This is a genomic window from Micromonospora parva (assembly GCF_000718515.1).
Taxonomy (GTDB): Bacteria; Actinomycetota; Actinomycetes; order Mycobacteriales; family Micromonosporaceae; genus Micromonospora; species Micromonospora parva.
This window is the reverse complement of sequence record NZ_JNZS01000021.1, coordinates 1-57671: the sequence shown is the minus strand read 5'-3', so window position 1 is coordinate 57671 and position 57671 is coordinate 1. Positions and strand designations below refer to the sequence as shown.

The window sequence follows — 57671 nt, the reverse complement described above, 5'->3', positions numbered from 1 at the left end:
TGGCGTCGAAGAGGATGACCTCGCGCTCGGCGGCGATGTCGTCCACCAGTGCCGGGTCCCAGATGTCGATGTTGCCCCGGAAGCACTGCAGGAAGACCACCGGCGTGCCGCCTGCCCTGCCGAATCGCCGGTATGTGTAGGTCGTCCCGCTGTCGGCCTGCACGGTCTGGTTGGGCGCGGTGAGCATTGACATGGTCCTTCTCCCGTTCGGGTCTGATCCAGCTGAGGTCGGTGGTCGCCAGGTTCGGCGCTTTCCGGGGCGCTCGCCATCCGGCGGACCCCGACCGGTTCTTTAGATGACGGACATAATCTATCACCGCCAGTAAGATTGGCTACGTAATCTCAATCTCAGCTGTGCGGGCGATGCGGCAGGTGACCAGCGCAGGCGGCCATCGAGGGGTGGCACGCAGGGGGTGTGCGAAGCGGCGGGGGCGCGCGGCAACCGAGCCTCGGGGCGGTGGTCGCCGGCCGGGCTCTGGATCGAGCGGGGTTGAGCTACCGCGTGAGGGCGTCGCGGACGACGTCGAGGATCTCGTCCGACAGTGGTGTCCCACTCGTCGCCCGGGCCAGGGTGAGTGCCCCGACCATCGACGTCAGATCGACGATCGCCCGGCGGTGGGCCTCCTCGCCCTCCGCGTCCTGGTACTCGGCAACCTGGCCGAGAATGGACTCCAGCCCGGCCACGTACGCCTTCCGCAGCGGGCCTTCGGCCGGCCCTCGGGCGGCGTCCGAGGCCAGCGCCGTGATGGAGCACCCGTCGCCCGGCGAGTCGCGGTGGGTGGCGGCGAGGTACTGGGCGAGGAGTTCGGCGCGGGCCTCCGTCCGGTCCGGGAACTCGCCGAGGAGCTTGTCCAGCAAGCTCTGGATCTCGTGGTGCGCGGTCCCGGTGGCGATGCCCACCAGCTCTTCCTTGGAGCTGAAGTGCTTGTAGAAGCCGCCGTGGGTGAGCCCTGCCGCCGCCATGAGGTCCTGCACGCTCACCCCGGCCGCGCCGCGCTCCCGCAGCAGCCGGGACGTCGCGGCCACCACCTCTTCGCGATGCTTCGCCGCGTCGGCACGTGACGATCTACCCATCGAGCGTCTCCTTCCGTGCTGTCCGTCGGGCGAACCCGCACCGTTTAGATTAGCTCGCTCATCCAAAGGTGGGTCGACGACTGGCAGGTCGCGGCCGGGGAGAGCTGCCGAACACCTGACTTTCGTCGGTGTCCGGGCCTGGTGCGCGTGGGTAGCCTGGCCGCCGTGCGGATCCTCCACTCCGCGCCGCCGGGTTGGCCGCACCGGCGGCGTCGCCTGCTGCTGGACGTGCTGCTCTGGGCGGTGGTGGCCGCCCCGGTCGGCTACGCCGGGATCAGCCCGCCCTATTCGCGGTACGCGTTGCCGCTGCTGGTCGGCAACCTGCTGGTGCTCACCGCGGCGGTGGTGGCGAGTCGACGTCAGCCGTTGGTCTCCCTGGTGCTGGTGGTGCTCGGGTCGTTGGTCGACGGCAACTTCCTGTTCGCCATTCCGGTCTTCAGCTATCTCGCGGGGCGGCGCAGCGCCACCGCCGGTCCGTCGATCATGGTCTTCGTACTGATCACGGCCGGTGGCACGGTGCTCAACCTGGGACTGCTCGGTGCCGGCGCGGCCACCTGGTTCCTGCTCGCCTCGGTGCTGCTCTTCGCCGCCGTGTTCCCCTGGCTGGTGGGCCGGTACCGCCGCCAGCAGCAGGAGCTCGCGGAGGCGGGTCGCCGGCACGTCGACGCGCTGACCCGCGAGCAGCGCGGTGCCGCCGAGCGGATCCGGCTGCGGGAACGGGCTCGGATCGCCGGGGAGATGCACGACTCGCTCGGTCACGACCTCAGCCTGATCGCGTTGCGCGCCGCCGCCCTGGAGGTCGCCGCCGACCTGGACGACAAGCACCGGACCGCGGCGAGCGAGTTGCGGGCCAGCGTCTCCGCGGCCACCGAGCGACTGCACGAGATCATCGGCGTGCTCCGCGAGGAGGGTGGCGCGTCGCTGCGTCCGAGTGGGGAGACCGTCGCCGACCTGGTCGAGGGTGCCCGGGAGGCCGGCATGGCGGTACGGCTGGACGCCGCCCCGGCGGTGGCGCAGCTGCCGGCGATGACCGGTCACGCGGCGCACCGGATCGTCCGTGAGGCGCTGACCAACGCGGCCCGGTACGCGCCCGGCGCGCCGGTCGACGTACGCCTCACCCGCGACGGTGACCGGGTCGAGGTGACAGTGGTCAACGACGCCCCGGCGGCCGGCCCGCTGCCCGCCCCGCCGTCGCAGGGCAGTGGGCTGCTCGCCCTCGCCGAGCGGGTCCGTCTCGCCGGCGGGACGCTTGCGGCCGGCCACCGGGCCGAGGGTGGTTTCGCGGTACGGGCGGTGCTGCCGGCCACCGCGCCGACGCCGGAGGCGATCGGGTCGGCCGTGGAGGTCGGGCCGACGGCGTCCTCCGACGAGCGACAGGGTCCGGCGGAGGGGCCGGTGGACGCCGAGCGGCGGCTGCACGACGCCCGGCGGCGGGTCCGGCGCAGTCTGCTGGTGGCCCTCGTCGCACCGGTCGGGTTCGCCCTGGTGCTCTCGCTCGTCTACTACCCGGTGGCGACCGCCGGCACGGTGCTGGACCGGGCCACCTTCGACCAGCTGCGCGTCGGCGCGCCCCGGTCGGAGCTGGTCGGGCTGCCCCGGCGGCAGTTGGAACGCCCCGCCGCCGCCGACCGGGCCGGCTGCGAGTACTACACCGACGGCAACTTCCCCCTCGCGGAGCCCACCTGGCGACTCTGCTTCACCGATGACCGGCTGGTCAGCAAGGAGTGGATCGCGTAGTGGACACCGACACGACGGGGGCGCCGCCGATCCGGGTCGTGCTGGCCGACGACGAGGCGATGATCCGGGCCGGTGTCCGGGCCATTCTCGCGAGTGACCCGGGCATCGAGGTGGTCGCCGAGGCCGGTGACGGGCACGCGGCGGTGGAGCTGGTCCGGGCCCACCGACCCCGGGTCGCGCTGTTGGACATCCGGATGCCGCGACTGGACGGGTTGGCCGCCGCCGCCGAGATCCGCCGGGTCGTGCCGGACACGTCGACGATCATGCTGACCACGTTCGGCGAGGACGACCACGTGGCACGGGCGCTCGGGCACGGTGCCAGCGGGTTCCTGCTCAAGGCCGGCGACCCGCGTGAGCTGATCGCCGGTGTGCACGCCGTCGCCGACGGCGGGGCGTACCTGTCGCCGGCCGTGGCCCGCCGGGTGATCGAGCTGGGGGCCGGTCGGTTGGCCCGCCGGCCGGCGGCCCGGGACCGTACGGCCGGGCTGACCGAGCGGGAACGGGAGGTGCTGGCCCTGGTCGGGGCGGGCCTGTCCAACGCCGAGATCGCCCGCCGGCTGCACCTCGTGGAGGGCACCGTGAAGAGCTACCTGACCAGCATCTTCACCCGACTGGATGTGCGCAACCGGGTGCAGGCGGCGATCCTCGCGTACGAGGCGGGGTTGGTCGACGGCTGAGCGGGGGCCGGTCGGCCCCCGCTCAGCGCGCGGGTCTCAGGCGTCGCGACGGCGCAGCGCGGCCCGGCCCAGCAGCAGCGCGGCGCCGGCCCACCCGGCGAGCACGAGCAGCCCCACCACTGGCGGGTACGGCTCGGTGTCGCCGGCCAGGAAGTGCCCGCCGGCCACCCCGGGGAACCCGTCGGCGATCCGGTTGAGCACGTCGATGTCCGGCTGCTGCAGCGACAGCGGCACGATCATCAGGGTGGCGAGGAGCACGGTGAGGGTGAGCACCGCACTGCGCAGTGCCGCGCCGAGGCCCAGGGCGAGGACGCCGACGAGCGCCAGGTAGGCCGCCACCGCCACGATGTCGCCGATCGTGTCGGCGGCCGGGGCGCTGCCCCACTCGCCGAGCACCGGCCGGGCGACCAGCGCGCCGACGCCGCCGAGCAGCAGCCCGAGCGCGAAGGTGACGGCGCCGGCGACAGCGGCCTTGGCCAGCAGTACCCGACCGCGGGACGGGGTGCACTGCAACGTCGTCCGGATGGTGCCACTGGTGAACTCCGCGGTGATCGCGAGCAGACCCAGCGCCAGCACCACGTACTGGGTCAGCTCGACCGAGTCGATCAGCACGCTGCCGACGGTGACGATCCCCCGGTCGTCGGTCGGGTCGTCGTTGGTGTTGTCGTTCGCGGCGTAGATGGCCAGTTGCCCGGCGCTGGCCGCCATCACCAGCAGCCCGGCCAGCGCGGTCCACCAGGTGCTTCGGACGGAGGAGAGCTTGGTCCACTCGGACGCCACGACGCCGTGTCGGCTGAGGGTGCTCATCGCGCCGCACCTCCGGCGTACTCGACGCTGTCGGCGGTCAGCTCCATGAACGCCTGCTCCAGCGACGCGGCCTGCGCGCTCAGCTCGTGCAGGCGTACGCCCAGCTCGTGGGCCAGGTCCCCGACCTGGTCCGCGGTGACGCCGGTGACGGTCAGCTCGTTGCGGTCGGCCGCCTCGACATCCGCCCCGGCGGCGCTGAGGCGCGCGGCGAGGGCGGCCAGCCCGTCCGGGTGCGGGCTGCGCACCCGGACCGCAACGGTGCCGCGGGCGATCACGTCGCCGATCGGCGCGTCGGCGAGCAGCCGTCCCCGGCCGATCACCACGAGTTGGTCGGCGGTGAGCTGCATCTCGCTCATCAGGTGGCTGGAGACGAAGACGGTGCGCCCCTCGTCGGCGAGTGACCGCATCAGGTGCCGCACCCAGCGCACCCCGTCCGGGTCGAGGCCGTTCACCGGCTCGTCGAACATCAGCACCGGCGGGTCGCCGAGCAGCGCGCCGGCGATGCCGAGCCGTTGCCCCATGCCGAGGGAGAGCGTCCGACCCGGCTTGCCGGCGGCCCGTCCGTCCAGCCCGACGGTGTCCAACACCTCGTCGACCCGGCGGATCGGGATGCCGTTGCTGTGCGCCATGGCCCGCAGGTGCGCCCGGCCGGACCGGGCCGGGTGGATGGCCCGGGCGTCGAGCAGCGCGCCCACCTCGTGCAGCGGCCGGCGCAACTCCCGGTACGCGCGCCCGCCGACCAGGGCCTGCCCGGCGGTGGGACGGTCCAGCCCGAGGACCATCCGCATGGTGGTGGACTTGCCGGCGCCGTTGGGGCCGAGGAAGCCGGTGACCCGGCCGGGCGCGATGTCGACGGTCAGCGCGTCGACAGCGACCGTCGACCCGAACCGTTTCGTCAACCCACGTAATGTGATCATGCGCTGACGCTAGGCGAGCGGGCTGCCGCCGCACCGCGCCCGAACGGCACCACCCACCCCCGACTTTCGTCAGGTCGTCGGCGGGCTGATCACCGTACGTACTGCTCCAGCAGCGCCGGGGTGAGCCCGGCCCGGTGGATCGCCTTCAACGCCGCGAGCAGGTCGTCCATCAGCGCCGGCCGGAAGTGCATCAGCAGCACGTCGCCGGGTTGGACCACCTTCTCCGGGGTCTGGTAGCGCACCTTTCCCTCGTGGACGGTCTCGGTCCAGTGGAAGACGGCCTTCGCGCCGCAGTCGTGCGCGGCCTTCAGCGTGGTGCTGTCATGCTCGCCGAACGGTGGCCGGAACAGGGTGGGCCGCTTGCCGAACAGCCCCTCCAGCCGGTCGGCGGCACCGCAGATCTCCTGCCGCTGGTAGTCGTACGACCGGCCGGCCAGCGAGTTGTGCGCGATGGTGTGGTTCTCCACCACCCCGCCCACCGCCTCGATCTGCCGGAAGTAGTCGGTGTGCTCGGCCGCCGCCGGTGAGTTGAGGAACATGGTGACCGGGATGCGCGCCTCCCAGATGAAGTCGATCACCTCGGGCGGGCGGGCCAACCCACCGTCGTCGATGGTGATGAAGGCGACCTTCTGGTCGGTCGGCAGACGGTGCCAGAACGGGGCCGAACCGGTCGCCGGCAGCGGCACCGGCTGCGGCAGCGGCGCCTCGGGAAAGGTCGGCACCTGGGACACGTACCAGGCCAGGCTCTTGAACGCGGGTGTCGCCGTCACCGACGGCGACACCGACGGGGTCGCGGCGGACGCGGACGCTGTCGCCTCGGCGGCGGTGACCTGCCGGGCGTGGGCCGGGTGGCCGGGGCCGACCGCGCAGCCGGTCAACGCCAGCAGGGCCAGAAGCGTTACGACAGCAGGGATCCGACGGGTGGGGGTGGCTGACACGCCCGGAAACATACCGAGCTGGTGTCAGGATCCGGTCAGCCCGGTGACAGTGCCGCGGCGGCGGACCACGAACGCGTCCGGCATCCGGAAGGTGAGATTGTCCGGGCACCAGGGCGGACGCAGCACCGTCACCCCGTCCAGCAGCGGCGCCGCCTCGGCCACCACCACCGCCGCCTCCATCCGCGCCAGCACGTCCCCGACGCAGCGGTGCGCGCCCGCCCCGAACGCCAGGTGCCGGCGTGACCCCCGCTGGCCCGGACGGAATTCGTCGGGCGACTCCACCACCGCCGGGTCCCGACCGGCGCGGCCCAGCCACAACACCAGGCTGCTGCCCGCCGGCACCACCGTCGCGCCCAGCGTGCTCTCCGTAGCGGCCACCCGTCGCCAGGTGACGATCGGTGGTTCCAGCCGCAGGCCCTCCTCCACCACGTCGGCCACCGCCACCGCACCGGTGCGCAGCCCGGCCCGTACCGCGGGCTCGCCGGCCAGCCGGTGCAGCAGCAGGGTGAGGAACTGCGAGGTGGTCTCCTGCCCGGCGACCAACAGGAAGAACAGCGCGCCGACCACCACGTCCGGCGGGTGCCCGGCCGCGCGCAGCTCGGCGGCCAAACCGCCACCGACGGCCGCGAAGTCCCGCAGTACGTGGTGGAACCGGCCCACCTCTTCGGCGAGCGCCACCTGCCGGTCGGCGTCCAGCGGTGCCCAGAACAACTCCAGCGCGGCGCGGGCGAACTCCTTGACCGCCGCCACCGGCGCGTCCGGCAACTCGACCAGCCGGGCCAGCACCAGCAGCGGCAGGTCGGCGGCCAGGTCCGCGTACAGGTCGACCGGCGCGCCGGCGTCGAGCGCGGCGCCGATCCGGGCGACCCGGTCCCGGACCAGCGTGGTCAGCCACTGCCGCTGCGCGGCGACCCGGGTGGGATGCAACGCCGCCGCGACGATCGCCCGGATCTGCGGGTGGCTGACGCCCGAGTTGTTCGCCAGGGTCGGCGGCAGCCGGAACCGGTGCCCGGCGAGCACCCGCAGCGCGGTCACCGGCATCGGCGTCACCGCGTCCAGGGCGTTGTCCGGCCGGTAGGTGACCGGGTCGGCGAGGACCTGGCGGACCAGCGCGTGCCGGGTCACGACCAGGTGGGTGCCGCCGACGTGGTCCGGCACCCGGGCCACGTCCGGCCATGCGGCGTCGGCCACCTGCGCCCAGCTGCGGAACAGCACCCGGACACGCTAGCCGGAGGCCCCCGGCAGCCCGGTCCGCAGCCGCCAGACGGTGGTGCGCTTCACCCGCACGCTCTCCAACGCCTCCGGCACCGGCACGTCGTACGCGGCCAGCTCGTCGAACCGGTCCCGGGGCAGGAACGCCCGGCCGGGGTCACCGACCAGCGCCGGCGCGCCGGCCCGCGCGGCGCGCAGCAGGAACCGCAGCACCCGACGGGCCATCGCCTCGCTGTAGAAGACGTCACCGGCGAGCACCACCTCGGCGTCCCCGGCGTCGCCGTCGAGGATGTCGCCGAACTCGGCGTCGACGCGTACCCCGTTGGCCTCGGCGTTGAGGGCGACCGCCGCCACCGCCAGCTCGTCCACCTCCACCGCGCGCACCGACGCCGCGCCCGCGCGGGCGGCGGCGATGGCCACCAGGCCGGAGCCGGAGGCGAGGTCGAGCACCCGGCGGCCGGCGACCAGCTCCGGATGGTCGGTCAGGTAGCGGGCGAGGGCCTGCCCGCCGGCCCACGCGAACGCCCAGAACGGCGGCGGCCGGTCACTGGAGAACTCGCCCTCGGTCAGCTCCCACAGCCCGATCGGCTCATCCGCCTGGTGCAACAGCACCTCGGGCACGAAGGGGACCGGGGCCAGCCGCGCGTGCAGCCGGACGAAGGTGCTGGAGAGCTCGGACACCGCGTGATTCTCCCAGCGGCCCGACTGCCGGCGTGTCGCGGGGGAGTGGTGACCGGTTCACCACTGTCGGTGAAAACCCACCCCGTCCTTGCCGTCCGGTGCGAACACACCCGTCTGGTCCGGCCGTCGTCCCGCTTCTAGCGTTGCCAGGTGGAGGCGACCGAACGGAGGACGGCGGTGGTGACGGTGTGGCGGTACGCGCTGCGGGCAGGGGTGGTGCTGGCCTGTCTGAGCGGGGTGGAGCTGGCGGCGGCCGCCCCGGCACAGGCGGCCTTCACCACCGAGATGAGCGGCCTGCCGGGCCGGTTCACCGCCGGTGAGCAGGTGCGGACGATCTCCGCGGTGGTCTCCCAGACGGACCGGCGCGGCGGGTGCGCCAAGGTGCGCTGGTCGATGGTGCTCACCGTGCAGGGCCTCCGACTCGACCAGGTGAAGATGGACCGGGTGGAGGAGACCGGCGACTTTCCGCTGGAGATCCGTACCGAGGGTGACGTGGCCCGGTTGACCGACCGGCAGCTCGACCCGGGCACGCTCTGCCCGGGGCGCACGGTCACCGCCCGCTACCGGATGGCGTTTGACGAGGACGTCACCCAGGGGCGGGTCACCCTCGCCGCCGAGGCGTACGACGCCAACCTGCGCCTGCTGGCCCGGCAGACCGCCACCCGTTCGGTGGTGGGGGTGGGTGGCGTCCCGACCAGCAAGCCGAAGCCGACGAAGAGCCCGCCGGAGCCCACCGAATCCGCGAGCGCGCCGACCGACGACGAGAGCGCGGCAACGGAGGAGCCGGCCGCCGACTACCCGGCCGACGCCGTACCACCGTCGGCCGACCGCCCGGTGTCGCAGTCCAGCGCGTTCGGCGTGGTGCAGGTCGCGTTCCTGCTCGGCGGGCTGCTGCTCTTCCTCGGGGTGGGGCTGCTGCTGCGGTTGCGGCAGCTGACCCGGGCCGCCGCCGGGGAGACCGGCGACGCCGACGACCCCCCGGTGGACCGGCGCTGGGAGCGCCCGGCCGTCGCCGACCCCTGGCGCCGCGCGCACCGCTGATCGCGGCCGGCGTGGGAAGCCGTCCGGCGGTGTCTGGCCCCTGGCGCCGGGCGCACCGCTGATCGCGGCCGGCGTGGGGAGCCGTCCGGCGGTGTCTGGCCCCTGGCGCCGGGCGCACCGCTGATCGGAGGCAGTGGGGCCGGCGGAGTACCGCCGGCCCCACTGGGTCACTTCCAGAACGTCTGGAACGTCACTTCGAGAACGCCTGGAACTCGGCGATCCTGACCTGGCTCCGGGCCGGGCTGGCGGTCGCGCAGTCCGTCGTCGTGGCCGGGTCGTCGTCCTGCTCACCCGCGTAGTGCGGGCCACCGGTGCACTGGCTCGCCAGCACCTCGAGTCGCAGGTGGGTGGCGAGGGTGGTGGGTACCGCGAACGTCCGGAGGTTGATGTCCCGGCTGTACGCCCGGTACGCCCCACCGGGGAACGCGTCCGCCGCACTGGTGTAGATGCGCTGCCAGCGCGCCGGATCCGCGCAGTCGGTGGTCGTCGCGTTGCAGGCGGACACCGCGAACGAACGCAGCGCGGTGAGCGCGTTCTGCGCGCCGGTGTCGGCGTCGCCGGTGATCGCCGGGCGCAGCATCGCGCTGACGTTCACCCGCTTGACCGTCTGCGGGGTGCCGCCGGGCAGCGCTACGGTGAGCTGCCGGCCGGCGACCCCGTCCAGGGACGCCCAGTTCGTCGCCTCGGTGTCGTCGACGACCCGGTCCAGGTTGACCCCGTCACCGCTGATGGTGGCGCCGGACGCGGCGGAGGCGAGGTTGCGGCTCATCCGCAGGTCGACGTACCCGTCCTGGCCGGCCTTGGCGACCACGCTGAGCCGCTGGTGCCCGAAGCCGGGGGCCACGGCGAGCAGGTCGTAGGTGCCGGCCACCATCTCCACGGTGTCCGGGATCGGCGTCGCCGGGTCGGTGTCGGCCACCGGCACGGCCCGCGCCTCGTACGCCCCCACGTACACCCGGATCGGCGCGTCGGTGCTGTCTCCCCGTGGGCGCAGGGTGAGCGTCGCGTTGCCGCCGCGCGGCGAGGCGAAACTCGGCGTCGGGTCGGTGTCGCCGGCACCGTTGGTGGCGGCGTCGCGGCCCATCCCGGAGCGGGCGAACTCGGCCCAGATCAGGTCCTGGTTCGCGCCGCCGAAGCGGAGCAGGTCGGCGGTGAGCATGTTGTCCCGCATGTCGAGCATGCTGACCTGGCTGGCGGCCTGCAACAGGAACGAGTCGAAGACCAGCTGCGACCAGCGTCGGTTGCCCGGGCACTGATCCGCCGCGACCTTCCCCAGTGCGCAGTCGAGCTGCCGTTGCGGGGTGCCGAGGCCGTACCGTTTGACCAGGGCGGAGCGGACCCGGAAGTTGGTGGCGCCCCAGATCTCCCCGTCGGCGTGCACGGCCGGGCCGGCGGTGTTGTAACCGATGTCGGAGTAGTTGAGCGGGCTGCGGCTCAGGTCGTAGTTGCGGATGCCGCTGACCAGGTTGCCGGTGACGTAGCCACCGGTGATGAAGGGCGTCTCGCCGGGTGCGCGCAGCCCGTGCTGGAAGAGGTACTCGGCGGCGAGCAGGTCGCCCCACGACTCACCCATCGACCCGCCCTGGTGGCCGCTGATCCCGCTGTCCGGGCCGGCGATCATCCGGTTGGTGATCGCGTGGGTGTACTCGTGGCCGATCACCGTCATGTCGTAGTCGCCGTCCACGCACGGCGGGTACGGCCCGCCGGCCTGCGGCTGCCAGAGGTACATGTTGGTGGTCGGCGGCAGCCCGTCGCGCGGGGTGCCCTGGTTGGCGTTGTTCCGGTTGCCGCTCAACGCGCCCTGCTGGGCACGGCCCTGCTCGGCGTCACCGCCCAGCCCGGACGGGGTGAGGTTGACCGCCTGGAGGTTCCACGCCGACTCGGTGAAGCCCAGCTGGTACGACCAGTCGTGCATCCGGTTGTGCATGGCGAAGAGGTTGGCGATCGACGCGTCCGCGTCGTTGCGCTGGGCGGAGGTGAACACCTCCGGGTTGCACTTCGCCTGGTGCCACTGGTCGGTGAAGGGGTACTCGTAGCGGCGTTCCGGGCTGGTGGGGGCCGGCACGACCGGGGTGTTGGCGCCCCAGGACAGCACCGTGTTGGCCGAGTTGCCGCGCGAGGTGAAGGTCGGCGTGCCGGTGGCCGCGTCGACGTCCCACGGTTGGCCGGTGGCCGGGTCGCGCCAGGCGGCCTGGCAGCCGGGGGTCGGGTCGCCGCACCAGCGCACCCGGGGATCCTGCCCGGGGCCCAGGTCACGGGGCGGGGTGGCCGGGAAGACCGCCCAGCTCGGGTTGTCGGAGTCGTAGTCGACCAGGTCCTCGCGAACCAGCACCTGCCCGGTGCTGCCGTCCACGTAGCTGGTGAACGCGGCCGGATGCTCGGTGTCCGCCCCGATCATGGTCACCTCGTAGGCGGCCCGTGGCCCGTCCAGCGGGGTGGGCACTGCCACCTGGCGGATGGTGTGGCTGGCCACCGCGTCGGCGGTCAGCTTGGCGTCGGCGAGCGCGGCGGCGTACGCCTGCTCGGGTGTGCGGGTTGCCGGGGCCGGCGTGCCGGTGTCGCGGGCCAGCGAGGAGCTGACCGAGAGCACCGCGCCGTCGGCGACCGCGAGGGTGACCAGGCCGTCCGGCCCTGCGGGCAGGTCGCCGAAGCGTTGCCGGAGGGTGACGACGGTGCCGCTGCCGATCGGTCGGACCAGCACCCGTTCCATGCTGGCCACCGTGGCGGCGTCCATGCCGAACAGGTCCTGGTTGGCGGCCAGGTAGGCGCGGGCGGCGGCCTCCGGGTCGGCGGGCAGCCCGCTGGCCAGCGGGGTGCGGCCGGGGCCGAGCGCCTGTGGGGTGCCGAGCCGGTTCCACCGGACGTCGGGGTCGACGACGCGGGCCAGGCCGCGTTGGCGGGCGTCAGGTGCCGCCGTACCGGCGCGGTTGTCGGCGTCGGCGGGGGTGTGCCCCTCGGCGAACGGCCCGGACCGGCGCTCGGCGGATGTCGCGCCGCCGGTGGGGGCCGCGGTGCTCACGCCGGTGGGGAGCAGCGCGGCGACCGTCGCCGTCGTCGCCAGGATGGCGATGAGCCGGCGTCGACGCCGGCTCATCGGGGGTGACCACTCCGGTTGTGGCACGGGACCTCCTCGTGGGAGCGGGATGGCCGGCGAGCCGCCGACCACAGATGCGCGGTGACGCATGCGCATCTGTGGATATCAGTCTCCCGAGGTCACGGCAAGGTCCGCAGCCGCTGTCACACGAACAGATCGAGATTCGCTCAGGCGCTCGGCGCCCAGTCGGGGTCGCGGCCGAACGCGGCCAGCAGGTGGTCCTGCTCGTCGGCGTCGTCGGGCACCCGTACGCCGGTGTGCACCAGGTTGTTGCGCTGGTAGGCGTCGATCTGGCCGGCGAACCACCGGGCGGCGGCGTGCACCACGTCCGGGTCGAGCTGCGGCTGCGCGCCGATCGCCACCGCCACGTCCCAGCCGTGCACGAGGTGCTCGGCGAGGAGTTGCTGGAGGTATTCGGCGGCCGGTGTGTCGCCGCTGGAGAGGTGCACGGTGCGGTCGATCGTGCCGGGGTGGGTGGCGGCGATCTCGGCCTGCGCGGCGGCCTCCCGCGCGGTGGCGATCGGGTCGGCGCCGAGTTGGTCACCGTCGAGGCGGTCGCCGACCTCCTCGATGGTCCGCCCGGCGAGCAGTGGAACGCTCCACCGGTCCTCGGTCACCACGTGATTGACCAGCGTGCGGACGTCCCAGTCCGAACACGGTGTCGGGTCGGACCACTGGCCGGGCTGGATCTGGTCCACCCGGTCGATGAATTCGGCCAGGCTCCGGCGGTACGCCTCCAAGAGGTCCATGCCGCCGATTGTTCCGGTCGACGGGGCGGACTGAGTCCGTTTTGCCCGGCTCGGTGCGGGGACCGGTGCTCAGTCGAGGTCGGCCGGGTCCAGGCCGAGCTCTCGGGCGGTGACCAGCCGGACCCACTCGCCGAACTGGCGGCGGGAGATCACCCGGTCGTGCACGGCGAGTTGGACGGCGAGGCCGTCCATCACCGCGCTGATCCGCCACGCGGCCCCGTCGGCGTCGGCGCACTGGAAGGTGCCGTCGGCCACCCCGGCGGTGATCACCGCGGCCAGGTCCTGTCGCCAGCGCAGGTCGAGGCGGCGGGAGACCTTCTCCAACTCCGGGGTACGCAGGGATTCCGACCAGCCGTCGATCCACATGGACCAGGAGGTCGCCCTCCCGGCCGGGGTGTAGAGCTTGAGGATCCGGCGGAGCTTGGTCAGTGGCGGGGCGGAGGAGCGGGTCACCGCGTCCAGCCGGGCCAGGTCCTGTTCGACCGCGTACGCGAAGGCCTGCGCGAGCAGCCGCTCCTTGGTGGCGAAGTGGTAGAAAACCAACGCCTGACTCACGCCCGCGGCATTCGCCACGTCCGCTGTCCGGGTGTTGGCCAGACCGCGCTCCACGATCACGTCGCAGGCGGTGCGCAGCAGGGCATCCAGGCGGATCTCGGCCGCACGTCTCGTCACGACCGTTACCGTAGCCCATCCGACTGAACACGAACAGTTACCACCGCGCGCCGATCCACACCGTGGCAGTCGGAAGCCGGACACTTCTTTTGGGTGTCGTCGGTCGTTCCACGGAGAGTGTTCACCGAGGTCCGCTGCCCAGTGCCGGGGCGTCGAGACGTCGATGGTCAGGTATGCGACGCGATGGTGACGATCATTGCCGAGGAATGTCGGAGTGTGACGGTCGGTGCTGGATTCAGACACCAGGCCAGCCACCTAGGAAGCCTGCCGCAGGTGACTCCGCTCCAGCCCCGGCCACCCGGGACGCGCCGAGGCGACCCCGAGTTGGCAGTCAAACACCTACTCGGCTAAAGTTCTCATCCGTCACCCGGGAACGTCCGGGGGCGTGCGGACGTAGCGCAGCTGGTAGCGCATCACCTTGCCAAGGTGAGGGTCGCGGGTTCGAATCCCGTCGTCCGCTCGGAGCTGCCGCCACGTATGACGGGGGCAACCTCGGTGGGGTGGCCGAGAGGCGAGGCAACGGCCTGCAAAGCCGTGTACGCGGGTTCAAATCCCGTCCCCACCTCGGCAACAAGCACGGGCGATTGGCGCAGTGGGAGCGCGCTTCCTTGACACGGAAGAGGTCACTGGTTCAAACCCAGTATCGCCCACCAGAGGAGAAAGGCTCGTCACCGGAAGACCCGGTGACGAGCCTTTTCGCTTGTGGTGCTCCTGACGTGGGAGTGACGCGGAGCCCTGGCCCTTCAAAAAGTAGGTGTGGGCACCGCTGGGGGCATGTTGTTGTCCGGCCCTCTTTCGCGGTCGGAAGTGCTCCCGCTTACTGGGTGTGCGGCAGGCAGTTTGCTAATGCGTTAAAAAGCTCTCATATTAGGCGCTTAGGCCCATGTCTCTCGAGGCGACTGAGGTGGGACCCGGTGCCCAATGGAAGAGGCCAGCACTAACTGTGAATAATTGACAACCTTCGGTATTGACGGCGATAACGGCGCTACTTAAAATGATCAAGCCGTAGCGGTCTGACACACGGGGGCTTCAATGTTCGGTCGCGGTCGCTGGTTCCTGCGTGCCCGTCGTACGGCTCCTCGGGCCGCTGGATGTGCGCTGGTCGCGTTTGTGGTGGTGGCCACGTCGGTTGCGCTGCCGGTGTCCCCGGCGTCGGCGCGACCCGCCCCACCAGCTCGCGCGTCCTGTGTGGATGTTTCCGCTGATGCGTCAGCGGCCAGGAAGATGGTCGATACCTGTGGTCGTCGAGTGGAGATTCTCGCTGAGCGTACGGAGTACTCGCAGACGTTCTTGAACGTTGACGGGTCGCGGACGTTGGAGGAGGGAATCGAGCCGGTTCGGGTGCGGAAGGGTTCGTCGTGGGTGCCCGTGGACACGGCGTTGAAGGTGACCGCGGAGGGTGTGGTGCCGCGGGCGACGGTGTTGCCGGTGGTGTTCTCGCCGGGTGGTGACGGGGTGCTGGCTCGGGTTCGCGATGGTGAGCGTGAGTTGGGTATGTCCTGGCCGGGGAAATTGCCGGCGCCGGTGGTGAAGGGCGATTCGGCGGTGTATCGAAACGTGCTGCCGGACGTGGACCTGCGGGTGACGGCCTTGGTGTCGGGTTTCTCCGAGGTGTTGGTGGTGCGTACGCCGGCGGCGGCGGCGCATCCGAAGTTGGCGGCGGTGCGCTTCGGTCTGTCGACGAAGGGTGTGACGGTCACCGCGGCTGAGGGTGGCGGGCTCGCCGCCCGGGATGGCAGCGGTAAGAAGGTCTTCGAGGCGCCGGCTCCGTTGATGTGGGATTCCACGCCGCTGCCGGAGGCGGCCACGTCACCGGGACCGGATCAGACGCCGGCGAAGAAGTCGGACGCGGCACGGGTCGGCCCTGATGGGGCAGGCAAGCCGTCCTCAGCGCCAGACGCCGCGGCGAAGATCCCCTCGTCACCGGCCGGAACCGCGCCGCAGGGGGCGCGGCAGGCGGTGATGCCGGTGAAGGTGACCGGCGGTGAGTTGACGGTGGTGCCGGACCGGAAGCTGCTCACCGATCCGGGCACCAAGTATCCAATCTTCATCGACCCGTCCTGGACGGGCGGCATCGCCGGCGGCGAGTGGACGTCGGTGTGGAGCAAGCATCCGACCAGTTCGTTCTGGAAGAACTCGACCGCCCTGACCAACGGCGGGACGAACGGTTCCGCGGGCGCGGGCCGGACCGAGGACTGCTCCGGCTGCGCCGACCACATCGTCCGTTCGATTTTCCAGATGGACACCAGCGCGGTGCGCGGGAAGTACATTCTCGACGCGAAGTTCCGGATCGAGCAGCGGCACTCCTGGACGTGCAGCCCGGCATCCAACGCCAAGTTGTGGATGACGGGGCCGATCTCGTCGGGTACGACGTGGGACAAGCAGCCGGTCTGGGACGGTAACTACACCGCGCAGACCGCAGCGAACCGGAAGAACGGCGCGGTCCACGGCTGCGCCGGGCCGGGCACTGTCGAGTTCAACGCCACCGCGATGGTGGCACATGCGGCGGGTGCCAACTCGTCGCGTTTGACCATGGGGTTGCGTGCGGTGAGCGAGGGGACGTTGAACCAGTGGAAGCGGTTCAACCACTCGTCGCCGAAGCTGGCGATCACGTACAACACCAAGCCGGGCGCGCCCTCCGATCGGTTGTCGGACGGTAAAGCGTGTGGCACCGGTGCGAATCGGCCGTATGTGTTGACACAGACGCCGATCCTGGCAGTCAGGCATTCGGATCCGGATTCGTCGCAGCAGTCGTTGACGACCTGGTTCCACTGGTGGCCGTTGGGCGGGGCGCGTAATGACACGGACAAGGTGTCGCAGGCGTCGGGTAACCCGTCGTCGGTGTCGAAGGCGATTCCGGCAGGAAAGCTGACCGATGGTGGGACGTACGTGTGGCAGTCGCGTACGTATGACGGGTCGCATTATGGGGACTGGTCGGGGACGTGTGAGTTCACTGTCGACGCCACGCCGCCGCCGACACCGGGGCCGGTGACGTCGTCCCAGTATCCGGCGGATGGTGCGCCCCGGGGTGGAGTCTCGTTCGCCGGGACGTTCAACATCGCGCCGCCGTCGACGCGTGCCTATGAGGTGAAGGAGTATGCGTACACACTCGATTCGGGTGTGTTGACCGCGGCCGCAACGGTGCCGGCGCGAACCACGGACTACGGGGCGTCGGTGACGCTTTTCCCGCGTCACGATGGTGTGAACGTGTTGTGGGTGTGGGCGAAGGATCACGCTGGCCGATTCTCGGCGACGCCGGCCACGTACACGTTCTCGGTTCGCGCGGGCAGTGGTCCTGCGGCGCAGTGGGAGTTCGACGAGGCGACCGGTACGGCCACCGACGTGACCGGGCACGGCAACACCGTGTCGCTGTCCGGGTCCGGGGCGGACCGCGTGACCGGGCGGGCCGGTGTCGGCAAGGCGCTGGTGCTGGATGGCGCCCAGGGCAATGCCTCGACCGGGGGGCCGGTGCAGTATCCGCACCCGGATACCGGGGTGATCACCCCGGTTCGTACGGACAGCAGCTTCACGGTGACCGCCCGGGTGCGACTGCCTGCTATTCCGAACTGGCACAAGGCGGCGGTCGCTGCTGATGGCGCACGGACCGCGCCGTTCTGGTTGGGGTACATCATGGGGGCCAACCGGTGGGGCTTCCAGATGAACGAGGCCGATGCGGACCAGTCGGGCGGGCAGAACATCACATCCACCGCTGCTCCGGTCATCGGTAAATGGACCCACCTGGCCGGTGTGTACGACGGAGGTACGAAGACCTTCCGTCTCTACGTCGATGGTGTGCTGCAGCCGGGCACGGGGACGGTCACCGCAGGTTTCAATGCCACGGGGCCCTTACGCATCGGGGCGATGATGTATGCGGGGATGTTGGGGCACAACTGGCCCGGTGACATCGATGACGTGCGGATGTACAACTTCGTCGAGACGGCGGCGAGGATCGCGGAGCTGGCGGTGCCGTTGCAACCGGTGCTGACGTTCCCGAACGGCACGAATGCCACCGCTGGAGCGCAGATGTCAGTGACGTTCAGCGCCGGTGGTGACACCAACGTGACGAAATTCCGGTGGAGTGCCGACAACACGTCGCTGGCCAACGAGGTGATCGCGTCGGCGCCCGGCGGAACGGCGACCGTGTCGGTGCCGGTAGGCGCGATCACTGGTGAACGCCCGTTGTACGTGGTCGCGGTCGATGACGGCAACCGGGTCAGTGGCAGGACGCAGGGAAGCTTCGTCGTGAAGCCCGCCACGATCCTGTCCGGCGTGGCGATCGATGTCATGACGTTCATGCCGGTCGTCGGAGCCACGGTCAGGCTGGAACCCGGTGGCCTCCAGGTGGTCACCGGCAGCGACGGCGGATACTCGTTCTCCGGCTTCGCCCCCGGCACATACACGGTGTCGGGTGTCAAGGGTGGCCGGTGCGGGTTGTCGGGCAGCCAGCAGTTGCTGGTCGATGGACAGGGTGTGTGGCTGGACCTGTACCTGTTCCCGTACTCAGATGATTCGGGGTACACCTGCGCGGAGCAGGCGAACAGTTTCACAGCGGCGAATGACACAGTGGTCGGGTTGTCGGGGGACAACGCGGTGACCGCGGTCGGGTTGCCGTTCGCTTTCCCGTTCTACGGTCAGGCGTACCGGTCGGCGTGGCTGGATACGAACGGGCTGTTGTCCTTCACGGACCCCGGTGGTTCGCATCCGTACACAGGTGGGTCGTTGCCGGCGCCTGCCGAGCCGAACGCGGTGGTGGCACCGTTCTGGGACGACCTGGTGGTGGACGCCTCGGCGAGTGTGCGGACCGCGACCACGGGTACCGGAGCGAACGAACGGTTCGTGGTCGAATGGCGCAACGTGCACCGGAAAGCGTCGACCGCGCAGCGGGTGTCGTTCGAGGTGATCCTGGCGCCGGACGGCACGGTGACCACCAACTACGACAGTCTTGACGGCGCGGTCGAGCAGGGAGCGCAGGCGGCGGTCGGGATCGAGGCCCCGGCCGGTGCGGACGGGCTGCGCTACTCCACAGCCGAGGCGGTCCTGGCCAGCGGCCGGGCGATCGTGTTCGGCCACCCGGAGACCGCCAGTCCGCTGGCGTTGCACGACCTGTCCGGCACGCTGGTCAACGCGGCCGGCGCCGCGGTGGTCGGGGCGAGGGTGACCCTGGACCCGTCCGGTATGTCGACCGTCACCGGCGCGGGTGGGGCGTGGACGTTCGACGACCTGGTCGCTGACAGCTACGCCGTCTCCACGGTGCCGGACACCAGATGCGGGAGCAGGGCACGGGTCCAGGTGGAGTTGAACGCCAACCTCGTCCGCAATCTGCAACTCGGCCCGGACTACGGCGGCCTCGGCTACGCCTGCACGGTCGGCGCCTCCGGCTACGTCGCGGCGTCGACGGTCATCCCACTGACCGGCGACGACGAGTCCACCTCCGTCACCCTGCCGTTCCCGATGCGATACCACGGCGGGACCTACTCCACGGCTGCCGTGTACACCAACGGACTGCTGAGCTTCCAACCACAGGACGATCCGTTCGGCTGGTACGGGTTCCTGCCAGACGGCGACGCGCCGAACGCCGTGGTGGCCCCGTTCTGGGAGGACCTGGTAGCCGACGAGTCCTCCAGTATCCGTAGCCAACTCACTGGTGTCGCGCCGAACAGGTCGTTCGCCGTGGAGTGGCGCAACATGGCCTTCTACGACGGATCTGACCGGACGACGTTCGAGTTGGTGCTCCACGAGGACGGGCGGATCGTCTTCCACTACGGCGAGATGACATCGCCGAGACAACGTGGCGATGCGGCCGTGATCGGCCTTGAGAACGGTTCCGGCACCGTCGCGGCGGTCTTCTCCGCCCATGAACCGTCGCTGACGTCCCACTCGTCGATCACGTACACGCCTGCGGCGTCGGGGACGATCACCGGCACGTTGACCACAGCGGTGACCTCCACGCCTGTCGCCGGGGCGACCGTGACCATGAGCACGACCGGAACGACCGTCACCACCGGCGCGGACGGCGGCTACCAGTTCACCAACGTGCCGGTCGGCGAGTACGTCCTGATCTCCTCGACCAGCGACAACCGCTGCGTCGGCCAGTCCGCCAGGCAGGTGGTCAACCATGCCGGTGGCACCTCGGATGTTGACCTCTCGGTGATGGTCGACGGGGACGAGTTCGGCTACACCTGCGAGACCGGACCACAGACCTTCATCCCCGGCACCCAGATCGAGGTAGCTCCCGAGGAGGATGAGGACCACTGGCAGGTGAACGCGCCGTTCCCCGTCAAGATCTACGGTGAGTCGTACAACTCGGTGTGGCTCACCTGGAGCGGTGCCGTCGTCTTCCGGCACCCCGGAGACCTCCGTCAAAGCCAACCGATACCGACCCCGGGGCCCAATGATGAGCCGGAACCCGTGGTAGCGGTCCTGTGGGACGACTGGGTGGTCGACGAGTCGGCCGCCATCGCCACCGCCGCACGGGGCACGGCTCCGAACCGGCAGTGGGTGGTGGAGTGGCGCAATGTGCACCACTCCAGCGACCCGACGGTGCGCGCGTCCTTCGAAGTGATCTTCGACGAAGACGGCACCATGACCTTCGCCTACGCCGATATCGATCCAGCCAACATCGTCGAGCGGGGAGGCAGCGCCACCGTCGGGATCCAGAACGGTGCCGGCACCATCGGCTTCCAGTACCTGCACCACGACACCCTGCTCACATCCGGTCAGGGTGTGGTGTTCCGGCCCAGCCCTCCGGGCACCGGTGTCGTCTCCGGCATCGTCAGCTGCCAGGGCGCCGCGGTACCGGGCGCGACCGTCACCACGGCGGGCCTGGCCGCGACGACGGCACCCAACGGCACATACCAGATCGAGGACGTGCCAGCTGGCACGCACGCGATCACCGCCACGCTGCACGCGGGTGCCTGCAAGGGCTCCTCCGTCGAGTCTGTCGACGTCGGCTCGAACACCCAAAGAACTGTGGACTTCCCGACCACGACGACCCCGGCCGGTGCCGGATACACCATCGCCGAGCAGCCGATGGTGCTCACCCCGGTCACCGGACCGGCGCTACCGCTGACGGGCGACGACGTCTATATCCCGATCACCCTGCCATTCCCGACCACCCTGTACGGACAGGGGTACGCCAATGGCTGGCTGGACATCAACGGCTATCTGAGCTTCGTCGATCCGGGCGAGTCCCACTCGTACCCCGACCGTCTTGCGGAGCCGGACGGCTACTACGGGCCCGACGCGGCCATCTATCCGTTCTGGCACGACTGGATAGTGGACGACGACGCTGCCGTGCGTGCGGAGATCCGCGGCACCGGGTCAAACCGCCAGTACGTCATCGAATGGCACAACGTCCTGTCCCACGTCGACGATCTGACCCGGGTCTCCTTCCAACTGATAATCCACGAGACCGGCGGATATTCGTTCGTCTATGCCGATCTCGACGGCACGTTCCAGGAAAGGGGCGGCGGCGCTGTCATCGGCATCGAGAACGCCGAAGGTACCCGCGCACTCCAGTACGTCTACCGCCAACCGGTGCTCCGACCTGGCATCGGTTTGCGGATCAACCCGCCCACGTCCTGATTCGTCCACCCGCCCCCAACCCGGGCCAACGCTCGGATTCGCACGGCCCGTGTCCGCACCTGGATCACGGACCTGCTGAGCCGAACGACTCCCGGGGCCACCGACGCTCGCCCTGAAATGCACACGGCCCGCTCGTGAGCCGAATCGGTCGCGGACCCTCGACCCCGGAAGACCCGGTGACGAGCCGTTTCGCTTGTGGTCCGTCGGTCGTCAGTCGACGCTGAGCCGGTAGCCGACGCCTCGTACGGTGTGCACGCGCAGGGCGTCGTCGGCGGCGCGCAGTTTGCGACGTAGCCGCTTCACCGCCGAGTGCAGGGTCGACGTGTCGCCGAGGAACGCGCAGCCCCAGACCGATTCGAAGAGCCGCTCGTACGTCCAGACGCCGACCGGGGCGGTGGCGAGCTGGGTGAGCAGGTTGCGTTCGAGTCGGGTCAGGGCCAGCGGTTCTCCGCGCCACGTCACCCGGTGCTCAAGCGGGTCGATGGTGAGGTCGCCGAGGCTGATCTGACCGGCCGTGCCGACAGGTGCGCCGGCTGCGACGAGGGCGGGCGTGGGCGCGGCGGTGGAGGTGGCGACCCGGGCCGGGCCGCTGATCACCGGTCCGCCGATCATCGCCTGCAACTCCGCGAGGTCGGCGCAGATCACCAGGGTGCCCAGGCCGTTGAGGCGCCGGACCATCCGTTCGCGCACCGACACGTCAGCGGTCACGCAGAACACGAGGGACACATCGTCGATCACTGTCGTACCTCCCCAGGCGACAGTAAAAGACAACGCTGTCTGAACCGCGTAGTCAATGGTTTGCGCCGGCCGGCGCCCGCTCGTCGTCAGAAGGTCAGCAGGCGGAACTCGCCCACCGGCCGGAAACCGAGGCTGCGGTAGACCGACTCACCGATCGCCGACGAGGTGAGGGCGGCGGTGCGGACGCCCCGCTCGGCGGCCAGATCCAGGGCGGCCCTGGTCATGGCCGCACCGATGCCCCGGCGGCGCTGCTCCGGCTGGGTGCCGACGAAGTAGAGCGTGACCAGGCCGTGGCTGATCCAGGCGACGGCCGTCGCGACGACCCGACCGTCATCGAGGTGGCCGGCCAGCCGGAGCAGCGTGCCGTCGCCGGTGAACGCCTTCTCCCGTTCGATCGTCGCCGCCACACCGTCCGCCGGAATTCCGGACACCCGGGCATAGGCCGGGACGAACGCGGCGAGGTCGGCGGTCTCGGCGATGTGCACGCCGGCGGGCGTCGGCACATCGGCCGCCTCCCCGATCTCCACCGTCATGATCGGCATACGGGCGACCTCCACCGCGCCGAGGGAGATCAGGGCGTCCGCGCTGCCGGCGTCGCTGTCCGGGCCGACCCACCAGATCCGGGGTACGCCGTGCAGGCGTTGCCGGGCCTCGGTGAGCGCGTCGTGCGGGGTGCGCCCGGCTACCCGCAGCACGCCGTTGAGCGGCGCGTGCGGCACGTCACTGCGGTAGGTCGGGAGGTCCGGGCCTCCGGTGACGCCGATGTTCCACCCGAGCAGGTACGCCCGGTGCGCGGCCAGCACCGTGTCGAGAGGCTCCATGATCTGGATCGTAACGCGGTGGCCGGCACCTGCCCCGAGCAGGGGAAACGGCCGGCCCGGCGGCTGTGACCGGCGGTACTTTGTCGATCGTTCCAGATAGTGGGTAGGGTTCGGTCATGGCACGTACCCGGGAGTTCGACCTCGACGCCGCGGTCAACGCTGCCATGGACGTGTTCCGGAGAAAGGGTTACGAGGGCACCTCCATGCGTGACCTCTCCGAGGCGACCGGCCTGGGCAGCGGCTCGATCTACGCCGCGTTCGGCAGTAAGGACGGCCTCTACCTGGCGGCGCTCGACCTGTACCGGCAGCGCTACGCCGCCCCGATGGTCGATCTGCTGCGCTCCGGCAACGACGCGCGAGCGGTCATCCGGGAGGTCTTCATCGGCGCGGTGGACGACATCACCGGCGACGGCCGGCACCTCTCCTGCCTCATCGTCGGCGCCTCGATGGAACGCGCGCACCAGGACGTGCGGGTCGCCGAGCGGCTCCGCTCGACCACCCAGTCCCTGGAGTTGGCGCTCTACGACCTGCTCGCCGAGGCCCAGTTGCGAGGTCAGATCACCACCGACCGCAGCGCCACCGACCTGGCCGGCTTCCTGGTGACCAGCCTCCAGGGTCTGCGCGTGATGGGCGCCATCACCCCGGACCGGGCGGCGCTGACGCGGTACGCCGAGGTCGCGCTCACCTGCCTGGACTGACCGCTCACCAGCGGGCCGCCCGGTAACCCGGACCTCGGCGAGGTCGGTGCGGGCACTGAGCAACGACCGGCCCCTTCGGTGGGTCACCACCAGGCCTGCCGCTCTTCGTCAACGCCCGGATCGACACGTTCCTCAGCGGCGCCGGGGGCGTCGACGAGACGCTGACCCGAGCGTATGCCTACCTCGCGGCCGGCGCGGACGGCATCTTCGTGCCGGGGGTGGTCGACCCGGCGACCATCCGAGAGCTGGTGCGACCGGTGCCGGCGCCGCTGAACGTGCTGGCCGGGCCCGGTGCGCCGACAGTGCCGGAGTTGGCCCGGCTGGGGGTGGCCCGGGTGAGCCTCGGCTCCTCGGTCGCGGAGGCCGCGTACACGGTCGCCCGCCGCGCGGCGGATGAGGCGCTCGGCGCGGGCACGTACGGCGCGCTGGCGGACGCCCTCGACTACGGCACCCTCAACGCGCTGATGCGCTGAGCGGTGTGGCTGCGCCGCGCGCTGTCCGGCGTATCCAAGGTCGTCGTGCGCCGAGCCGGCCGTCCCTCAGCGGGGCGACCGGCTCGGCGTCACGGTGATCCGGGCGGCGCCGTCAGCGGCGCCGGGGGGCCGGGTCACAGCGGCGGCGCGATGTCCCGCCGTTCCTCGACCTGGCGGTACTCCACCGGCTGTTCGGTGGTGGTGACCACCTGACGGCGGCGACCCCAGATCAGCGTGGTCATGATCAGGCCGAGCAGCCCGGCGCCCATCAGGATCCAGCCGACCACGTCGAGGTTGATGCCGCCGACGCTCGCGTCCAGTGCGAAGGTGAGGATCGCGCCGAGCGCGATCAGGAAGATGCTGGTGCCGATACCCACGACAGCCTCCTTAAGGGGGTGTGGTGCGCTGTCGAGCCCTTCAGTACCCCGGTGGCGACCAGCGCAACCGCCGACGGGCCAGGGTGCTGTGCCAAGCGATCTTGGCATCGGGTAGAGTTCACCTGTCGCCGACGCGAGTCGGGGACGTGCGGACGTAGCGCAGCTGGTAGCGCATCACCTTGCCAAGGTGAGGGTCGCGGGTTCGAATCCCGTCGTCCGCTCGCGATCCGCCCCCCACGGGGGGCCACCACGGGCGATTGGCGCAGTGGGAGCGCGCTTCCTTGACACGGAAGAGGTCACTGGTTCAAACCCAGTATCGCCCACCATCTCCACCGGCACATCGACTGGCCCGTTACCGGACATCCGGTGACGGGCCTCGGCGTTCCGGCCCGCACCACCGGGGGCGTCTGTTCACTCGCCGGCGCGGAGCACCTCACTGAGCCGGTCGCGTCGCCGCAGCGCCGACTCGACCGGGACGACAGTGGCGGCCACCGCCAGCAGCACCACGCCCACCAGGCCGAGCAGCCACCACGGCAGGACCGTCGCCGGGTCGCCGGGCTGGCCGGTGAGCAGCCGCAGGTCGAGCGGGCCGAGCGTCAGGCGGGCCAGCAGTGCCCCGAGTAGTGGGCCGTACCCGGCGGTGACCACGACCGGCGGCAGCAGCTCTCCGGCGGCGACCCAGCGGGCGTCGCGGGGCCGCAGGCCGAGGGTGCGCAGCCGGACCAGTGTGTGCCAGCGCTCCGACGTACCGGCGGCGGCAGCCAGCAGGAGGCCGAGCAGCCCCAGCGTCACCAGCACCGCGGCGGCCGTCCACGCCAGCCGCAGCAGCCCCGCGGTCAGCGGAGCCACCCGCTGCGCGCGCAGGACGTCCGCGCGCAGCACGACGTCGGCGGCGACGCCGCTGTTCGTCACGGCCCGCGCCGCGCCGGGACCGGTCACCCAGACGGTGTTCGCCACGGCGGGCAGGCCGGCGGCGGCGAGGGCCGTGGCGTCCACGACGACGACGTCGCCGGCGCCGCCGACGGCGGGCGCGGTACCGACCGCGGCGAGGCGGATCGCCGGAGCGTCGTCGCGGGGTAGCTGCAGCCGGGCGCCGGTCCGCAGTTCGCTGTCGTTCGACAGGACCAACGCCGGTACGTCCCCGGGGGTGGGAGCCGGTGCGGTGAGCCGGGCCAGCGCCGGTGCGTCGGGCAACGGGGTGGTGGCCAGCAGGCGCTGGAACGCGGCGGCGTCCACGACGACCAGGCGGGGCGTGAACAGCGTCGATTCGGCGAAGACGCGCGCCGATTCGGTCACCTGCGCGACGACGACCTGCTGCACCCCGGGTGCGGCGGCGACGCGTTCGGCCAGTGCGGGCGTCGCCGCCTGCGCGTCGGTGCCGAGGTCGAGGCGGGCGTCGGCGCCGACGGTGCTCCACGCGCCGTCGGCCAGACCCCGGGTGACGGTGCTGCCGAGGATGAGCGCAAACGACGCGAGCGCCGTGGCGCTGACGAGAACCAGCAGCGGCAACGCGCGCCCGGCCGTGGTGGCCGCCCGGGCGGCACTGAACACGGCCAGCGGGCGACGCGAGCGCAGCGCCTGGCGGAGCGCGAACCGCGCCCCGAGGGGCAGCAGCCGGAGCAGGACCAGCGCGCCGACGAGCCCGCCCAGAGCGAGGGCGCTGATCGGCAGGACCAGGTCGCCGGTCAGCTCACCGGTGTCGCCGTCGGCGGCGTCGGGCAGGAGCCCACGCTGGTGCAGTGTGACGAACCCGGCGACCGCGGCGATCAGGACAGCCGCCTCCACTGCGGCGCGGCGCAGCTGAGCGGTGACCCGGATCCAGCGCCGAGCGGCCGGGTTGGCGGGCTGGCGTCGGTCGCGGCTGGCGCGGGCGGCGGCGAGGGTGCCGAACGCCGGCCCGGCGACCGCGCCGGCCAGGACCACGGGAACGGCCCAGGTCCAGGAGACGCCCGGAGTGACCGCGCGGGCGAGCGCGAGCCCGACGGCGGCGGCCGACACCGACACCACTGTGGACTCGATGGTCAGCTCCGCGGCCAGGTCGGGTAACGCCGCCCCGCGCTGCCGGGCGGCGCCCAGCGCCGGGGTGCGGCGGTGGACCAGTAGCGCGGCGGCGAGCAGCAGGACCAGTACCGTGACGGTCAGGATCCCGGTGAGCAGGACGGCGGCCTGCGCGGAAGCGGCGTTGCCGCGCGTACGGGCGTCGCGCAGTGTGGTGTCGAGCTGCGATTCCCAGCGCAGGGACCCGTCGCGGGCGCCTGATGAGCCGGAGGCCGCCTTGAGCGCGACCACCTGGTTGGCGAGCGCCGCTGTGGTGTCCCAGGTGAGCGCGCCGGGTTCGGGGGCGAAGTGGACGGTGCGCCGCAGTTGGTCCTGGTCGACGGCGAGCCGGGCGTCCGGTAGCGACTCGCGTGACAGCAGGCCGGCGAACCGGGTGATCCCCACACCGTCGGCGCCGGGCAGGGGCCCCAGGAGCGCCGGGGCGAGTCGCCAGGTGCTGTCGGTGCTGTCCGCGGGTCGGTAGATCCCGCTGATCCGCACGTCCCTGTCGCGTCCCTGGCCGTCCTTGACCGGGAGCCGATCGCCGGGGCCGAGGTTGAGGGCGGCGGCGGCCGTCTCGGCGAGGCCGACCTGCACCGGCCAGGGCGGCCCGTCGTAGGGGGCTTCGACGGGCTCGTCGGGGAAGGGCGAACCGGGCGCACTGCCGGCGATCCAGGTCACCGCCGGGCCGTCGCGGTCGTCGGCCAGGTAGGTGAACTGGAAGGTACGCGGCACGCTGCCCTCGGTGATGCTGAGGATCGGGCCGCTGACGACGGCGACGGGCGGGAGCAGCGCGGCGTCCAGGTCGGCCCCGAGCGCGTATGTCGCCCGGGCGCGGAAGTCCTCGACGTCGTCGGCGAGACCGGCGGTCCGGATCCGCCCGCCGTTGGGGCCGTCGTCGCGTTCCCAGTCGGCGTGTACGAGGACGTTCGCGTCGTTGCCGGCGCGGCGGACCGCGTCCTGGACGGCGTCGTCGGCGGCGGCGCGCAGCAGCGCCGGCACGGCCCCGGCGAGCAGTGCGACGGCCGCGATGACGGCGGCGGTGAGCAGCAGCGGACCAGCGTCGGCACGGGCCCGGCCACGGATGCTCGGCCAGTGCGGCGCCGGCCACCGGCGGGTCAGCCACCGGTTCACGGTGCCACCCGCAGGTGCGCGGCGTCGGCCCGGCGGACCTGGACGGTGACCACGACGGCGACCGCCAGCAGGCAGCCGGCCAGCAGTACGGCGAGCAGTGCGGCCTCGGCTGGCCACGGCCAGTGTGGCTGGGCGGCCGGGATGGGCGCGGCGCCGGTGTCGGTGCGTACGAGCAGGGGAGCGACGACCCCGGTGGCGAGCGCGCCGACGGCCGCGCCCGCCGCGAGTAGGGGCAGCAGCACGCCGGCGTGCTGGCCGAGCAGCACGGCCCGGATGCCGCGCCGGGACATTCCCAGGCCGCGCAGCCGCGCCACCTCGACGGCGCGGACCTGCAGGTCGCAGGTGACGTGCAGGACGACGCCGGCGAGCAGCAGCAGGGCCGCGGCCGGGACGATGAGCCGGAGCGCGCCCGGCACCCCGGCGCGCAGCGGACCGCCGATGAGGCGGGCGGTCTCCGACTCACGGGTCGCGACGGTGCCCAGGTGCAGGGCGGTGGCCCGCTCGACGGCACCGGGGCCGGCGGGGTGACCGACCCACCAGGCGTCGACCGGGAACGTCAGGTCGCCGGTGACGGCGCGGGCGCGCGACAGCATGTCCAGGTCGGCCAGGACGGCGACGGCGCCCGGGGCGGACGGCACCGTCGGCACGACCTCGGTGACGATGACCGGGACGGGCGTGATGCCGACGGTGACGCTGAGCGTGCTGCCCGGGTGCGCACCCACCTCGCTGGCGAAGCGGGCGGAGACGGCGACGGGCACCGGGCCGGGGTCCGGGAAGGCGGTGGCGACGAGGGTCCGGGCGGCGTCCGGGGCGCCGTCGAGCTCGACGGTCGCGGCCATCCGCAGCGCGGTTCCGGCCGGTGTGGCGGACAGCGTGATGCTCGGGTTGGTCACCTTGTTCGGCACCGGCGGCGCGGACGTCGCGGTCCAGTCCGATCCGTCAGCGGGTGTCTCGGTCGACCCGGCGGACGGCACGGTGAGCGTGACGGCCACGGCGACGGTGCCGCCGGCCGGGTCGGCGACGACCGGCAGGGCGACCGCGACGAGGCGCAGCCCGGCAGCGGTCGCGCAGCTGGGCAGCCGCAACTCCCGGCCGTCGAGCGGGAGGGCGGGACCGGTGCAGGACGTGCGGAGGCCGGTGGCGTCCTGCAGCAGCAGCCGGGGCGTCACGGCGAGCGGGGTGTCGCCGGCAGCGGTTCCGCTCAGGACGAGCGGGGCGTTGGCCGCGACGGCGAGGCCGGTGACGCGGGTGGGTGGGGCCAGCGTGGCACCCAGCTCCGCCCAGCCGCGGTCGCCGTCCAGCCGCCCGCGCAGCAGCGCGTCGGCGCGGGTGGTGTCCACGGCGACCAGACGTGCCGGATCGCCGGCGGTGCCGAGCCACTGACCGACGGCGGTGCCACGGTGCAGGACCGGGCTCACCGCCCCGGCGGTGGCCGCGCTGACGACCGCGCCGTCTCCGGGCACCGGTGCCGTGCTGAGGGTCAGTGCCAGGTCGGTGCCGACGGACAGCGCCCCCTGGTCGCGCTGCGACTGGTGCCACGTGCTGTCGAAGGCGACGCCGAACGTTCCGGCCGCGCAGGCCAGCCCGACGAGCAGCCCGGCGGCGACCGCCTGCGGCCGGCGGGCGGCCTCGGAGAGCGCCAGCGGAAGCGCCAGCCCGCGGGCGCGGTACGCCAGCCGGTCGGCGCCGCGCAGGGCGGGTAGCACCACCCGGAGCGCCAGTGCGGCGCCGGCGGTGAGCAACAGCGCCGGCGCGAGCACCCGGACCGCGTCGGCGCGGGGGCTGGCGGCGGTGGGCTGCGCGTACAGCTGCCACCAGCCGGCGGCGGCGAACACCGCGAGCATCAGGTCGGCGCCGGAGCGGGTCAGCAGTTCCCGGCGGGTGCGCCGGTCGCCGGTCGCCGCGACCGGCCGGACCGCCAGGACGGTGAGTACGGCGGCGAGCGCCAGCGCGCCGCCGACGACCGCGAGGACCTGGGCGCCGGTGACGCCCGGCCCGACGGTCAGGCCGGCGCGGTCCAGCGGCGGCAGGTGGGTCAGGCCGGCGTGCACCACCGACGAGGCCGGTGTCGCGAGCGCGGCGGCGACGGCGGCGACGAGCCCGGCCTCAAGTGTCGCGGTGGCGGCGAGTTGGCGGCGGCTGGTGCCCAGGGCGGACCGCAGGGCGGTCTCGTCGGCGCGCAGGTCGGCGGTCAGCCGGCCGGCGAGGACGAGTGCCGTCGCGGCCAGGACACCGCCGAGGACGGCGATGGCGAGCACGACGGCGGCGGTGACGTGCTGCTGGTCGTCGGCTGCCCGCACTGTCGACGACAGGTCGGAGGAGACCCGGGCGAGCTGGACGCGGTCACCGAGGGTGCCGGCCAGCCGGCGGTCGGCGCTGCGGATGGCCCCGGCCACGGTCTCCAGGTCGCGACGGTTGGGGTTGGACAGGTCCGGGTGGGCGGTGACCTCCATCCGATCCACTGTGGCGCCGGTGCTGACCAGGTCGGCGAGGTCGACGAGGAACGGGCCGTAGGCGTTGACCGGCTGCATGAAGCGACCGTCGCGGTAGCCGATGGCCGAGCCGGCCGCGGCCAACGGGTCGCGGTCCCAGCCGCGCCCCGGCAGCGGGCGAACCACGCCCACGACTGTCACATCGACGGCCGGGACGGGGGCGTGGGCCAGTTCGGCGCCGAGGCGCACCTGGCGACCGGGGGTGAGGCCGAGCAGTTGGGCGGTGGACTCCAGCAGCACCGCGTCGCCCGGGTGCCGCGGCCAGCGTCCGGTGATCAGCTCGGCTCGGGCCGGCAGGTCGTCCAGCCCCGACAGGTACGCCTGGGCCGGCACTGTGGTGCCCGGGGCGAGCGCGGGCGGCAGCGCCCGTAGCACCGTCGACGCCCGCGCGGTGGTCGTCGCGGGGAACGGTGCGAGCGCGGAGGTCACCACGGCGCGGGTGTCGGCGGCGACGGAGCGCGCGTCCGGGCCCTCGACGGTGCCGGTGTAGACGGTCACGTCGACGGCGGCGGGGGCGGCGTCGGCCATGGCGATCTCCAGCGCCCGCTCGGCGGTGCGGGTGACCAGCAGGGTGCAGGTGCCCAGCAGTGTCGCGCCGATGGTGACGACCCCGAGGAGGGCCGCCAGCAACGGCCACTGCGCGCGGGCGCGCCGGCTGACCAGCCTCAGCATCGACGCGTCACCTGGCGTCCGGCACGGGCTCGTACGGCTGGCCGGCCGCCTGTTCGTCGAGGTGCCCGTCGTGGATGCGGATCACCCGGTCGGCCAGGGCCATCATCACCGCGTCGTGCGTCGACACCAGGACGGTGACGCCTTCGGATTCCACGATCCCGCGCAGCAGGGCCATCACCGACAGGCCCGTCTCGGCGTCCAGTTGCCCGGTGGGCTCGTCGGCGAGCAGCAGCCGGGGCGAGGCGGCCAGCGCGCGGGCGATCGCCACCCGCTGCTGTTGGCCGCCGGACAGCTCGGCCGGCCGCTGCCGGGCGTGGTCGGCCAGGCCGACCAGCTCCAGCAGCAACCCGACCCGCCGCTCGCGCTCGGCCGGGGCGACGCGGGCCAGCCGCAGCGGGGCGGCGACGTTCTCCGCCGCCGACAGCACCGGGATCAACCCGAAGCTCTGGAAGACGTACGACACCGTCTCGCGTCGCAGCCGGGACAGGCCGTCCTCGTCGAGCGCGGCGACGTCGGTGCCGTTGACGTGCACGGTGCCGGCGTCCGGGCGGTCCAGGCCCCCGATGACGTTGAGCAGTGTGGTCTTGCCCGAACCGGACCGGCCGACGAGCGCCACCATGGCACCGGCCGCCACGTCGAACGACACGCCGCGCAGGGCGTGCACGACGGTCGGCCCGGTGCGGAAGCTCCGGTGTACGTCGCGCACGCGCAGCAGCGGCTCGGCACTCATGCGCGGGTCTCCGAATCGGGGCGGATCGTGATGTGGTCGGGTTCCAGGGCCAGCCGGACCCGTCGGGTCAGCGCCAGCGCCTGGCGGAAGTCGCGGGGCACCTGGACCCGCCCGGCCCGGTCCATCACCGCGTACTCCTCGGCGATCATGTGGGTGTCGCCCGCCGCGTCGGTGGTGGTGCGGCGCAGCACCTCGCTGCTGGTGCGCCCGTCCCGGATCGCGACCGTTCGTTCGACCTGGCCGCTGACCGCCGGGTCGTGGGTCACCACGACGACGGTGACGCCGTAGCGCCGGTTGACGTCGCGCAGCACGCCGAAGACCTCCGCGGACGTGGCCGCGTCCAGCTCGCCGGTTGGCTCGTCGGCGAGCAGGACGCGCGGCTGGTTGGCCAGCGCCACCGCGATCGCGACCCGCATCTGCTGCCCTCCGGAGAGTTGGCCCGGGCGGCGATCGGCGCAGTCGGCGACACCGAGGCTGTCCAGCAGTTCGGCCGCGCGCTCCCGACGTTCCTCCTTCGCGGTGCGGGCCGCCGTCATCGGTAGGTCCACCATCTCGCGTGCGGTCAGGTAGGGGATCAGGTTGCTCGCCGTCTGCTGCCGTACGAACCCGACGGTGCGCCGCCGGTAGTCCACCCGGTCCGCGCGGGACATCGCCAGCAGGTTCCACCGGTCGACCCGGACCCGCCCGGCGGTGGGCGCGTCGATGCCGGCGAGGATGGAGAGCAGCGTCGACTTGCCCGACCCGGAGGCACCGACCACGGCGACCAGCTCACCGCTCTCCACGGCCAGGTCCAGACCCTGCAGTGCCTGCACCTCGATCGAACCGGTCTGGTAGATCCGCACCAGGTTCTCGCAGACGATGAGCGCGTTCCCGCCGAACTCGGGGGCCCGCGCGGACGGCTGCGGCAGGGACAGCGGCGTGCCTGACATTCCCCTCCATCCGGGTTGTGCCGACGTCGAACCGGCCTCGGGTAGCGGTCAGGCCCACCGGTCCGGCACGTGATGTCACCTGGGCGGCACGCGTGGTCACCAATTGCGTCAAGGGCCTCGATTGCCCGTGCTGACGCAGATTGAAGCAGTTTCGCAATCGGCGGCTCCGTTGACCATGCCCCTGCGTGGCTTTCCTGCATCCTGGACCAGCTCTGCGACCACTGCCGCACCCCGCCACCCGCCGACGCCGGTCCCCGCTGTGGCGCGTCGTGAACCTGCCGGACGCCCGCACCGACTGAACAGGCGAAGGAGGACCGATGAGCGATGAGTTGCTGGTGGTCCGCTGCCAGTTGGGCGAACGGGAGGCGTTCGCCCAACTGGTGCAGGGCTGGCATCCGGCGGTCGAACGGTACGTCGGGCGGATGCTCGGTGGGTCCGACGACGATGTGGTGCAGGAGATCTGGTTGGCGGTCCTCAGGGGGCTGCCGAGGCTGCGGCAGCCGGACCGGTTCACGCCGTGGCTCTTCACCATCGCCCGCCGGGCGGTGATGAACCGGCTGCGGGACGCGTACGCCCGCCCGGAACCCGAACCGATCGACGACCTGCCGGGCGACGACGAGGCCGAGGGGGTCGTCAACCGGGAGACCCTCGCCGGCGCGCTGGCGGAGCTACCCGCCCGGGAACGGGAGGTGCTTCTGCTGTTCTACCTGGAGGATCTGCCGCTGGACGCCTGCGCGCAGATCTGCGCCGTCCCCGTCGGCACCGTCAAGTCGCGGCTCAACCGGGCCCGCACGTTGTTACGCCGTGAGCTGGTGCGGAAGGGGTACGAAGCATGACTCCGGAAGAGGTACTGGCGCGACTGGACGCGCCGTTGTCGTTGCGCAGGCGGGTCGGATACCTGGCCGTGGGCTTCACCGGTCTCACCGGGAGCGGCCTGATCGGTCTGCTCTGGGCGACCGAGCCCGAGCTACCGACACGCACCAGCGTGGCCTTCGCCGCGCTGGTGGCGATCGGCCTGTGTTGGGCGGCGTTCGGCGGCTGGGCCGTGACCCGACGGACCCCCCTGTTCGCCCGGGACCGGGTGGTCGCCGGTTGGCTCGGCGTCGGCGCCTGGCTGGCCTTCAGCGTCGGTGCGCTGGTCATCAGCGTGGTGCGGCACGAGTTCGATCCGGTGCTGCTGGGGATGGTGCTGGTGCTCGGCGTCCTGGCGGGCGCGCACCTGCGGGCGGCCCGCCGGGCGAGGGCGGCGCTGCTCCGCCGCCGCACCGCGCTGGCCGCGCCCGGCGAGGGCGGGTGAGTGACCGCGCCCCGCTGGTTCTGCCACGGGCAGATCCGCTGCTGGTGAACAGGGGTGTGCCGCGCCGCCCCGGGTCGGCACTGTGGAGCGCATGAGATTGCTGGTGCTGGGCGGTACGGGCTTTGTGGGCGGGGCGACTGTCACCGAGGCGGTGCGCCGCGGCTGGTCGGTGACGGTGTTCAACCGGGGGTTGCACGGCGTGGTGCCGCCCGGCGTACACCGGTTGCGGGGTGACCGCACCGCGCCCGACGGCCTGGCGGCCCTGGCCGGCGGCGAGTGGGACGTGGCGGTGGACACCTGGGACGGTGCCCCGCGGGCTGCCGGCGCCGCCGCCCGCGCCCTGCTCGCCTCGGTCGGCCACTACGTGTACGTGTCCAGCGGGTCCGTCTACACCGACCACGCCGCCACCGGGTTGCATGAGGACTCCCCTGTGGTGGACGCCGACCCGGACGCCGTCGACGGCGACTACCCGCAGCTCAAGGCCGGCGCCGAGGGTGCCGTGCGGGGGGTGTTCGGCACGCGTGCGCTGATCGCCCGGGCCGGTCTGATCCTGGGCCCGGGGGAGGACATCGGCCGGCTGCCCTGGTGGCTGCGGCGCATCGAGCGTGGCGGGGACGTGCTCGCCCCCGGGCCGGCCGACCTGCCGGTGCAGTACGTCGACGTCCGCGACCTGGCGGGGTGGATGCTGGACGCGGGGGCCCGAGGGGTGGGCGGCACTGTCAACGCGGTCGGCCGGCCGACGCAGACCACGATGGGCGAGCTGCTCGACGCGTGCGTGGCCGCCACCGGTGCCGCCGCCCGGCTGCGCTGGACCGAACCGACGACCATCCTCGCCGCCGGCGTGCAGCCGTGGAGCGACCTGCCGATCTGGATGCCGCGCGGCCACCCGTACCGGGGGTTGCTGGAGCAGGACGTGACCCGCGCGCTGGCCGCCGGGCTGACCTGCCGGCCGGTGACCGAGACCGTCGAGGACACCTGGCGTTGGCTGCGTGAGGTCGGCGCGGTTCCGCCGCGCGCCGGGCGACCGCAGCGCGGCCCGGTCGGGCTGGACCCGGCCCGGGAGGCCGCCGTCCTCGCCGGCTGAGCGTGCCCCGGCGGGTCAGGCGGGCACCACCGGCAGCTCCAGCACCTCGTCGACCTCACGTCGGGGGGTCGGTCGGCCCGGTTGGCCGTACCCGATCCGCAGCACCATCTGGGGGGTGCCGAAGCGGCCCAGCGACAGCCGCAGTTGCTCCCGCGCCGACGGCACCTCGATCGGCTGGGAGAGCATCGACACGCTGAGCCCGGCGTCCGTGGCGGTGAGCAGCAGCCGTTGCAGGGCCTGCCCGGCGATCACCTGGTCCACCGCGGTGTTGCCCGCCGAGCCCAGCACCCCCACCAGAGGTTCCGGTTCGAAGTCCCGGCCGGGGGCACGGTCGCGCCCACCGTAGCCGCGGGCCGGCAGGACATCCTGCGGCTCGCCCTGCGGGCCACCGGCCGAGCTGGGTACGCCGTCCGGGGCGAACTCGCGACGCAGCCACCGTTCACGCTCGGCCCGGTACGCGGGGTCGCGTTCCAGCACCCGGTGCGCGCCGCGCGCGATCTCGCCGAACGCGGAGACCGCGCTCACCCCGATCAGTAGCTCCAACCAGCACTGTTCGGCGCGGGCCGCCTCGCCGAGGCGCCACCGGGCGTCGGCGGGCACCGGGTCCGGCCAGAACGGCAGTCGGTTGCTGAACCGGCGGGGGATGGCCGCGTACAGGCTCTGCTCGGCGGGGGTGGGCCGGCGCGGGACGTCCGGCACCAGCCGGGCCAGCAGGTCCGGTTGGGCCGGGTCGGGGCGCAGCCGCACCCGGGCCGGGGTGCCGGCGACGGCCAGGGCGATCCGCAGGTTGAACAGCGCCGCGCCGCAGGCGACCCGGACGCCCCACCCGCTCGGGTCGGTCGCCGGCAGCCGGCGGCCCGGGTCGGCCAGCACCTCGATGCCGCCGTCGCGCAGCCGTAGCCGCCACGGTTGGGTGTTGTGCAACGACGGTGCCCGGACCGCGTCCACGGCGGCGGTCCGCAGCTGGGTCGCGGTGTAGCCGATCTCCATGGCGGTGCTCCTCTCCCGGTGCGGCCGGCGGCGGGTGGTGCCGGGTGGCCGTACCTTCACGGTCCACTCTTCGGCGGTCGCCGAGCAGGGCCGGACGTCCCGACCGGTCGGGACCGAGCGCCCGCTCGCGGCCCACTGGTCGGGACCTTCGGCCCGTGCGCCGGGCCCCGGGCAGCGGGTAGAAACGACTGATGATCCGTGTGTTCCTCCTCGACGACCATGAGGTCGTCCGTCGTGGCCTGGCCGACCTGCTGCAGAGCAGCGGTGACATCGAGGTGGTCGGCGAGTCCGGCTCGGCGCAGGAGGCGGCCCGTCGCATCCCGGCGTTGCGACCCGACGTGGCGATCCTCGACGCGCGACTGCCCGACGGCAACGGCATCGACGTGTGCCGGGACGTCCGGGCCGTCGACTCGTCCATCAAGGGCCTGATCCTCACCTCGTACGAGGACGACGAGGCGCTGTTCGCGGCGATCATGGCTGGTGCCGCCGGGTATGTGCTCAAACAGATCCGGGGCACCGACCTGGTCGACGCGGTCCGCCGGGTCGCCGCCGGGCAGTCGCTGCTCGACCCGGCGATCACCACCCGGGTGTTGGAACGCATCCGCAACGGCGTTGAGCAGCCGCGCGAGCTGAAGTCGCTCACCGAGCAGGAGCGGCGGATCCTGGAGTACGTGGCGGAGGGGCTGACCAACCGGGAGATCGCCGGTCGGATGTTCCTCGCGGAGAAGACCGTGAAGAACTACGTCTCCAGCGTGCTGGCCAAGTTGGGTCTGGAGCGCCGCACCCAGGCCGCCGTTCTGGCCACCCGCCTCCTCGGCAAGACACCCTGACCGGGGTCGCGGAGGTCAGTCGCGCAGCGGCACGGTCCAGCGCAGCTCGGTGCCGTGCGGTTCGACGCCGAGGATCGTGAAGGTGCCGGCGAGACGGCTGGCACGTTCGCGCAGGTTGACCAGACCACCCCGGGCGGCGGCCGGGTCACAGCCCACCCCGTTGTCGCTGACCGTCACAGTGACGTGACCGGCGTCGACGCGTACGGCCACGTCGACGCGGGTGCACTGGGCGTGGCGGACGACGTTGGACAGCGCCTCGCGCAGCACCGCGGTCAGGTCCGGACGGATGGCGTCGGGCACGGCGCTGTCCACTGGCCCGGCCAGCTCCAGATGCGGCTTGAAACCCAGGGACTCGGCGGCCGCCTCGATCGCCGTCCGGATCTCGGTGCGCAGCTCCGAGGTCATCGGCGTACGCAGCTCGAAGATGGTCCGGCGGATGTCCCGGATGGTGGCGTCGAGATCGTCGACGGCGGCGTTGATCCGCTTGGCCACCTCCGGGCGGCCCATCGGTGCGGCGCTCTGCAGTTGCAGGCCGGTGGCGAAGAGCCGTTGGATCACGACGTCGTGCAGGTCACGGGCGATGCGCTCCCGGTCCTCCAGGACCACCAGCAGTTCCCGCTCCTCCTGGCCCCGGGCCCGTTCCATGGCCAGCGCCGCCTGCCCCGCGAAGCTGCCCAGCAGCGCCACGTCCTCCTCGCTGGCACCCCCGCCGCGCTCCGGCCGGTGCGCCACGATCAGCACGCCGTGCAGGGTTTCGGCGGTGGCGAGCGGTGAGATCATCGCCGGGCCGGTGTGCAGCAGCGCCGGCCACGGCGCGGCGTGCGCCAGATCGTCGACCTGGTCGTGCCGGCCCTCGGCGACGGCCGCGCCGAAACTGGTGTCGGCGGCGGGCAGCACCGCGCCGACCAGCGGATGGGCCTGCGCGTCGGCGCCGTCGACAACCTCCACCGAGAAGTGCTCGGTGTCGCTGTCGTAGAGCAGCACCAACGCCAGCTCGGCCTCGGCGACCTCGCGGGCCCGGCGGGCGACCAGCGCCAACGCGTCGGTACGGCGTACCTCGCCGAGCAGCACCGTGGTGATCTCGGCGGTGGCGGCGAGCCAGCGTTGCCGCCGGTGCGCCACGGCGTACAGGCGGGCGTTCTCGATGGCCACGCCGGCGGCGGCGGCGAGCGCGACGACGATCTCCTCGTCGTCCTCGGTGAACTGCGCGCCGCCCTGCTTCTCCGCCAGGTAGAGGTTGCCGAAGACCTGGTCGCGGATGAGGACCGGCACCCCCAGGAAGCTGTGCATGGGCGGGTGGTTGGCCGGGAAGCCGTAGGAGCGGGGGTGCTGGGTGATGTCGGGCATCCGCAGCGGGCGGGGGTCGTCGATGAGCAGACCGAGCACGCCCCGCCCGTGCGGCAGGTCACCGATCCGCTCATGCTGCTCGGGGGTGATGCCGTGGACGATGAAGTCGTGCAGCAGCCGGTCCGGGCCGACCACGCCGAGCGCGCCGTACCGGGCGCCGACCAGCTCGCAGGCCGCCTGCACGATGCGTTGCAGGGTGGTACGCAGATCCAGGTTGGTGCCGATGCCGACCACCGCGTCCAGCAGGGCCCGCAGCCGCTCCCGGCTGGTGACCACCTCACCGACGCGGACCAGCATCTCCTGCAGCAGCTCGTCGAGACGGACCCGGGACAGCGGGCTCAGCCCGAGCGACGGTGTCGTGGATGGTTCCTGCCGGGGCGACGGGGCGCTGCTGGTCATCGGGGGATGGTAGCGCTGGCGTCGCCCGTCGTCAGGGGCCGTCAGCGCACGGCCGAGGTGTCGACCACCTGGGCGGTGGTCAACCGTGGCGTGTGCGGCGGGCCGGACTGGGTCGGATCGGCGATGCCCAACCGCAGCACCAGGTACGGGAAGCCGATGCCGGAGAGCAGCTGACGCAGGGTCTGCCGGGTGCCCGGCACCTCCACCACCGCGCTGAGCGGCACCACCGACACGCCGAGCCGGGTGGCGGTCAACCAACCGGCGGAGAGCGCCTCGCCGGCCCGCAGCCAGCTGTCCCGTTCGTCCTCGTCGCCGTGCAGCATCGCGTACACCGCCATCTGGTCGTGCCCGGGACCCACCGGCAGGCTGCCGGGCCGACCGAAGTCACGCCCCGGGACGGTGGTCTGCGCGGGCTGCTCGGGCAGCACCTCCGCCGGCAGACCGGTGCCCGAGCCGGCCCGGCTGGTCCAGTACGCCAGCTCGGTACGCATCTCCGTGTCCTCGGCCTCGACAGTGTCGGCGTGCCCGGCGGTGGCGGCCAGCTCCAACACCTGGTCGCGGTCGAGGATCTGCAACCGGCAGCCTTCGGCACTGACCGCCCGGGTGATCTCCTGGATCGCCGTGGGCGGCACCGGCTCGTCGCTGAGCGGCCGGCGATCGGTGTGCCGCACCTGCATGCACTGCACCATGCGCATGGCGTCCGGGTCGGCCGTGGTGCGGCTGAGGTCGGTCAGCCGGGCCAGCAGCTCGCTGTCGGCCGGGTCGGGCAGCCGTTCCACCACGGCGCGCCACCCCTCGGCGGCCAGCGCCAGTCGGGCGTGGTGCAGGGCGGTGCCGCAGCTGATGGCGAGCAGTCGCCCGTCGGGGTCGCTGGCGGCGAGCTGCCGGTCGGCGACGGAACGCAGCTCCAACGCGTCGGGCAGCACCCGCCAGCGCCACGGCTGGGTGTTGTGCACCGAGGGGGCGTGGCCGGCGGTGGCGGCGGCCTCCGCCAGCGCGGTGGTCAGCTGGCTTTCCTGACTCATGGTCACGACCTTTCCGTCTCTGCTCATCGTGCCGCACGGCGCGCCGCCGCGCCGGGGTTGCCGCCTCATCCTGCGACACCCGGTGGTGTCTCCGCAGGGCCACAGGTCCCGTCCCCGCCGGGTCGTTACGCCCGCGGTGCTCAGCGTTCGCGGACCACCGCGACGGGGCAGTGGGCGTGTTGGATGAGCTGCTGGCTGACCGAGCCGAGCAGCATGCCGGCCAGCCCGCCCCGACCCCGGCTGCCGACCACCACCAGCAGTGCGTCCCGACTCGCCTCGATCAGCATCGCCGCCGGGCTGGTCGACACCAGGTCGACGGTCATCGGCAGCTCGGGGTAGGTCCGTCGCCACGGCTCCAGCGCCTCGTCCACGGCGGCCCGCTCGTCGGGCACCCCGGCCGCTCCGCCGGGGCCCGGCGTCCAGGCGTGCAGGACGCGCAACGGCACCTGCCGCTGCACCGCCCGCTCGGCCGCGAAGCCGAGCGCCACCAGCGAAGGTTCCGAGCCGTCCACGCCGACCGCCACCGGGCGGCTCGACGTGTCGGTGGCGGCGCTGCCGACCCCGTCGCGGACCACCACGACCGGGCAGTGGGCGTGCGCGGCGACGGACACCGCCGTCGACCCGACCAGCAGGCCGCCGAATCCGCCGTGGCCCCGGCTGCCGAGCACCAGCAGCCCGGCCTCAGCCGAGCGTTCCTGGAGCACCAGGGTGGGCGGCCCGTCGTACACCTCACCGGTGATCTTCAGCCCGGGGTTGGCCGCGGCGGCGTCCGCCGCGGCCTTGCGGACCAGCTCGTCGACCTGCCGGCGGGCGGTGTCGTCGGGCCACACGCCGGGCGCCACCCCCGGGCCGACCCAACTGGCCACCGTCAGCCATTCGAAGACGTACGCCAGCCGCACCGGCTGGCCGCTGTGCCGCGCCTCCTGCACGGCCCAGTTCAGGGCCAGCGAGGCGTCGGTGGAGCCGTCGTAGCCAACCAGGATCTCCGCGTCGCGCACGTCGTCCTCCTTCAGGGGGTGGTCGGGTCGGTTTCGCGGATCCAGCTTCAGGGGGTGGTCGGGTCGGTTTCGCGGATCCAGCGCCACTCGGCGACCTCGGGGTCGTCCTCGCCGTACCGGCGGGTGTAGTCGCGGGCCGCCTGCCGGGCGTCGACCATCCGTTGACGCAGGTGCGCGGCGCTGGCGGCCAGCCCGGGCACCCGGTCGATGACGTCGATGACCAGGTGGAAGCGGTCCAGGTCGTTGAGCATCACCATGTCGAACGGGGTGGTGGTGGTGCCCTCCTCCTTGTAACCGCGCACGTGCAGGTTCTCGTGGTTGGTCCGCCGGTAGGTGAGGCGGTGGATCAGCCACGGGTAGCCGTGGTACGCGAAGATGATGGGCCGGTCCTCGGTGAAGATGGTGTCGAACTCTCTGTCGGTCAGACCGTGCGGATGCTCGGTGTCCGGCTGGAGCCGCATCAGGTCGACCACGTTGACCAGGCGCACCTTCAACTCCGGGAGGTGCTGGCGCAGCAGCTCGACGGCGGCCAGCGTCTCCAGGGTGGGCACGTCTCCGCAGCAGGCGAGCACCACGTCCGGTTCGGTGCCGCCGTCGTTGCTGGCCCACTCCCAGATGCCCAGGCCACGCCGCGTGTGCTGGATCGCCTCCGTCATCGTCAGCCAGTTCGGCGCGGCCTGCTTACCGGCCACCACCACGTTGATGTAGTGCCGGCTGCGCAGGCAGTGGTCCATCGTGGCGAGCAGCGTGTTCGCGTCCGGCGGGAGGTAGACCCGTACCACCTCGGCCTTCTTGTTGACGACGTGGTCGATGAAGCCCGGATCCTGGTGGGAGAAGCCGTTGTGGTCCTGCCGCCAGACGTGGCTGGACAGCAGGTAGTTCAGCGAGGCGATCGGCTGACGCCAGGGGATGGCCCGGGTCACCTTCAGCCACTTGGCGTGCTGGTTGAGCATCGAGTCGACGATGTGGATGAACGCCTCGTAGCTGGTGAACACGCCGTGCCGGCCGGTCAGCAGGTAACCCTCCAGCCAGCCCTGGCACAGGTGCTCGGAGAGCACCTCCATGACCCGCCCGTCGGGGGAGAGGTGCTCGTCGCCGGGCACCGTCGCGGCCACCCACGCCCGGTCGGTCACCTCGAAGGCGGCACCCAGCCGATTGGAGGCGACCTCGTCCGGGCCGAACAGTCGGAACGTCTCCGGGTTGGCGCTGATCACGTCGCGGATCCACGGACCGAGCACACCGGTCGCGCCGGCCATCGGCGTGCCCGGCTCGGGGACCTCCACGCCGTAGTCGCGGAAGTCCGGCAGGGTCAGGTCCCGCAGCACCACGCCGCCGTTGGTGACCGGGTTGGCGCTCATCCGCCGGTCACCGCGCGGCGGCAGCGTCCGCAGCTCGTCCACCGGCGCGCCGGTGGCGTCGAACAGCTCCTCCGGTCGGTAGCTGCGCAGCCACTGCTCCAGCTCGGCCAGGTGCGCCGGGTTGTCGCGTACGCCCGACAGCGGCACCTGGTGGGCACGGTAGGTGCCCTCCACCTGGATGCCGTCGACCTCGGCGGGACCGGTCCAGCCCTTCGGCGTCCGCAGGATGATCATCGGCCAGCGGGGGCGTTCGACGACGCCGCCGGAGCGGGCCCGCCGCTGGATCTCGGCGATCTCGTCCAGTGCCCGGTCCATCGTCGCGGCGAGCGTGCCATGCACCTGCGCCGGGTCGTCGCCGGCCACCACGTACGGCTGGTAGCCCGAGCCGCGCATCAGGTCGAGCAGGTCGGCCTCGGGGATCCGGGACAGTACGGTCGGGTTGGCGATCTTGTAGCCGTTGAGGTGCAGGATGGGCAGCACCGCCCCGTCGCGCGCCGGGTTGAGGAACACGTTGGAGAGCCAACTGCCGGCCAGTGGCCCGGTCTCCGCCTCACCGTCGCCAACGACGCAGGCCACCACGAGGTCCGGGTGGTCGAACGCGGCGCCGTAGGCGTGGCTCAGCGCGTACCCCAGCTCACCGCCCTCGTGGATCGAGCCCGGCACGTCCGCCGCCACATGGCTGGGGATGCCGCCGGGGAAGGAGAACTGGCGGAACAGCTTGGACATCCCGGCCTCGTCGCGCGCCACGTCGTGGTAGCGCTCCGACCAGGTGCCCTCCAGCCAGGTGTTGGCCACGATGGCCGGGCCGCCGTGGCCGGGGCCGGTGACCAGCATGGCGTTCAGGTCGCGGGCAACGATCACCCGGTTGAGGTGGGCGTAGATCAGGTTGAGGCCGGGGCTGGTGCCCCAGTGGCCGAGCAGTCGCGGCTTGATGTCGTCGACTGTCAACGGCTCCCGCAGCAGCGGGTTGTCCAGCAGGTAGATCTGCCCGACGGTGAGGTAGTTCGCGGCGCGCCAGTAGGCGTCCAGCCGACGCAGTTCGTCTTCGGTCAGAGGGCTGTGCAGGTCAACAGCGGAGTCCATGCTGCGTAAGCCTCTCGCGAAATCGGGGACGTCGCATCCGGTGTCCCGGGTTTTCCCGGCCACGTCCAGCTTCGTCGCCGCCGAGAGGATGGGGCAGGGCCGTTGGTCCCCGCTGGTGCGGACGTGTGTCCCGCCTGGCGCGGTGGAGGCGGTCCGCGAACGGCCCCACCTCCCCGCGCCGCCACCTCTTCCCTGACCGAGGGTAGTCGCGTCGGTGCGTCGACGGGGTCGGATCGGCGCTGCGTGAAGGCCGTCGGGGACGTGGTCCGCTCTGGCCGGACCCGTCGGTGGGCCCACCTCGGCTTGCGCTGCGTGGGGTGGCTGGGCCGGGGAGACCAATGACTGTGATCGATTCGAGACTTGTAGATCTATGAATTTTACACAAAGATCATCGATGTAAAGAACTGACGACCGACAACTGACGACGGACCATCGACGGCGTACGTCGAGGCGAGCGTCGGATCCCCTACTTGTCCCAGGTCAGGCAGCGGGTGGGCCTGGAAGTCCGGCGCCATGATCTGTCGGAGTCGACTTCCTGATTCCATCCTCGGTGCCATGATCGGACAGAGAGAAGTCCTCCATGTCTCATTCCCATAGTCGATCATGGCTGCACAAAAATAGGCGGCACGGCACCCGTCTCATGGCGTTCTTCCTTGCGTTGGTGCTGGTTGTGGCCGGCTCCACCAACGTTGGCGTGACCAAGGCCGCCGCCGTGCCCGAGGCAAACGCAGCGGCGCTGACGCCCGGAGCGCTGCCGTCGGCCTGCCTTGATGCTGACCCGAGGGCGAATGCCCCGGCGATCGTGTGGGCGGAGCCGAAATTCGTGATGGGCAACATGTTCCTGGGTCTCGCGTCGGTGATTTCCTACATAATCACCTCGGAGAACGAGAAGGCGGACAAGGTCAAGGAGGCCGTTCGGCGGGTGGCGTACTGCTTCCCCGGCTACAACGTTGTGATCGCCCAGCCCCACAACGGCAGCACGCAACACATGACGGAGGCGTACTTCGTCACCACGATCGAATTGAGTGACACGAAGTATCGGGTGTACGTCTTCAAATCCGGCACCTTCTATCAGGCCGGTGACCTCGGCTACAAGAACTGGGGCTACGAGGGATACTGGACCAAGAGCGACGATGGACGGACCGTGACCTTCACGACGCCGCCGCTTCCCGAGCGGCGCTCGGGATGGTCTTCTGGTCCGCAGTGTGAGGTGACGACCCGCGACCGGGTGGATCGCAACATGTACTACAGTCTTTACAACGGGTTGAGCAACGACGCACAGGTCGGACACGTACGGGCACTGCTCAACGATGTGCGTACCTGCTTCCCGGACTACAACGTCATGGTGATGCACGACGAGCAATCCCACGAATGGTTGTCCCCGCCGACGTCGCAGGTGTTCGCGAGTGCGTTCAGCATGCAGGACTACGACGCGAAAGACTCGACCGAGGTTGGACGGCCATCCGGGGTAGCGAGTCGAGGCCGCTACGACGTTCACGTGTTCAAGACAGGCACGTTCCACAACATGGGCGACGGCGGCTGGAACAACTGGGCGTTCTACGGAAACTTCACCCGCAGCTCGGACGGCATGACGGTGGCGTTCACCGATCCGGCGACGGCCGACCTCACCTTCGACCCCATGGCCGGATTCGCCGATTCCAACTTCGATTCCGATACTCCGCAGCACACGTCGACCGCGAACGGACCGTACCCGGGATGCGGCTACACCGGGTCGGTGCCCGGCGACCGCGAGGAGCTCGTCCGGTCGCTGACCACCGAGTACCAGAAGTGCTTCCCTGACACGAACATCCTCGTCGTCAAGTCGGTCGACCAGTTCTCCTTTGGTTATCTCTCGAACTTGAAACACCTCGCGAACGTGAATGGCATGACCGTCTTCGCGCTCGACGTCGGCGTGGTGAGGAACAACGGCGACGGCGGCTGGATCAACTGGGGATTCAACGGCAACTACGAACGCGACGGTGACTCCACCGTCTACTTCACCCACCTCGACGGTCCTGATCCGACGGGCAGCGTCAGGGTGATGGTGGTGGGTGATTCGATGAGTCAGGGTGACGAGGGCGACTGGACCTGGCGTTACCGACTGTCGGAGTGGTTCAGGGAACAGGGCGTGGACGCCGAGTTCGTTGGCCCCTATAAGGGCACCGTGCCGGCCCGGGCACCCGGACGTAAACCGCCAACTCTGCAAGGGCAATTACCCGAGCCTGAGACTGAATCGACGCGTTTCGGCGGCGAGTACGACAAGCGGGCGGAAACCTTCGACGACGACGAACACTTCGCGATGTGGGGCCAGCAGGCAGCGGTTGCCAAGAGCCTGATCCAGTACCAGGTGCAGCAGCAGAAGCCTGACCTGATCCTGCTCGGCCTGGGCTTCAACGATCTGGGCTGGTCGGTCACCAACCCCAAGGACACCGTGGACAGCATGAAAGTGTTGGTCGACAGAGCCCGCGACGCCAATCCCAACATCAAGCTCGCGATAGCCAACGTCCCGCAACGCACCCTGCTGGGCGGCAACGAACAACTACCCGACAAAACCAATGACTACAACTCCCGGCTGGCCCAGGCGATCCCGACCTGGAACACCAACCAGTCACCAGTGAAGCTAGTCAAGTGGCGCGAAAACTACGACTGCGAACCCACCAGCTGCCCCGCCGGCTACGACGGACTGCACCCCAACGCCACCGGCGAATACCAAATCGCCCGAGCATTCACCGAAACCCTGCACAACGACTTCGGATACGGCACCAAACCCCTCGACATCCCCACCACCATCCCGAAACGACCCACGCCCGTACCCGACGGAATCACCGCCGGCGAAGGCCCTCAAGGCGTCACCGTCAACTGGCCCAAGGTTTTCGGCGCCCACGGATACACCGTCCGCTCCCGACTGGTCGGCACCACCACCTGGAACGAATCCCGCGTACAAGCCAACCGCCACGAAACCCTCTCCCCCAAAGACCTGACCTGGGAATACCAGGTCCGCACCGACAACGGCGACACCGACGACCAAAAATCCGACTGGTCACTCCCCCCCACAAGGGCGACAGCCAACCCGACGGCACCCCCCGGACCCACCGGAATCATCACCCAACCCACCGCCACCGGCTTCACCATCACCTGGGGCGTACCCACCAACCCCGACGCCATCGAACGCTACGAAGTCATCTACTGGGACCAGGACACCCCCAACGCCATCCTCTCCAGCACCGGCATCAAAGGCTTCTCCGCCCGCATCGACGGCCTCAAGCCCAACCACCGCTACATCATCGCCGTAGCCAGCTGGAACACCACCGGCTCCGGCCTCCCCAACAACGCACGCCCCATCAGAGTCGGCACCACAACCCCCACCGCACCCACCGGCCTACAGATCAACCCCCTCGACGCCAACACCGTCCAACTCACCTGGACCAAAAACGACACAGCCGCCGGCTACCGCGTCTGGACCCGCGACCTCACCAACGGCAGCCCCCTGACCCCAAGCGAACAAACATTCACCGAACCCACCCACGGCATCGCCTACCTAACCTCAGGCTTCTGGAACTACGAATACTGCGTCACCTCCATCAACGGCACCCTCGAATCAGCCCGAACCACCTGCGTGACCCCCACACGACCAGCCGGCAGTTGACCGTCACACCTTGACCACAACCAAAAGCTGGGCCCCGGAACCGTCACCACGGCTCCGGGGCCCAGCCGGTTGAACGTCCCAGCCTCGGCCCTTCGTTAAGGGCTGTCCGGTGGGTGGGCCGGGAACGCGAAAGTGCCTTCTGATCTGGAACGATGGGACTTGTCGAGGGTCCTGATCGTCTGTCACGGAAGGCACTTCAGAGTGCAGAGTACCGGTACGCGTCCGAGGGTTGCAGTCTCTGGTGGCGGGCGCGGTTTGGTCGGTCATGCCGGCCCCGCCTGCTGGCCGACATCGCTGAAGTCACCGGGTTGAGCAGCGGTTTCGCTGACGCGCTGGCCGGGTTGCGGCAACGCCGGCCGGTGCATGAACCGGGTCGGGTCGTGGTGGATGTGGCGGTGATGCTCGCCGACGGCGGCGAAGCTCTGGGTGACGAGTTGGAACTCGGAGGGCGGAGGCGTGGCAGCCCCCGGCCGTCCCGTCGTCATCGACGGTGCGCCACAGCCGTGGGACGACGAAGGCTTCGCCCCAGGTCAGCCACCGTTGAGGCGCGGAGCCCTCGCGGCCGGCGACGCCCCGGGTCAGGGTTGCTTGCGCCGCGCCAGGCGAGTGGTGGGCCCGGTCAGCGGCTTCTTCGCCAGGCCGCGGACGACGACCACCGGGGCGGGGGAGTGGTAGAGCAGGGACTGGGCGACCGCGCCCAGCATGGCCCGGCCCGGTTCGTCGCCGCGGGCGGCGACCAGTGCCACCTGCGCGTGGCGGGAGGTGTCGATCAGCACCTCGGCGGGGTCGCCGCGTACCACGCGACACTCGGTCGGCACGGTGTTGTCGCGGCCGGTGTGCCGGGCCAGTGCCTCGGTGAGCTGCTCGGCGACAGCGTCGGTGTCCTCGTCGTACTCCACCACCCGCAGGGCCAGCAGTCGGGCGTCGCGGCGGGCCGCGCACTCCACGGCCCACTGCAGGGCGAGGTGCGAGCTGGGCGAGCCGTCCACCCCCACCAGCACCGGGCCCTGCGGTGGCGGCTCACGCCGGACCACCAACAGGGGGCAGCCGGCCCGGGCGGCCAACTGCACGGCGGTCGTCTCGGCCGGAACGCACTGACCGCTGCCCGCCATGCCGCTGTCGCCGACGGCCAGCAGGAAGGCAGCCTCCGAGCGGCGGATGAGGGTGGGCAGCATGGCACTCTCGACGATCTCCCCGCGTACGGTCAGCCCCGGCTCGGTCTGGTGGGCGAGCTGGGCGGCGCGGGCGATCAGCTTTTCGGCCTGGTCGCGGGGTGCGGCGACGGTGTCCGCGTCGAACGCCGCGCGCCAGTCGAAGGTGTTCAGCAGGTGCAGTGGCCGGCCGTGGTCGGAGGCCTCCTGCGCGGCCTGTTCGACGACCGGAAGGTCGAGTTCCGACCCGAGGCCGACCAGCACCGCTGCGTCGGCGGGTGCGGCCATCCGATATCACCTCCCGGGCGTCGCGCCCGGCACGACCAAGCTGTCCCCTGACCGAGGGTAGTCGGACGATCGCCCTGGCGGATCGGCTTCGGCCACCTCTCGTCAACCAGAGTTGACACGGCGAGTGCTGTCAACGTATGTTGACAGCATGAGTCAGGCGACAGAACTCGCGGCGGCAGCCGGCAGCACCGACCCCCGGGTCGGGCTGCGTGCCGTCCGCGCGCTACGCCGGCTGCTCGAGCGGCTCGAGGTGGTCCAGGTGGACAACGCCCGACGACAGGGCTGGTCCTGGCAGGAGATCGCCGACACGCTCGAGGTCAGCCGACAGGCAGTGCACAAGAAGCACGCCGGGCGACCGGCGGTCAACTCATCCTGGGAGGCGTGATGTTCGAACGGTTCACCGACCGGGCGCGCGACGTGGTGCGGCGGGCTCTGGAGGAGGCACGGGCCGAGGGTCAACGGCCGGTCGGCACCGAGCACCTGCTGCTCGCCCTGCTTGCCGACGACGCGGGCCTGGCCAGCAGGGTGCTCGCCGACGCCGGGGTGCGCGCCGACGACCTGCGCGAACGCATCCGCCGGCACACAGTGAGCGGCGGCGCCGGTCTGGGCGACGCGGACGCGGCGGCCCTGCGGGAGATCGGCATCGACCTGGCCGCGATCGTGGCCCGCATCGAGCAGTCGTTCGGCCCGGACGCACTACGGGAGGCGGTGCCGGCGCCGCGCCGCCGCTGGGGGCGAAAGCGCTACCTCGGCGGCCCGTTCTCGCCCCGCTCGAAGAAGGCGCTGGAGCTGTCCCTGCGGGAGGCCCTGCGCCTGCGCCACCGCCACATCGGCACCGAGCACATCCTGCTCGGGGTGCTGCGGGAGGGCGGCGGGCTGGGCGCGTTGGTGCTCACCGAGTCCGGGGTCGACCTCGACGATCTGCGCCGGCGGGTGGAGGTCGCGCTGCGGGCGGCGGCCTGACGGGTGGAACCGTCTTGAAACCTGTCTGTGGCACTTCCGACGCCAGACGTTCGCCGGGTCGCTGAAGCCGTCCGGGTGCTGCACACTGACGCCGTGGATGCTGGACAGGACAGGCGGCCCGCGGGCGGCGACGGCGGGCTGCGCTCCGCCGTGGTGGTCAACCCGGTGAAGGTCGACGATCTCGACGAGCTGCGACGCACCGTCGACGACGCCCTGGCCGCGGCCGGTTGGCCCGCGCCGCAGTGGTACGAGACGACAGTCGACGACCCGGGTCGCGGTCAGACCGAGCAGGCCGTCAAGGCCGGCGTCGACCTCGTCTTCGCCTGCGGCGGTGACGGCACCGTGATGTCCTGTGTCAGCGCGCTCGTCGGCACCGACGTGGCCCTCGCCGTGCTGCCGCAGGGCACCGGCAACCTGCTCGCCGCCAACCTGGGGCTCTCCACCGACCTGGCCGCCGGGTTGGAGGTCGCTGTCGAACGCGGCCGACGGCTGCTCGACGTCGGCGCGGTCGAGGATCAGTACTTCACAGTGATGGCCGGCATGGGCTTCGACGCCCAGATGCTCGACGCCACCTCCGAGACCACCAAGGCCCGCATCGGCTGGCCGGCGTACGTGGTGGGTGCCGCCCGTCACCTGCGGGACCGGCCGATGCGGGTGCAGATCCGCATCGACGACCGCCCGCCGCTGCGCCGCCGGGCCCGCTCGGTCCTGATCGCCAACGTCGGCCGCCTGCAGGGCGGGGTTCGCCTGCTCACCGAGGCCGAGCCGGACGACGGCTGGCTCGACGTCGCCGTGCTCACCCCGCGCAGCCTGCGGCACTGGCTCGCGCTCGGTTGGGCGGTGGTCCGTCGCAGCGGCCGGGTGCCACAGATGGAGGTGTTCCGGGGCCGGCGTGTGGTGGTCACCAGCAACCGGGCACAGCCCCGGGAGCTGGACGGCGACCTCATCACACCGGGCCGGCAACTGCACGCCGAGGTTCGCCCGCAGGCGCTCTGGCTCTGCGTCCCCCAGCCCGAGGACGCCCCCGACCTGGCCGTCGACGCGCAGGGCGCCGGAGAGCGGGGCGAGCAGCTGATCGAGGAAGCGCGTCGTGAGTAGCACCCGCATCGTGCCGGAGACCCGGCTGATGGCCGACGAGGAGCTGTCCGCCGACGACGCCTGGCACACGCTGCGTCGCGAGGGCGGCTGGCACCTGCTGCGGGACGCCTTCATCCGCTTCCGTTACGGCGACGGGTTCAGCCACTCCCGGGCCTTCGCGCTGCAGCTGTGCCTCGCCGTGGTGCCGTTCCTGATCGCCCTCACCGGCCTGATCAGCGAGCTGGGTGTCCAGGAGGGCGGCCAGGTTGTCGCCGACACCGTCCTGGCGGTCACCCCCGGCCAGAGCGCGCAGATGGTCGGCGAGCTGCTCGGCGAGGGCGAAAGGGTGGAGGACGCCGGGGAGCTGGCACTCACCCTCGGTCTGCTCACCGGCCTGTTCGCGCTGACCACCACGATGGCCCAGATCGAGCGGGGCGCCAACCGCATCTACGGGGTCGAACGGGACCGCCCGGCGCTGCGGAAATATGTCCGCGCCGCCGTGCTGGCCGTCACCGCCGGTCTGCCCGCGCTCGCCGGCTTCCTGATCCTGGTCGGCGGCGGCGCGATTGGCGACTCGGTACGGGAGCACTACGAGTGGGGTGAGGTCGCCAACGGCATCTGGAACGTGGTCCGCTTCCCGCTGAGCCTCGCGTTGACCGTCCTCGCCGTTGCCGTGCTGTTCCGGCAGGCGCCACGCCGCAACCAGCCCGGCCTCTCCTGGCTGTTCTTCGGCGCCGGGATCGCCACGGCCCTGTGGTGGCTGGCCAGCCTGCTGCTCGCCGCGTACGTGCGGTTCAGTGACGATTTCGGGCAGACCTACGGTGCGTTGACCGGCATGATGGCGCTGCTGCTCTGGGCGAACCTGACCGGGATGGCCCTCTTCGGTGGGCTGGCCTTCGCCGCCCAACTGGAGGCGCTGCGCATCGGTGTGCGGGAGCCCGCCCAACCGGACCTGTGGGAGCCCGACCCGGACCGCGCCGAGCTGTACGACACCGGGGACATGTCGGCCCTCTAGCGGCACCGGCGTGTACAACGGACGCGGATCGGGTAAAGCGCCTCGCCAGAGCCGACAAGGGAGGTGCGGGGTGACCGCGGTCAAAGAGGTGGCGCGCCGTCCGATCGGTCATTTCGCCGAACGGAGCATTGCCGGCCTGGTGGCCGTCACCGGTGCGGGCGTGGCCTTCGGGCTGCTGTTGTTGCTCGTCCGGGTGCGGTGGAGCCCACTGCAGGACGCCGACCACGCGCTCGCCGAGTGGTTCAACGGGCTCGTCGCCCCGCACCACGCGCTGGTCACCGTGCTCCAGGCGGTGACCGACCTGGGCGGCCGGCCGATCCTCATCTGGCTGGTCACCATCGCCGTGGTCGGGCTGCTGATCCGGCGGCAACCCCGGCTCGCCGTCTACCTGATCATCACGGGGGTCGGTGGCCTGATCCTCGACCCGTCGCTGAAGACGCTCGTCGGCCGGCTCCGTCCGGTGGTGGACGTGCCGATCGCCAGCGCGCCCGGCAACAGCTTCCCGAGCGGGCACGCGCTCGGCTCGTTCGTCGCGTACGGAGCGCTGCTGCTGGTGTTCCTGCCGGCGATGGCGCCCCGCTGGCGCAAGCCGGCCATCGTCGGCGTCGGTGTGCTGGTGGTGCTGGTCGGCCTGACCCGGATCGCGCTGGGCGTGCACTTCGTCTCCGACGTGCTGGGCGCCTGGCTGCTCGGGGCCGCCTGGCTGGGCGTCACCGCGTACGCCTTCCGGCTGTGGCGGCGCGAGCGCGGCCGGCCGGTGCCGCCGTTGACCGAGGGCCTGGAGCCGGAGGCGGGGCACGACATCGCCCCCGCTCCCGCCGAGGAACACGTGTTGGCCCATCCCCGCTCCGCGGTGGCCGAGCTGCTGGTCGGCTGGGTGATCGTGTTCGGGGCGCTGTACGCCTTCGGCACGTACGTCAGCTACCACGCCAAGGGCACCTTCTTCGACACCCTGGACACCGAGGTGCCGCAGTGGTTCGCCGAGCGGCACACCGAGGTGCTGACCGACGTCAGCTGGTGGTGGAGCAAGTTCGGTGACACCCACGCCATCCTGCTGATCTCGTTGGTGTTCTGCCCGCTGGTGCTGGCGGTGTGGCGGCGCTGGCGTCCGGTGCTCTTCGTGGCGCTGGCGATGGTGGGTGAGCTGACCCTCTTCCTGGCGTCGGCGCACGTCGTCGACCGGCCGCGTCCGCCGGTGGAGAACCTGGACGGGCAGATGCCCACCTCGTCGTTCCCGTCCGGGCACATCGCGGCCACGATCTGCGTCTGGCTGGCGATCACCCTCATCGTCTTCCCGCGTACCGACCGGTGGTGGCGGTGGCTCTTCGTGGCGCTGGCCGTGATCATGCCGGTCGGGGTGGCCACCTCCCGGATGTACCGGGGGATGCACCACCCGACCGACTTCATGGGCGCGATCCTGCTCTCCGCGCTCTGGATCGGGTTGCTCTACCTGGTGGTCCGCCCCAACGAGGACCTGAAGGAAGGCAACCAGCCGGCCATCGAGTCGGAGGACGTGGACACTCTCGACGACGAGATGGCGCGGGCCGGCCGAGCCGACTAGGTGTCGCCGTCGTGCTGCGGGTGATGACCTGGAACATCCGCACCGGCGGTCGGGATCGCGGCGGCCCCGACCGGCTGGATCAGGTGGTCCAGGTCATCAACGAGCAGGCACCGGACGTGCTGGCCCTGCAGGAGCTGCGCGGCTTCGACCGGGACGGGTTGCTGGCCACCGTGGCGGGCCGGGTGGGGATGACGCCCCACCTGGCCCGGTCCTGCTTCGGGCAGCCGGTGGCGGTGCTGGTCCGGCCGCCGTACCGGGTCGTCGACGCCGGGTCGGTGCGCCGCCCGTTCCACCACGCCGCCGCCCGCGTCGTGGTGGCCACGTCCGCCGGCCCGTTCACCGTGCTCGGCACCCACCTCTACCCGTACTCGGGGGGTCGACGGCGGATGGAGGTCGACTGGTTGGTCGCGGCGATGCGCCGCAACGAGGGGCCGCTGGCGCTGGTCACCGGTGACCTCAACGCGCTCGACCCGACAGTCGACCACACCGCCCGGTTGGCCGGCATGCCCACGCTCTACCGGCGGCGGCACCTGCGTCGCTCCGGCGGTGCGGTGGACACCCGCGCGATCGCCCGGCTGCTCGCCGCCGGCCTCGTCGACCTCTGGCCGGCGGGCAACGTCGACGCACCGGAGGCCGACGGCCTCACCGTGCCCACCCGGCTGGGCGGGGCCGAGTTCGCCGGGATGCGGCTGGACTACCTGCTCGGCAGCACCGCTGTGGCGCAACGGCTGCACGACTGTCGGGTGGTCCGCGACGATGCGACGGCCACCGCCTCCGACCACTATCCGCTGCTCGCCACAGTGGAGCTGTCCGCCGGCTGACCGGCCGTCCGCCGCCTCGCGCGGCCCGCCCCCACGGTGTGGCGCGGGCCGATTACCGTGCCACCGTGACCGACCGCCACCCCCTTGGCCCGCCGCTGCCCGGTCCGTCGGTCGAGCACCGGGCCGCGCCGACGATGGCGCATCCGGCCGGCGACCCGCTGGTCTCGGCAACGGAGCAGCCGGCCGCCGTCGCGCTTCCGCTCGTCGCGGCCGTCGCGCGCGGTGTGGCGCTGGTCGTGGTGCTGCCCGTACGCCTGCTCTGGGAGCTGATCGCGGCTGCCGGCCGGCTGCTGCACCGGCTGTTCTGGCCCCCGCTGGCCTGGTGTGCCCGGCACCTGGTGTGGCTGCCGCTGGTCTGGGTGGGCCGTGGTCTGGCGTGGGTGGCCCGCACTGTGGTGTGGCTGCCGCTGGCCTGGTGTGCCCGGCACCTGGTGTGGTTGCCGCTGGTGTGGGTAGGGCGTGCGCTGGCGTGGGTGGCCCGCACTCTGGTGTGGTTGCCGCTGGTCTGGCTGGCGTCCGCACTCGCGTGGGTGGCCCGCACGGTGATCTGGATGCCGTTGGTCTGGTTGGCCCGTCGAGGGTTGCGTCCGCCACTGGTCGCGCTGGGGCGTGGTCTGGCGTGGCTCGCCGAGCGCCTGGTCCTGCGGCCGCTGAGCTGGTTGGGCGCGGCGCTCACCCCCGTCGGACGGCTGCTGCGGCGTGCCGTCGGCGCGCTCGACAGGGCGCTGAGTGCCGCGTTCGTCGGGCTCCTGCGCGGGCTCTGGTGGCTCGTCGCGGGGTCAGGTCGGCTGGTCGTCGCCGCGGTGCTCGGCGCGTGGCGGACGGCCGGCTGGCTGCTGCGACAGCTCTACCGTCTGGTGTTGCGCCCACTCGGGACAGGGCTGCGCTGGCTGTGGCGGCACACAGTGCGCCCGCTGCTGCGCAGCCTCCGGTGGGTCTGGTCGGTGACGGTCGTGCCGGTGGCGCGGGGCCTCAGGGCGGTGTGGCGGGCCACCGTCGTGCCGGTGGCCCGCTGGGTCCGCCATTCGGTGCTCGACCCGGCCCGGCTGGGCGCCCGGGAGGTGCTCACCGCCCTGGGCCTGCGCCGTTGAGGGGTGTGGCCTCAGAGCACCAGGTTCAGCAGGACGGTCAGCACCACCGATGCGACGATCGAGAAGAGGATCATCAGGAGGCAGCCGAGGCCACCGCCGAGCGGGCGGATCTCCGTGTTGCCGAAACGCATGATGGTCACCTGTCAGTGGATGTGGGTCGTGGGGCGAGCAGGTGGCGGATCGCGTCCGCGACCGCCGTCGGCGCGGTCGTGACCACGTTGTGCGCGGCACCGGGTACGACCACCACTGTCGCCGCCGGCACCAGTCGGGTGGCCTCGTCCCGCCACAGGTGCGGCACGACCGGGTCGCGATCGCCGGTGACGACGACAGTGGGCACGCCGACCCGGACGAGGTCGGCCTCGATGGCGTTACGCACCGAGTGCGACAGCGTCGCAAGGACCCGCCAGGGCCGGGCGTTCCAGACGTCCCGCACCAGGATCGGGGCCTGCAGCGGCGCCTCGTGCGGGATGTCCACCAGCCAACGACCGAACTGGGCCCGTCGGGACCGGGCCGCCGGGTCACTCGTCGGACCGGCCAGCACCAGCGCGCGTACCGCGTCGGGGTGGGTAGCGGCGAGCGCGGCGGCGACCTCCGCGCCGAACGAGTGCCCCAGCAGGCAGACCGGCGGCAACTGGTACGCGGCCAGCCAGGCGGCGAGATGCTCGGCGTGCCGGCGGACGTCGTACGCGCCCCGGGGGTGCGCGGAGAGCCCGAAGCCGGGCAGGTCCGGCACGTACACCTGATGGGTGCTGGAGAGCGCGACGGCCAGCGGGGTGAGATACCGGTGCGAGACCGCCAGGCCGTGCACGAGCACCACGGGCGGTGCCCCGTTCACCGGGTCGGCGCTGCGGCGGGTGTGGGTGCGCAGCCCGTCGACGAGCCGCCACTCGCTGGTCAGTCCGCCGGCCGGCCGGGGCGCTGCCATGGCGAGCCGCAAGTCGGCCGGCCCGAACCGGCCGACGGAGGTGCGGCGGGGCGACCCGGTCGGCCGGTCGACGACGTCTCGGTTCACAGCTCGCGCAACCGGGGCAGCAGTTGCTCCTGCGCCCAGTCCAGGAACATCGGCTGGGTCTCCCCGCCGACCTGGATGATCGCCACGTGGGTGAAGCCGGCGTCGACGAACTTGGCGAACGCCTCGACGTGCGCGTCCACGTCCGGACCGCAGGAGATGCCCTCGGCGACGTCCTCCTCGCGCACGAACTGGGTGGCAGCGGCGAAGGAGTCCGGGTTGGGCAGGTCGGCGTTGACCTTCCAACCCATCCCGAACCAGCGGAACTGGTCGTGCACGATCTTGCGGCACTCGGCCTCGTCGGGGCCGTAGCAGATGGCCACCTGGCCGTAGCGGGGCTGGCCGGCGCCCCCGGCGTCGTCGTACATCTCGATGATGTGGCGGTCGGGTTCGGTGGAGATGATGCCGTTGCCGTACTCGGCGGCAAGCGTCGCGGACTGTCGACCGGACGCGGCGACGGCCATCGGCACCGGCCGTTCCGGGCGGTCCCAGACGTAGGCGTCGGGCACGTCGAAGTGGTTGCCGGAGAAGGTCAGCGTCTCCCCGTTGAGCAACGGACGGATGATCTGCAACGCCTCCTCGAACATCTCGTGCCGCTGCTGGACGTGCGGCCAGCCGCCCACCACGTGCTCGTTCAGGTTCTCCCCGGCACCCAGGCCGAGGGTGAACCGGCCGTCCGAGAGCGCCCCGACCGTGCTGGCCTTCTGCGCGACCACGGCCGGGTGGTAGCGACGGATCGGGCAGGTCACGAACGACATCAGCTGCGCGCGGGAGGTGGCGTGGGCGACCGCGCCGAGCACCGACCAGGCGTACGGGGAGTGGCCCTGGGAGTCCAGCCAGGGGTAGTAGTGGTCGGAGACCACCAGTTGGTCGAAACCGGCCGCTTCCGCCCGCACCGCGTGGTCCACCAGCTGCTTGGGCCCGGCCTGCTCGCTCATCAGGGTGTAGCCGACGCTGACCATCCTGGTATCCCCTCTCACCGACGGATCGTTCCCGGGATACCCCGGTGCGCGCCGGTCAACCCTCTCGTCCGGTTCGACTGACCCGGTCCTTGACGGATCGCAGTCACCTGCCTACCGTCGCTCTTAACCGGTTAAGAGCCGGGTGTGGCGCACATCCTGTGGTGGGGATGACCGCCCCGTGACGGCCTGCGTCCGCGTGGGCCGTTGCGGCTGTCCGGGCATCGGGTTCGCCAACTGAACCGGTTGCGATGACCATCCCATCGCCCTACGCTGATGCCTGCGCCGGGAGCCGGGCGCGGCTGCCGGGCTGCAGCCGCCTTCCCTGTCACGTCCCCACCCCTGTCGGGCACCGGGGGTCCTCCCTGAGGAAGGCCATGAAGACTCGACTCTCCGCCGCCGGCGCGACACTGCTCGCGTTGCTCGTCACCGTGCTGGCGTTCGGCCAGCCGGCGCACGCCGCGGCCGGTTTCTCCGTCGCTGGCGGCAAGTTGTACGACGCCAACGGCACCGAATTCATCATGCGCGGCGTCAACCACGCGCACACCTGGTACCCGCAGCAGACCAGCTCGTTCGCCGACGTCAAGGCGCTCGGCGCGAACACCGTACGGGTGGTGCTCTCCAGCGGCGACCGCTGGACCCGCAACACCAACGCCGACGTCGCCAACGTCATCTCACTCTGCAAGGCCAACCGGCTGATCTGTGTGCTGGAGGTGCACGACACCACCGGGTACGGCGAGCAGAGCGGCGCGATCACCCTGGCCCGCGCCGTCGACTACTGGCTCAGTCTCGCCGATGTCCTCTCCGGTCAGGAAAAGTACGTCATCGTCAACATCGGCAACGAGCCGTACGGCAACCAGAACTACGCCTCCTGGGCCACCGACAACGCCAATGCGATCAAGCGCCTGCGGGCCGGCGGACTGAACCACACGATCATGGTGGACGGGCCGAACTGGGGCCAGGACTGGTCGTTCACCATGCGCGACAACGCCGCGTCGGTCTTCGCCGCCGACCCGGCCCGCAACACGGTCTTCTCGATCCACATGTACGGCGTGTTCGACACCGCCGCGGAGATCAGCGATTACCTGGGCCGGTTCCGCAGCGCGGGACTGCCCATCGTGGTCGGTGAGTTCGGCTTCAACCACTCCGATGGGAACCCGGACGAGGACACCATCCTCGCGTACAGCCAGGCCAACGGGATCGGCTGGTTGGGCTGGTCGTGGAGCGGTAACGGCGGCGGTGTGGAGTATCTCGACCTGGCCACCAACTTCAACCCGGCGAGCCTGACCGACTGGGGTCAGCGCCTCTTCAATGGTGCCAACGGGATCCGGCAGACCGCCAGGCAGGCCAGCATCTTCGACAGTATCCCCCCGCCCACCACGCCCCCGCCGACCA

Annotated in this window: 45 protein-coding genes, 5 tRNA genes and 1 pseudogene (1 of these 51 running past the window's edge); 25 read left to right on the top strand and 26 right to left on the bottom strand. The window is 71.8% G+C overall.

Translation table 11 applies throughout. The annotated features are described in order from the left end of the window. Together IF22_RS0125225 and IF22_RS0125220 are read right to left on the bottom strand one after the other, a co-directional pair. Positions 1 to 193 carry the beginning of an alpha/beta fold hydrolase gene (locus IF22_RS0125225; protein WP_030336127.1) on the bottom strand. 650 nt of this gene lie to the left of the window's left edge, so the window shows 193 of its 843 coding nt (coding positions 1-193); its start codon is at positions 191 to 193; its stop codon lies beyond the left edge, outside the window. 302 nt (positions 194 to 495) lie between these two features. Continuing rightward, a complete protein-coding gene (locus IF22_RS0125220) occupies positions 496 to 1074 on the bottom strand; it encodes a TetR/AcrR family transcriptional regulator (RefSeq protein ID WP_030336126.1) in 579 nt (192 codons plus the stop codon). 165 nt (positions 1075 to 1239) lie between these two features. Here IF22_RS0125220 and IF22_RS36235 point away from each other — a divergent pair, with 165 nt between their 5' ends. After that, the gene (locus IF22_RS36235; protein WP_280940614.1) at positions 1240 to 2811 is read left to right on the top strand and encodes a sensor histidine kinase; all 1572 of its coding nucleotides are present in this window, start codon (positions 1240 to 1242) and stop codon (positions 2809 to 2811) included. 59 nt (positions 2812 to 2870) lie between these two features. After that, positions 2871 to 3488 (top strand): response regulator, encoded by a 618-nt coding sequence (locus IF22_RS0125210; protein WP_030336123.1) that lies wholly within the window; start codon positions 2871 to 2873, stop codon positions 3486 to 3488. A gap of 36 nt (positions 3489 to 3524) precedes the next feature. Here IF22_RS0125210 and IF22_RS0125205 read toward each other — a convergent pair whose 3' ends face one another. The 5 genes from IF22_RS0125205 to IF22_RS0125185 form a co-directional block, all read right to left on the bottom strand. Continuing rightward, positions 3525 to 4295 (bottom strand): ABC transporter permease subunit, encoded by a 771-nt coding sequence (locus IF22_RS0125205; RefSeq protein WP_030336121.1) that lies wholly within the window; start codon positions 4293 to 4295, stop codon positions 3525 to 3527. Beyond that, positions 4292 to 5212 carry an ABC transporter ATP-binding protein gene (locus tag IF22_RS0125200; RefSeq protein WP_030336119.1) on the bottom strand — a complete coding sequence of 307 codons (921 nt, stop codon included), beginning with the start codon at positions 5210 to 5212 and terminating at the stop codon, positions 4292 to 4294. The genes IF22_RS0125205 and IF22_RS0125200 overlap by 4 nt, the downstream gene beginning before the upstream one ends. 89 nt (positions 5213 to 5301) lie before the next feature. Continuing rightward, positions 5302 to 6150 (bottom strand): polysaccharide deacetylase family protein, encoded by an 849-nt coding sequence (locus tag IF22_RS0125195; protein WP_245233730.1) that lies wholly within the window; start codon positions 6148 to 6150, stop codon positions 5302 to 5304. A gap of 24 nt (positions 6151 to 6174) precedes the next feature. Continuing rightward, entirely contained in the window at positions 6175 to 7365 is a 1191-nt protein-coding gene (locus IF22_RS0125190; RefSeq protein ID WP_030336116.1) for a cytochrome P450, read from the bottom strand. A gap of 9 nt (positions 7366 to 7374) precedes the next feature. Beyond that, complete coding sequence (locus tag IF22_RS0125185; RefSeq protein ID WP_030336114.1) at positions 7375 to 8043, bottom strand: class I SAM-dependent methyltransferase; 669 nt, start codon at positions 8041 to 8043, stop codon at positions 7375 to 7377. 150 nt (positions 8044 to 8193) lie between these two features. Here IF22_RS0125185 and IF22_RS0125180 point away from each other — a divergent pair, with 150 nt between their 5' ends. After that, complete coding sequence (locus IF22_RS0125180) at positions 8194 to 9084, top strand: hypothetical protein (protein ID WP_245233729.1); 891 nt, start codon at positions 8194 to 8196, stop codon at positions 9082 to 9084. Positions 9085 to 9274: 190 nt separating this feature from the next. Here the strand turns inward: IF22_RS0125180 and IF22_RS0125175 are convergent, their stop codons facing one another. The 3 genes from IF22_RS0125175 to IF22_RS0125165 all read right to left on the bottom strand — a co-directional run bounded on the left by IF22_RS0125175 (position 9275) and on the right by IF22_RS0125165 (position 13599). Next, on the bottom strand, positions 9275 to 12205 hold the full coding sequence (locus IF22_RS0125175; RefSeq protein ID WP_209444601.1) for a M36 family metallopeptidase: 2931 nt from the start codon (positions 12203 to 12205) through the stop codon (positions 9275 to 9277). Between the two features lie 140 nt (positions 12206 to 12345). After that, positions 12346 to 12927 (bottom strand): TIGR03086 family metal-binding protein, encoded by a 582-nt coding sequence (locus tag IF22_RS0125170; protein ID WP_030336109.1) that lies wholly within the window; start codon positions 12925 to 12927, stop codon positions 12346 to 12348. A gap of 69 nt (positions 12928 to 12996) precedes the next feature. Next, the gene (locus IF22_RS0125165; RefSeq protein ID WP_030336107.1) at positions 12997 to 13599 is read right to left on the bottom strand and encodes a TetR/AcrR family transcriptional regulator; all 603 of its coding nucleotides are present in this window, start codon (positions 13597 to 13599) and stop codon (positions 12997 to 12999) included. Between the two features lie 387 nt (positions 13600 to 13986). Between IF22_RS0125165 and IF22_RS0125160 the strand changes: the two genes are divergently transcribed. The 4 genes from IF22_RS0125160 to IF22_RS0125145 all read left to right on the top strand — a co-directional run bounded on the left by IF22_RS0125160 (position 13987) and on the right by IF22_RS0125145 (position 21183). After that, positions 13987 to 14059 (top strand) — tRNA-Gly (locus IF22_RS0125160). Positions 14060 to 14093: 34 nt separating this feature from the next. Next, positions 14094 to 14164 (top strand) — tRNA-Cys (locus IF22_RS0125155). Between the two features lie 13 nt (positions 14165 to 14177). Then, a tRNA-Val gene (locus tag IF22_RS0125150) sits at positions 14178 to 14252 on the top strand. 709 nt (positions 14253 to 14961) lie between these two features. After that, positions 14962 to 21183 (top strand): carboxypeptidase regulatory-like domain-containing protein, encoded by a 6222-nt coding sequence (locus tag IF22_RS0125145; protein WP_245233728.1) that lies wholly within the window; start codon positions 14962 to 14964, stop codon positions 21181 to 21183. Positions 21184 to 21393: 210 nt separating this feature from the next. Here IF22_RS0125145 and IF22_RS0125140 read toward each other — a convergent pair whose 3' ends face one another. Continuing rightward, positions 21394 to 21861 (bottom strand): winged helix-turn-helix domain-containing protein, encoded by a 468-nt coding sequence (locus IF22_RS0125140; protein WP_081884006.1) that lies wholly within the window; start codon positions 21859 to 21861, stop codon positions 21394 to 21396. A gap of 146 nt (positions 21862 to 22007) precedes the next feature. Then, on the bottom strand, positions 22008 to 22742 hold the full coding sequence (locus IF22_RS0125135) for a GNAT family N-acetyltransferase (RefSeq protein ID WP_051708774.1): 735 nt from the start codon (positions 22740 to 22742) through the stop codon (positions 22008 to 22010). 116 nt (positions 22743 to 22858) lie between these two features. On the opposite strand from IF22_RS0125135, the gene IF22_RS0125130 reads away from it, so the two are divergent. Next, a complete protein-coding gene (locus IF22_RS0125130; protein ID WP_030336099.1) occupies positions 22859 to 23440 on the top strand; it encodes a TetR/AcrR family transcriptional regulator in 582 nt (193 codons plus the stop codon). Positions 23441 to 23535: 95 nt separating this feature from the next. Further along, a complete protein-coding gene (locus tag IF22_RS0125125; RefSeq protein WP_081883999.1) occupies positions 23536 to 23913 on the top strand; it encodes an isocitrate lyase/phosphoenolpyruvate mutase family protein in 378 nt (125 codons plus the stop codon). 134 nt (positions 23914 to 24047) lie between these two features. Here the strand turns inward: IF22_RS0125125 and IF22_RS0125120 are convergent, their stop codons facing one another. Then, on the bottom strand, positions 24048 to 24290 hold the full coding sequence (locus IF22_RS0125120; protein ID WP_030336096.1) for a DUF6458 family protein: 243 nt from the start codon (positions 24288 to 24290) through the stop codon (positions 24048 to 24050). 148 nt (positions 24291 to 24438) lie between these two features. On the opposite strand from IF22_RS0125120, the gene IF22_RS0125115 reads away from it, so the two are divergent. Both IF22_RS0125115 and IF22_RS0125110 read left to right on the top strand, forming a co-directional pair. Beyond that, positions 24439 to 24511 (top strand) — tRNA-Gly (locus IF22_RS0125115). A gap of 30 nt (positions 24512 to 24541) precedes the next feature. After that, positions 24542 to 24616, top strand: a tRNA-Val gene (locus IF22_RS0125110). 85 nt (positions 24617 to 24701) lie between these two features. On the opposite strand, the gene IF22_RS0125105 is transcribed toward IF22_RS0125110, so the two are convergent. Genes IF22_RS0125105 through IF22_RS0125090 form a run of 4 tightly spaced genes read right to left on the bottom strand, consistent with a single transcriptional unit; the run spans position 24702 to position 32284 of the window. Continuing rightward, positions 24702 to 27461 carry an FtsX-like permease family protein gene (locus IF22_RS0125105; RefSeq protein WP_030336094.1) on the bottom strand — a complete coding sequence of 920 codons (2760 nt, stop codon included), beginning with the start codon at positions 27459 to 27461 and terminating at the stop codon, positions 24702 to 24704. Continuing rightward, positions 27458 to 30625 carry a permease gene (locus IF22_RS0125100; protein WP_030336092.1) on the bottom strand — a complete coding sequence of 1056 codons (3168 nt, stop codon included), beginning with the start codon at positions 30623 to 30625 and terminating at the stop codon, positions 27458 to 27460. The genes IF22_RS0125105 and IF22_RS0125100 overlap by 4 nt, the downstream gene beginning before the upstream one ends. Positions 30626 to 30632: 7 nt before the next feature. Further along, entirely contained in the window at positions 30633 to 31355 is a 723-nt protein-coding gene (locus tag IF22_RS0125095) for an ABC transporter ATP-binding protein (RefSeq protein ID WP_030336090.1), read from the bottom strand. Next, the gene (locus IF22_RS0125090; RefSeq protein ID WP_030336088.1) at positions 31352 to 32284 is read right to left on the bottom strand and encodes an ABC transporter ATP-binding protein; all 933 of its coding nucleotides are present in this window, start codon (positions 32282 to 32284) and stop codon (positions 31352 to 31354) included. The genes IF22_RS0125095 and IF22_RS0125090 overlap by 4 nt, the downstream gene beginning before the upstream one ends. A gap of 317 nt (positions 32285 to 32601) precedes the next feature. Here IF22_RS0125090 and IF22_RS0125085 point away from each other — a divergent pair, with 317 nt between their 5' ends. The 3 genes from IF22_RS0125085 to IF22_RS0125075 all read left to right on the top strand — a co-directional run bounded on the left by IF22_RS0125085 (position 32602) and on the right by IF22_RS0125075 (position 34665). After that, positions 32602 to 33120: an RNA polymerase sigma factor gene (locus IF22_RS0125085; protein ID WP_030336086.1), complete on the top strand. Its 519-nt coding sequence runs from the start codon at positions 32602 to 32604 to the stop codon at positions 33118 to 33120. Then, the gene (locus IF22_RS0125080) at positions 33117 to 33581 is read left to right on the top strand and encodes a hypothetical protein (RefSeq protein ID WP_030336084.1); all 465 of its coding nucleotides are present in this window, start codon (positions 33117 to 33119) and stop codon (positions 33579 to 33581) included. The genes IF22_RS0125085 and IF22_RS0125080 overlap by 4 nt, the downstream gene beginning before the upstream one ends. 91 nt (positions 33582 to 33672) lie before the next feature. Further along, a complete protein-coding gene (locus tag IF22_RS0125075; RefSeq protein WP_030336082.1) occupies positions 33673 to 34665 on the top strand; it encodes an NAD-dependent epimerase/dehydratase family protein in 993 nt (330 codons plus the stop codon). 15 nt (positions 34666 to 34680) lie between these two features. Here the strand turns inward: IF22_RS0125075 and IF22_RS0125070 are convergent, their stop codons facing one another. Next, the gene (locus IF22_RS0125070; protein ID WP_030336081.1) at positions 34681 to 35655 is read right to left on the bottom strand and encodes an Acg family FMN-binding oxidoreductase; all 975 of its coding nucleotides are present in this window, start codon (positions 35653 to 35655) and stop codon (positions 34681 to 34683) included. Between the two features lie 191 nt (positions 35656 to 35846). Between IF22_RS0125070 and IF22_RS0125065 the strand changes: the two genes are divergently transcribed. Next, positions 35847 to 36485 (top strand): response regulator, encoded by a 639-nt coding sequence (locus IF22_RS0125065; RefSeq protein ID WP_030336079.1) that lies wholly within the window; start codon positions 35847 to 35849, stop codon positions 36483 to 36485. 15 nt (positions 36486 to 36500) lie between these two features. Here IF22_RS0125065 and IF22_RS0125060 read toward each other — a convergent pair whose 3' ends face one another. From IF22_RS0125060 to IF22_RS0125045, 4 genes are all read right to left on the bottom strand, one after another. Continuing rightward, on the bottom strand, positions 36501 to 38231 hold the full coding sequence (locus IF22_RS0125060) for a sensor histidine kinase (RefSeq protein WP_030336077.1): 1731 nt from the start codon (positions 38229 to 38231) through the stop codon (positions 36501 to 36503). Positions 38232 to 38272: 41 nt separating this feature from the next. After that, positions 38273 to 39256 carry an Acg family FMN-binding oxidoreductase gene (locus tag IF22_RS0125055; RefSeq protein WP_030336074.1) on the bottom strand — a complete coding sequence of 328 codons (984 nt, stop codon included), beginning with the start codon at positions 39254 to 39256 and terminating at the stop codon, positions 38273 to 38275. A gap of 140 nt (positions 39257 to 39396) precedes the next feature. Beyond that, positions 39397 to 40254, bottom strand: coding sequence for a universal stress protein (locus IF22_RS0125050; protein WP_051708778.1), 858 nt, complete (start codon positions 40252 to 40254; stop codon positions 39397 to 39399). A 47-nt stretch (positions 40255 to 40301) separates the two neighbouring features. Further along, a complete protein-coding gene (locus tag IF22_RS0125045; protein ID WP_030336070.1) occupies positions 40302 to 42695 on the bottom strand; it encodes a phosphoketolase family protein in 2394 nt (797 codons plus the stop codon). Between the two features lie 640 nt (positions 42696 to 43335). Between IF22_RS0125045 and IF22_RS36230 the strand changes: the two genes are divergently transcribed. Then, positions 43336 to 46341 carry an SGNH/GDSL hydrolase family protein gene (locus IF22_RS36230; RefSeq protein ID WP_156057858.1) on the top strand — a complete coding sequence of 1002 codons (3006 nt, stop codon included), beginning with the start codon at positions 43336 to 43338 and terminating at the stop codon, positions 46339 to 46341. Between the two features lie 181 nt (positions 46342 to 46522). Next, positions 46523 to 46772 (top strand): annotated as a pseudogene (locus IF22_RS34680) (IS1380 family transposase); the annotation flags it as partial. A 147-nt stretch (positions 46773 to 46919) separates the two neighbouring features. On the opposite strand, the gene IF22_RS0125030 reads toward IF22_RS34680, so the two are convergent. Next, positions 46920 to 47780, bottom strand: coding sequence for a universal stress protein (locus tag IF22_RS0125030; RefSeq protein WP_030336064.1), 861 nt, complete (start codon positions 47778 to 47780; stop codon positions 46920 to 46922). Positions 47781 to 47928: 148 nt separating this feature from the next. Between IF22_RS0125030 and IF22_RS0125025 the strand changes: the two genes are divergently transcribed. From IF22_RS0125025 to IF22_RS0124995, 7 genes are all read left to right on the top strand, one after another. Further along, on the top strand, positions 47929 to 48165 hold the full coding sequence (locus IF22_RS0125025) for an HTH domain-containing protein (protein WP_030336062.1): 237 nt from the start codon (positions 47929 to 47931) through the stop codon (positions 48163 to 48165). Continuing rightward, positions 48165 to 48743 carry a Clp protease N-terminal domain-containing protein gene (locus IF22_RS0125020; protein WP_030336060.1) on the top strand — a complete coding sequence of 193 codons (579 nt, stop codon included), beginning with the start codon at positions 48165 to 48167 and terminating at the stop codon, positions 48741 to 48743. The genes IF22_RS0125025 and IF22_RS0125020 overlap by 1 nt, the downstream gene beginning before the upstream one ends. A 93-nt stretch (positions 48744 to 48836) precedes the next feature. Beyond that, positions 48837 to 49841, top strand: a complete 1005-nt coding sequence (locus IF22_RS0125015) for a diacylglycerol/lipid kinase family protein (protein WP_030336059.1) — start codon at positions 48837 to 48839, stop codon at positions 49839 to 49841. After that, positions 49834 to 50835, top strand: a complete 1002-nt coding sequence (locus IF22_RS0125010; RefSeq protein WP_030336058.1) for a YihY/virulence factor BrkB family protein — start codon at positions 49834 to 49836, stop codon at positions 50833 to 50835. Before IF22_RS0125015 ends, IF22_RS0125010 begins: the two co-directional genes overlap by 8 nt. 70 nt (positions 50836 to 50905) lie before the next feature. Continuing rightward, positions 50906 to 52396 (top strand): phosphatase PAP2 family protein, encoded by a 1491-nt coding sequence (locus IF22_RS0125005; protein ID WP_030336056.1) that lies wholly within the window; start codon positions 50906 to 50908, stop codon positions 52394 to 52396. An 11-nt stretch (positions 52397 to 52407) separates the two neighbouring features. Next, positions 52408 to 53217 (top strand): endonuclease/exonuclease/phosphatase family protein, encoded by an 810-nt coding sequence (locus tag IF22_RS0125000; protein WP_030336054.1) that lies wholly within the window; start codon positions 52408 to 52410, stop codon positions 53215 to 53217. 65 nt (positions 53218 to 53282) lie between these two features. Continuing rightward, on the top strand, positions 53283 to 54308 hold the full coding sequence (locus tag IF22_RS0124995) for a hypothetical protein (RefSeq protein ID WP_156057855.1): 1026 nt from the start codon (positions 53283 to 53285) through the stop codon (positions 54306 to 54308). Positions 54309 to 54319: 11 nt separating this feature from the next. Here IF22_RS0124995 and IF22_RS36225 read toward each other — a convergent pair whose 3' ends face one another. From IF22_RS36225 to IF22_RS0124980, 3 genes are read right to left on the bottom strand one after another with little or no spacing between them, the layout of a single operon-like run. Continuing rightward, on the bottom strand, positions 54320 to 54448 hold the full coding sequence (locus tag IF22_RS36225; protein ID WP_256443305.1) for a hypothetical protein: 129 nt from the start codon (positions 54446 to 54448) through the stop codon (positions 54320 to 54322). Further along, a complete protein-coding gene (locus IF22_RS0124985; RefSeq protein ID WP_030336049.1) occupies positions 54445 to 55320 on the bottom strand; it encodes an alpha/beta fold hydrolase in 876 nt (291 codons plus the stop codon). The genes IF22_RS36225 and IF22_RS0124985 overlap by 4 nt, the downstream gene beginning before the upstream one ends. Further along, on the bottom strand, positions 55317 to 56279 hold the full coding sequence (locus tag IF22_RS0124980) for a TIGR03557 family F420-dependent LLM class oxidoreductase (RefSeq protein WP_030336047.1): 963 nt from the start codon (positions 56277 to 56279) through the stop codon (positions 55317 to 55319). Before IF22_RS0124980 ends, IF22_RS0124985 begins: the two co-directional genes overlap by 4 nt. Before the next feature lie 374 nt (positions 56280 to 56653). Between IF22_RS0124980 and IF22_RS0124975 the strand changes: the two genes are divergently transcribed. Next, positions 56654 to 57671: glycoside hydrolase family 5 protein (locus tag IF22_RS0124975; RefSeq protein WP_030336045.1), on the top strand; the 1018-nt coding region annotated here is incomplete at its 3' end.

Excerpts from the sequence above, each read along its gene's own strand:
- IF22_RS0125220 (WP_030336126.1), bottom strand. The coding sequence starts at position 1,074 with ATGGGTAGATCGTCACGTGCCGACGCGGCGAAGCATCGCGAAGAGGTG.
- IF22_RS0125210 (WP_030336123.1), top strand. The coding sequence starts at position 2,871 with ATGATCCGGGCCGGTGTCCGGGCCATTCTCGCGAGTGACCCGGGCATC.
- IF22_RS0125205 (WP_030336121.1), bottom strand. The coding sequence starts at position 4,295 with ATGAGCACCCTCAGCCGACACGGCGTCGTGGCGTCCGAGTGGACCAAG.
- IF22_RS0125200 (WP_030336119.1), bottom strand. The coding sequence starts at position 5,212 with ATGATCACATTACGTGGGTTGACGAAACGGTTCGGGTCGACGGTCGCT.
- IF22_RS0125170 (WP_030336109.1), bottom strand. The coding sequence starts at position 12,927 with ATGGACCTCTTGGAGGCGTACCGCCGGAGCCTGGCCGAATTCATCGAC.
- IF22_RS0125140 (WP_081884006.1), bottom strand. The coding sequence starts at position 21,861 with ATGGTCCGGCGCCTCAACGGCCTGGGCACCCTGGTGATCTGCGCCGAC.
- IF22_RS0125135 (WP_051708774.1), bottom strand. The coding sequence starts at position 22,742 with ATGGAGCCTCTCGACACGGTGCTGGCCGCGCACCGGGCGTACCTGCTC.
- IF22_RS0125130 (WP_030336099.1), top strand. The coding sequence starts at position 22,859 with ATGGCACGTACCCGGGAGTTCGACCTCGACGCCGCGGTCAACGCTGCC.
- IF22_RS0125100 (WP_030336092.1), bottom strand. The coding sequence starts at position 30,625 with ATGCTGAGGCTGGTCAGCCGGCGCGCCCGCGCGCAGTGGCCGTTGCTG.
- IF22_RS0125095 (WP_030336090.1), bottom strand. The coding sequence starts at position 31,355 with ATGAGTGCCGAGCCGCTGCTGCGCGTGCGCGACGTACACCGGAGCTTC.
- IF22_RS0125090 (WP_030336088.1), bottom strand. The coding sequence starts at position 32,284 with ATGTCAGGCACGCCGCTGTCCCTGCCGCAGCCGTCCGCGCGGGCCCCC.
- IF22_RS0125085 (WP_030336086.1), top strand. The coding sequence starts at position 32,602 with ATGAGCGATGAGTTGCTGGTGGTCCGCTGCCAGTTGGGCGAACGGGAG.
- IF22_RS0125080 (WP_030336084.1), top strand. The coding sequence starts at position 33,117 with ATGACTCCGGAAGAGGTACTGGCGCGACTGGACGCGCCGTTGTCGTTG.
- IF22_RS0125075 (WP_030336082.1), top strand. The coding sequence starts at position 33,673 with ATGAGATTGCTGGTGCTGGGCGGTACGGGCTTTGTGGGCGGGGCGACT.
- IF22_RS0125070 (WP_030336081.1), bottom strand. The coding sequence starts at position 35,655 with ATGGAGATCGGCTACACCGCGACCCAGCTGCGGACCGCCGCCGTGGAC.
- IF22_RS0125065 (WP_030336079.1), top strand. The coding sequence starts at position 35,847 with ATGATCCGTGTGTTCCTCCTCGACGACCATGAGGTCGTCCGTCGTGGC.
- IF22_RS0125060 (WP_030336077.1), bottom strand. The coding sequence starts at position 38,231 with ATGACCAGCAGCGCCCCGTCGCCCCGGCAGGAACCATCCACGACACCG.
- IF22_RS0125055 (WP_030336074.1), bottom strand. The coding sequence starts at position 39,256 with ATGAGTCAGGAAAGCCAGCTGACCACCGCGCTGGCGGAGGCCGCCGCC.
- IF22_RS0125045 (WP_030336070.1), bottom strand. The coding sequence starts at position 42,695 with ATGGACTCCGCTGTTGACCTGCACAGCCCTCTGACCGAAGACGAACTG.
- IF22_RS36230 (WP_156057858.1), top strand. The coding sequence starts at position 43,336 with ATGGCGTTCTTCCTTGCGTTGGTGCTGGTTGTGGCCGGCTCCACCAAC.
- IF22_RS0125030 (WP_030336064.1), bottom strand. The coding sequence starts at position 47,780 with ATGGCCGCACCCGCCGACGCAGCGGTGCTGGTCGGCCTCGGGTCGGAA.
- IF22_RS0125025 (WP_030336062.1), top strand. The coding sequence starts at position 47,929 with ATGAGTCAGGCGACAGAACTCGCGGCGGCAGCCGGCAGCACCGACCCC.
- IF22_RS0125020 (WP_030336060.1), top strand. The coding sequence starts at position 48,165 with ATGTTCGAACGGTTCACCGACCGGGCGCGCGACGTGGTGCGGCGGGCT.
- IF22_RS0124980 (WP_030336047.1), bottom strand. The coding sequence starts at position 56,279 with ATGGTCAGCGTCGGCTACACCCTGATGAGCGAGCAGGCCGGGCCCAAG.